Source organism: Brachybacterium sp. (assembly GCF_052095815.1).
GTDB lineage: Bacteria > Actinomycetota > Actinomycetes > Actinomycetales > Dermabacteraceae > Brachybacterium.
Map to the genome: position 1 here is coordinate 65855 of NZ_JBQDLF010000006.1, position 45389 is coordinate 111243.

31 protein-coding genes are annotated in these 45389 nt (G+C 70.4%); 16 read left to right on the plus strand and 15 right to left on the minus strand.

Features of this window, described 5'->3' with window-relative positions; genetic code table 11:
* Together ACTH43_RS04185 and ACTH43_RS04190 are read right to left on the minus strand one after the other, a co-directional pair.
* On the minus strand, positions 1 to 3017 hold a 3017-nt coding region (locus tag ACTH43_RS04185; protein WP_441443667.1), incomplete at its 3' end, for a glycoside hydrolase family 2 TIM barrel-domain containing protein.
* A gap of 61 nt (positions 3018 to 3078) precedes the next feature.
* On the minus strand, positions 3079 to 4398 hold the full coding sequence (locus tag ACTH43_RS04190; RefSeq protein WP_441443715.1) for an MFS transporter: 1320 nt from the start codon (positions 4396 to 4398) through the stop codon (positions 3079 to 3081).
* Positions 4399 to 4647: 249 nt separating this feature from the next.
* Between ACTH43_RS04190 and ACTH43_RS04195 the strand changes: the two genes are divergently transcribed.
* Entirely contained in the window at positions 4648 to 5010 is a 363-nt protein-coding gene (locus tag ACTH43_RS04195) for a hypothetical protein (RefSeq protein WP_441443668.1), read from the plus strand.
* 138 nt (positions 5011 to 5148) lie between these two features.
* Complete coding sequence (locus ACTH43_RS04200; RefSeq protein WP_441443669.1) at positions 5149 to 6678, plus strand: DUF3375 domain-containing protein; 1530 nt, start codon at positions 5149 to 5151, stop codon at positions 6676 to 6678.
* Positions 6679 to 6822: 144 nt separating this feature from the next.
* On the opposite strand, the gene ACTH43_RS04205 is transcribed toward ACTH43_RS04200, so the two are convergent.
* Both ACTH43_RS04205 and ACTH43_RS04210 read right to left on the minus strand, forming a co-directional pair.
* A complete protein-coding gene (locus ACTH43_RS04205) occupies positions 6823 to 7191 on the minus strand; it encodes an MGMT family protein (RefSeq protein ID WP_441443670.1) in 369 nt (122 codons plus the stop codon).
* Between the two features lie 117 nt (positions 7192 to 7308).
* Positions 7309 to 9060 (minus strand): hypothetical protein, encoded by a 1752-nt coding sequence (locus tag ACTH43_RS04210; RefSeq protein WP_441443671.1) that lies wholly within the window; start codon positions 9058 to 9060, stop codon positions 7309 to 7311.
* A gap of 162 nt (positions 9061 to 9222) precedes the next feature.
* On the opposite strand from ACTH43_RS04210, the gene ACTH43_RS04215 reads away from it, so the two are divergent.
* From ACTH43_RS04215 to ACTH43_RS04255, 9 genes are all read left to right on the plus strand, one after another.
* Positions 9223 to 9912: a DUF4194 domain-containing protein gene (locus ACTH43_RS04215; RefSeq protein ID WP_441443672.1), complete on the plus strand. Its 690-nt coding sequence runs from the start codon at positions 9223 to 9225 to the stop codon at positions 9910 to 9912.
* A gap of 782 nt (positions 9913 to 10694) precedes the next feature.
* Positions 10695 to 11576: an ABC transporter permease gene (locus ACTH43_RS04220; RefSeq protein ID WP_441443673.1), complete on the plus strand. Its 882-nt coding sequence runs from the start codon at positions 10695 to 10697 to the stop codon at positions 11574 to 11576.
* A 4-nt stretch (positions 11577 to 11580) separates the two neighbouring features.
* Complete coding sequence (locus ACTH43_RS04225; RefSeq protein ID WP_441443674.1) at positions 11581 to 12591, plus strand: carbohydrate ABC transporter permease; 1011 nt, start codon at positions 11581 to 11583, stop codon at positions 12589 to 12591.
* Between the two features lie 7 nt (positions 12592 to 12598).
* Positions 12599 to 13201 (plus strand): YesL family protein, encoded by a 603-nt coding sequence (locus ACTH43_RS04230; protein WP_441443675.1) that lies wholly within the window; start codon positions 12599 to 12601, stop codon positions 13199 to 13201.
* Between the two features lie 79 nt (positions 13202 to 13280).
* Complete coding sequence (locus ACTH43_RS04235; protein WP_441443676.1) at positions 13281 to 14891, plus strand: hypothetical protein; 1611 nt, start codon at positions 13281 to 13283, stop codon at positions 14889 to 14891.
* 232 nt (positions 14892 to 15123) lie between these two features.
* Positions 15124 to 16167, plus strand: coding sequence for an ABC transporter substrate-binding protein (locus ACTH43_RS04240; protein WP_441443677.1), 1044 nt, complete (start codon positions 15124 to 15126; stop codon positions 16165 to 16167).
* Positions 16168 to 16176: 9 nt separating this feature from the next.
* Positions 16177 to 17172, plus strand: a complete 996-nt coding sequence (locus tag ACTH43_RS04245; protein WP_441443678.1) for a FecCD family ABC transporter permease — start codon at positions 16177 to 16179, stop codon at positions 17170 to 17172.
* Positions 17169 to 18254 carry a FecCD family ABC transporter permease gene (locus ACTH43_RS04250; protein ID WP_441443679.1) on the plus strand — a complete coding sequence of 362 codons (1086 nt, stop codon included), beginning with the start codon at positions 17169 to 17171 and terminating at the stop codon, positions 18252 to 18254. Before ACTH43_RS04245 ends, ACTH43_RS04250 begins: the two co-directional genes overlap by 4 nt.
* 10 nt (positions 18255 to 18264) lie before the next feature.
* The gene (locus ACTH43_RS04255) at positions 18265 to 20259 is read left to right on the plus strand and encodes an SIP domain-containing protein (protein WP_441443680.1); all 1995 of its coding nucleotides are present in this window, start codon (positions 18265 to 18267) and stop codon (positions 20257 to 20259) included.
* Positions 20260 to 20386: 127 nt separating this feature from the next.
* Here ACTH43_RS04255 and ACTH43_RS04260 read toward each other — a convergent pair whose 3' ends face one another.
* The 7 genes from ACTH43_RS04260 to ACTH43_RS04290 are packed head-to-tail and all read right to left on the minus strand — an operon-like array spanning position 20387 to position 28267.
* Positions 20387 to 21133: an SDR family NAD(P)-dependent oxidoreductase gene (locus ACTH43_RS04260; protein ID WP_441443681.1), complete on the minus strand. Its 747-nt coding sequence runs from the start codon at positions 21131 to 21133 to the stop codon at positions 20387 to 20389.
* Positions 21126 to 21830, minus strand: coding sequence for an IspD/TarI family cytidylyltransferase (locus tag ACTH43_RS04265; protein ID WP_441443682.1), 705 nt, complete (start codon positions 21828 to 21830; stop codon positions 21126 to 21128). Before ACTH43_RS04265 ends, ACTH43_RS04260 begins: the two co-directional genes overlap by 8 nt.
* Positions 21831 to 21878: 48 nt before the next feature.
* Complete coding sequence (locus ACTH43_RS04270) at positions 21879 to 22667, minus strand: ABC transporter ATP-binding protein (RefSeq protein ID WP_441443683.1); 789 nt, start codon at positions 22665 to 22667, stop codon at positions 21879 to 21881.
* Entirely contained in the window at positions 22667 to 23503 is an 837-nt protein-coding gene (locus tag ACTH43_RS04275) for an ABC transporter permease (protein WP_441443684.1), read from the minus strand. Before ACTH43_RS04275 ends, ACTH43_RS04270 begins: the two co-directional genes overlap by 1 nt.
* Complete coding sequence (locus tag ACTH43_RS04280) at positions 23500 to 24813, minus strand: CDP-glycerol glycerophosphotransferase family protein (protein WP_441443685.1); 1314 nt, start codon at positions 24811 to 24813, stop codon at positions 23500 to 23502. The genes ACTH43_RS04275 and ACTH43_RS04280 overlap by 4 nt, the downstream gene beginning before the upstream one ends.
* Complete coding sequence (locus ACTH43_RS04285; protein WP_441443686.1) at positions 24789 to 26546, minus strand: glycosyltransferase; 1758 nt, start codon at positions 26544 to 26546, stop codon at positions 24789 to 24791. The genes ACTH43_RS04280 and ACTH43_RS04285 overlap by 25 nt, the downstream gene beginning before the upstream one ends.
* Entirely contained in the window at positions 26543 to 28267 is a 1725-nt protein-coding gene (locus tag ACTH43_RS04290) for a Stealth CR1 domain-containing protein (RefSeq protein WP_441443687.1), read from the minus strand. Before ACTH43_RS04290 ends, ACTH43_RS04285 begins: the two co-directional genes overlap by 4 nt.
* Positions 28268 to 28505: 238 nt before the next feature.
* On the opposite strand from ACTH43_RS04290, the gene ACTH43_RS04295 reads away from it, so the two are divergent.
* The 4 genes from ACTH43_RS04295 (at position 28506) to ACTH43_RS04310 (ending at position 37843) form a co-directional block, all read left to right on the plus strand.
* Positions 28506 to 30005, plus strand: coding sequence for a stealth conserved region 3 domain-containing protein (locus tag ACTH43_RS04295; RefSeq protein WP_441443688.1), 1500 nt, complete (start codon positions 28506 to 28508; stop codon positions 30003 to 30005).
* 886 nt (positions 30006 to 30891) lie between these two features.
* A complete protein-coding gene (locus ACTH43_RS04300) occupies positions 30892 to 33636 on the plus strand; it encodes a Stealth CR1 domain-containing protein (RefSeq protein ID WP_441443689.1) in 2745 nt (914 codons plus the stop codon).
* A 65-nt stretch (positions 33637 to 33701) separates the two neighbouring features.
* Positions 33702 to 37109, plus strand: a complete 3408-nt coding sequence (locus ACTH43_RS04305; protein ID WP_441443690.1) for an ATP-binding protein — start codon at positions 33702 to 33704, stop codon at positions 37107 to 37109.
* 221 nt (positions 37110 to 37330) lie between these two features.
* Positions 37331 to 37843, plus strand: a complete 513-nt coding sequence (locus ACTH43_RS04310) for a hypothetical protein (protein ID WP_441443691.1) — start codon at positions 37331 to 37333, stop codon at positions 37841 to 37843.
* On the opposite strand, the gene ACTH43_RS04315 is transcribed toward ACTH43_RS04310, so the two are convergent.
* Positions 37806 to 39356, minus strand: coding sequence for a maltokinase N-terminal cap-like domain-containing protein (locus ACTH43_RS04315; RefSeq protein ID WP_441443692.1), 1551 nt, complete (start codon positions 39354 to 39356; stop codon positions 37806 to 37808). The genes ACTH43_RS04310 and ACTH43_RS04315 overlap by 38 nt on opposite strands.
* 76 nt (positions 39357 to 39432) lie before the next feature.
* On the opposite strand from ACTH43_RS04315, the gene ACTH43_RS04320 reads away from it, so the two are divergent.
* Entirely contained in the window at positions 39433 to 41397 is a 1965-nt protein-coding gene (locus ACTH43_RS04320) for an Ig-like domain-containing protein (protein ID WP_441443693.1), read from the plus strand.
* Between the two features lie 69 nt (positions 41398 to 41466).
* Here ACTH43_RS04320 and ACTH43_RS04325 read toward each other — a convergent pair whose 3' ends face one another.
* The 3 genes from ACTH43_RS04325 to ACTH43_RS04335 all read right to left on the minus strand — a co-directional run bounded on the left by ACTH43_RS04325 (position 41467) and on the right by ACTH43_RS04335 (position 44803).
* Positions 41467 to 42072, minus strand: coding sequence for a LytR C-terminal domain-containing protein (locus ACTH43_RS04325; RefSeq protein ID WP_441443694.1), 606 nt, complete (start codon positions 42070 to 42072; stop codon positions 41467 to 41469).
* Between the two features lies 1 nt (position 42073).
* Positions 42074 to 43483 carry a beta-N-acetylhexosaminidase gene (locus ACTH43_RS04330; protein ID WP_441443695.1) on the minus strand — a complete coding sequence of 470 codons (1410 nt, stop codon included), beginning with the start codon at positions 43481 to 43483 and terminating at the stop codon, positions 42074 to 42076.
* Positions 43484 to 43705: 222 nt separating this feature from the next.
* The gene (locus ACTH43_RS04335; protein WP_441443696.1) at positions 43706 to 44803 is read right to left on the minus strand and encodes a C40 family peptidase; all 1098 of its coding nucleotides are present in this window, start codon (positions 44801 to 44803) and stop codon (positions 43706 to 43708) included.
* Between the last annotated feature and the right edge of the window lie 586 nt (positions 44804 to 45389).

A 45389-nucleotide genomic window follows, 5' to 3' on the forward strand; every position in this document is an offset into this window, starting at 1 on the left:
AGGCGGAACCGGAAGCTCTCCTCTCGGGCGGAGAGCACGTACTGCGGCAGCGGCTCCGGACCGCAGGCCGCCGATCCCACGCCATGCAGCGACGCGGAGAGCGTCACCCAGGTGCGGCCGTCGGGACGCAGCGCCCCGTCGTGCGCCCGAGCATCGAGCTCGGCACTGGACCAGGGACGCACCGCCAGCCCGAGGCCGTCCGGGGCGTGCAGCTCGAGCCCCTGCGGGCCCCCGCTCAGCGTTGCGCGGACCACCCCGGCCCGGTTCCCGTTCTCCTGCGGGAACACGTACGGCACCTGCAGATCCTCGACCGAGGAGGCCCAGCGGCCGAAGGTGGTGCCGCCGCCGGTATCCGGATAGGACTCCTGCGGGCCGTAGCCCTCGTATTCCACCTGGTCGGGGGCCGAGGGCAGGGCGAAGGTCCAGCCGATGCGCGGCAGCGGCAGATCGCCCGGCCAGAACGACGAGGGCGAGACCGTCACGTCCACGTCGAGGCCGTCCGCATCGCCGCGCCAGCGCTCGGTGACGTCGGCCCCGAGCGCCGAGCCGTCCAGCCCGATCCGGCTGCGCACCCGCAGCGTCTCGCCGTCGTCCGGGTCCGCGGAGATGTCGACCAGGCGGCGCCGTGCGACATCGAGGCCGATCCGCTTCCAGCGGGCCTCGAGCGGGGCGCGGGTGCGGGCACGCTCGTTGTCCACCGGCGCGCGGTACAGATCCACCCCCGCGTGCTCGATCTCCAGCGCGCCGAGCGCCACCAGCCGCCCCAGATCATCGAAGCGGGCCGGCCCGAGAGACCAGGAGCCGTCCGCATGCCGCTGCGGGGAGACACTCGCGGCGGCCGACGGGCTGGTCGCAGTGCGCAGGCGCTCGACGTCCCCGCGCAGCCGTTCGGTGTCGACGTGATCCGCGGAGACGATCAGGTGCCCGGCCGGGACCGGACCCTGCGCCTCGCGCGTGCTGAGCCGCACCGTGGTGCTCGCCCCGTCGTGCTCCGGAAGCGGCACCTCGGTGCTCTCACCGGGCGCGATCTGCGGCAGCTCGAGCTCCTGCCAGCTCGCCTGGGCATCCAGCGACACCTCGGCGCGCAGGGGGGAGAGATCCGAGAAGGCATACCGGTTGGTGATCCGCACGTTCCCGGGGGAGACCTCGAGGCCGACGGGGGAGTAGTGGTGCTTGGCATCGAGCAGGGCCGGGGAGGGAGTGCGATCAGGCAGCACCAGCCCGTCGGCCACGAAGTTCGAATCGTGCAGGCGCTCGCCGAAGTCGCCGCCGTAGCCGTAGATCTCATTGCCTTCGGCGTCGGTGGTCGTCAGGCCGTGATCGATCCACTCCCAGATGAAGCCGCCATGCAGCGCCGGGTAGCGCTCGGTGAGCTCCATGTACTCCTTGAGCGAGCCCGCGCCGTTGCCCATCGCGTGGGCGTACTCGATCCACAGGAAGGGCTTCGTGAGTGCTGGCGGATTCGCGAAATAGCCGTCCGGGACGTCCAGTGCGAAGCTCCGCAGCATCGAGGTGAGCTTGTCCTGGTACTTGCTGGACAGCTCCCGCTGCCCGATCTGCTCGGACTCCTCGATGGAGGAATACATCAGCGAGAACACGTCCACGTACTCCGCGGCATAGTCCTGCTCGTAGATCACCGGACGGGTCGCGTCGGTCTCCCGCACCGCCGCGACCATCGCCTCGGTGACCGGGCCGCTGGCCGCTTCATTGCCGATCGACCACATGATGATCGAGGCGTGATTGCGGTCGCGGCGCACGAACCGCTCCGAGCGCTCCACGAGGGACTCCTCGAACAGCGGGTTCTGGGCCGGGCCCTCGGCTGCGCCGGTGCCGTCCTCGCCCCAGGTGGAATCGGCGTGGAAGCCGTGAGTCTCGAAGTCACCCTCGCAGATGACGTACAGCCCCGCCTCATCGCACACCTCGAGGAATCGCTGGTGCGGCGGGTAGTGGGAGGTGCGGACGGCGTTGAGGTTGTGCTGCTTCATGAGCGCAACATCGAGATCCTGGTTCTCCAGCTGCTGGGCGCGGCCGACGAGCGGATCCGCCTCGTGACGGTTCACGCCGCGGAAGACGATCCGCTCACCGTTGACGCGGAAGATCTCCCCGTCCACCTCGACCCGGCGGAAGCCGACGCGCAGGGAGATGGTCTCCGTGTCGGTGCGCACGGTGGCGTCGTAGAGGTGAGGATCCTCGGCAGACCAGGGCCGCACCTTCCTGAGGCTGAGGGGATCCACGCCGGTGGAGGCGGAGTGCTTGAGTGCGGGGACCTCGATCCTCGCCACGACCTCCTGGCCGTCCGCGTCGTAGGCGGTCGCGCTCAGGGTGCCCAGGCCGGTCTCCGGATCGAAGTCCGCGATGGTGACCAGGTCGTGGATCCCGCCGACCGGTCGCAGCAGCAGATCCACGCTGCGGAAGATGCCCGACGCCCACCACATGTCCTGGTCCTCGACGTAGGTGTTCACCGACCACTGCACCACGCGGACCTCCAGGCGATGCTCGCGGTGATCGCCCTGCTCAGCGGGGGAGGAGAGGGCCTCGGTGACATCGAACTCCTGGGTGAGGCGGGAGCCGGCGGTCACGCCGATCTCGACGCCGTCGATCCAGACCTTCGCCGCGGAGTCCACGCCCTGGAAGCGCAGCAGCACGCGTGCGCCGGCGGCCAGCTGCTCGGCCCAGTCGGCGGGGACGGTAAGCGGGCGCGAGTAGTGCCCGGTGGGGTTCTCGTCCGGCACATGCGGGATCTCCCGCGGGATCGGGTAGATGACGTTGGTGTACTGCGGGGCGCCGTGGCCCTGCAGCTGCCACAGACCCGGCACCTCGATCTCGGTGGGCTCGCCGAGACCCGAGCCGTCCGCCCGGGTGCCGTAGCGGAAATCCCAGGTCCCGTCGAGGCTCAGCTCGGGGGCGTCGGTGTGCAGATGGGCGCGGCCGCGCAGTCGTTTCCGGCCCGCAGGCAGCTCCTCCCACCAGCGGTCGGTGCGGACGGAGCTGTTGGTGGAGGGCAGCGGGGTGCTCATCGGTGAGGCGTCTCCTGGTCTCGAGGCCTGTCGGCGAGTGGCAGACCGGGTTCGTGAACGTTCACGAGGAAGTGTACTCCCGGGGTGGGCAGTCGAGTGGGCTGAGCAGAGTTCGAGGGCTTCGGCCCGGTTCTTCGGCTGCAGCTGGCGGGGACCAGTGCCGGATCCAAGTGGCGGGAAGGCAGGCGAGGGCGGCGATGGCGGCCGCGACCAGCAGTGCCGCTGCCGGTGAGGTCGCCGCGATCAGCAGGCCGCCGAGTACGCTCGCCACCGGCATCACGCCGATCGTGAGCAACCGGATCGCGGCGAACGCCCTGCCCAGCTGCTGCTGCGGGATCAGGCGCGCCGGCACGTCAGAGCCGACGATCATCGATGCCGTCGCGCATGCTGCGACCATCAGCTCGCCGGCCCCGATCAGTACCGCCTGCCCAGCCGGCGCCAGCAGGGCGGCGGGGGCCACCAAACTGCTGAGCGCGACGCCTCCCGTGGTCAACAGCTTCGCGGAGCCGGTGGCAAGGCGTCTGAGCAGCGGTGCAGAGCCGATGGCGCCGAGGAGCGCGCCGAACGCCCCAGCGGCGGTGAACAGGGCGACCGTCGATACAGATAGTCCCAAGGTCTCCAGCGCGAAGAGCACCAGGGCGGTGCCCGAGACCATGGCCGCGGCATTCAGGAGCGAGGTGGCCAGAGTGAGGTGGGCCAGGCCGTAGGTGGTCAGCACCCGGCGCACCGTCCGCGCCGACCGCGAAGCCGCGGGCGCCGCCGTCGGCGTCGCGCTGTCGGACGGCGGGGCGTCCATCGTCTCGGGATTCGCGGTCGGCGGTGCGTCGTGCACTGCCGAACGCGGCAGGGTGGCGAGCGTGACCAGGCTGAGCAGATACGCGATCGCCGCGAGGCCCAGCGCTATCGCGGGGGCCGCCAGGCGCAGCAGCGCGGAGACCGCCGCCGGGCTCGAGACGCGGGTGACCGCGCTGACCGTCTCGATGCGCCGGTAGCAGTCAGCCGTGCGATCGCGACCGACGACCGCAGGGACCATCGCGCTGTGCCCAGTGGTGAACAGCGCATCGCCCAGCCCGATCGCTGCGGCCAGGAGGAGCAGTACGAGCACCGAGAGCTGGCCCGTGGCCAGCAGCAGGATCAGGACGCTCACGGTGAGGACCCGAAGGCTGTTGCCGAGCATCACCGCACGCCGATGACCGAGAGTATCGACCGAGGCGCCGATCTGGCGGTGCGCGAACAGGTACCAGAGGAATGGGAGAGCGTTCAGCAGCCCCAGCAGTCCGCCGCCGACAGAGAGTGTTGTCACCGCGATCAACGGCAACAGGGTGCGGATCGCGTCATCGCCCGTGGACTCGCCGAGAGTGGCGATCAGGATCCGGCGCATGGTCACCGTCGCTTCCGGTGGTCGGGGTCGGGGCGTCCGCCGCGGATGCCACCACAAATGTCAGGATCTCCTGACGGCTGCAGTGTCAGGATAGCCTGACGAGGCGGGCCGGGTCGAGACATGCAACGGCCCGGCGGATCCCGTCGGTTGCATGTCCCGATAGCCGCACCTCCGGTCCGCAAGAACCTGCCCGCCGACGATCCCGGCCGCAGCGGGGACGGGGCGGGCGGGTCGCTCTAGACTCGGGCCATGCGCGGACCAGGCGGGACCTCCGAGATGCACTGCGGCTTCTGCGGGCTCCCGAGCACTCGGGAGCGTCCTCTCCTCGGCGGACTCGGCGTGATGATCTGCGGTGACTGCGCGCGGGAAGCGGCCCGTTCCTTCGAATCCGGCACCGAGGTCGCCACGGTCGCCTTCGAGCAGTTCACCGAGGAGGAGCTGACCACAATGCTCCGCGGGGTCACCCGGCAGCGCCCTCAGCTCGAGCGCTTCCAGGCAGACCTGGTCGCCTACATGCGAGAGCGAGGCGCGTCATGGGAGTCGATCGGCGCCGGGCTCGGCGTCGCCCGCCAATCGGCATGGGAGAAGTTCAGGCACGTCGAGGGGCGCTGACCGCGAGACCGCGGACCGACTCGACGTCGTTGCCACGCTGCGCGCCGCGCCCACCGAGGCCGGAATCGGCCCCACCTCACCGCCGGCCTCCCTGTCCGCTCCCGGGACCGCCGGCCGGCGACGCTAGACTCTCCCCTCGTGACCACGACTGAGCCGAACCGGTGGACCGACCGCCGCAGCGATGCCGTGTCCGCGCGCAAAGAGACGTACGAGCAGCTGCGCCGGGCCAGCACCTGGCGACTGCTCGCTGCCACCAAGGCGCCTGCCGTCCTGGCCATCCTGCAGTCCACCTTCCCCGCCGGTGACCGTCGGCTCCCGCGCAGCGAGCTGATCGCCCGCGTCGGCGCGCACCTGCCCCTCCTCCACGACGATGAGATCCCGGCGGCGCCGGAGCTCGAGGCGGAGAGCCGCATCGGTCGCACCGCCGCGGAATACGTCGACGGCTGGGTGCGCGAGGGCTATCTGACCCGCCGCGATGACCCGCAGCGCACCGAGACCACCTTCGAGCCGTCCCCGGCGACGATCGACGCGATCCAGTTCATCGCCTCGCTCGAGGAACATCGGCCCACCACCACCGAGTCCCGCCTGCAGCTGGTGGTCCAGCAGTTCGAGCACCTCGCGCAGGAGACCGAGACCGACCGCGATGTGCGCCTGGCCGACCTCCAGCGCCGCCGGGAGCGGATCGAGGCAGAGATCAGAGACCTCGCCGAGGGCGAGCTGATGCTGCCCAGCCCCGAGGTCTCGGGCGACCGCCTGCGGGACATCCTGCAGATCGCCGCGGAGCTCTCCGGTGACTTCCTCCAGTACCGGGAAGATCTGCGAGCCGTCGATCTGCGGCTGCGCGAGCAGATCCTCTCTCCGGAAGGCTCGCGCGGCGAGATCCTCGAGCAGCTGCTGGCCGGTGACGACCTGCTCGGTCAGTCCTCGGTGGGCCGCACCTTCACCGCCTTCTTCCGGATGCTCAACGACCCGGTCCAGACCCGCACCGCGCAGGAGCTGGTGGACCGGCTGCTCGAGCGCGACTTCGCCCGCTCGCTGGGACGCGACGAGCGCGAGAAGCTCGCCAACGTGTTCAGCGACCTCTACGACCCCGCGCAGGAGGTGCTGGACGTCAAGACGGAGCTGTACCGCTCCCTCGCCCGCTTCGTGCGCTCCCAGGACTTCCGCCAGCACCGGGTGATGCTCGAGGCGCTCCAGGAGGCGCAGGGCATTGCGCTCGCGCAGAAGGACCAGGTCCCCACCCGCACTCCGTTCCCGCTCGAGCTGGACCTCTCGCGGGTGCTGATGAACTCGGTGTCCCAGCATCGCCTCAAGGACCCCACCGACCCCGGCGCCCCCGCAGAGGCCGAGGTGCACGACGCCACCTCGCTCAGCGTCGAGGTGCTCGCGGACCTGGTGCGCACCAACGACATCGACATCGTGGGCCTCACCGGCGACATCAACGAGGTGCGCGGCCTCTCCGGCCAGGCGTCGATCGGCGACATCCTGCGCGCGAAGCCCGCCGATCAGGGACTCGCCAGCGTGATCGGGCTGATGTTCCTGGCCACCCAGCATGCCCAGGAGCGGGAGGGCTCCACCGAGGTCGTCAACTGGCGGGAGCTCGATGGGAACGACTACGCCGCGAAGGTGCCGGCGTTCTACTTCCTGGGCGACGTCCCGGTGGAGTGACCCGGGAGCGCTTCCCGAGGAGTCTCCCTCCGCTAGCCCATCCCCTCTGAGCTGTCGCTGCGCGGAGGTCGTGGCGACAGCTCAGAGGGGATGGGCCCCTCGAGTCGGCCTCCACGCCGCGCGGGAGGCTGCGAGGAGCGGTGATCACGCCTCGTCGAGCTCCGCGAGGAGGGCGCGGGACCGCTCCCGCAGCTCCTCCAGATCTGCGCCGAAATCCGCCATCCGGCAGCCGCGACCGTGCGGCGCCACCGCGATGCCCTCGGCCTCCCAATGGGGGAGGGCCCGAGCCAGCAGAGGATGGTCGCCGGAGGCGCTGGTCACCCGCCACCAGGGCACGCCAGAGCCCCAGGTGCGCATGATGCGACCCACCAGGCGGGGGCCGACGCCGACGATCGCGCCGACCTCGCCGTAGGCCGCGACCTGCCCGGAAGGGATCGACTCGACCACGCGCAGCACCCGCTCGACGGTGATGTCGTCCATGCGGGAACGCGCGCGCGGGGGTCCGGTGGGCATGGATGTCAGTCTGGCACGGCCCTCACGACCGACGGCGGCCCGGGACCTCGAGAAGAGGTTCCGGGCCGCCGTCGGTGGGTTGAGGCTGCGCGAGGGCAGGCTCAGTGCTCGCGGTGCTCAGCCGCGGTGCGTGCCGTCCTCCGCAGAGCCATTCTCCGCAGAGCGACCGTCGGCAGGGCCATCCTGCAGCGGGCGGTCGAGCGGATCGCCGTACTCCGGCGCCCTCGGTGGCAGCTCCCCGTTATGCTCCTCCAGCCGCTGCTGCTGCTGGAAGAACGGATCCTGCTCATCCCCGTGCTCGGGCTGGGCCGCACTGTGGTCCGACCTGCCAGCGGTGTCCTGCGGCATCGACCCGTCCTGCACGCGCGAGTCCCGTCCGGCCAGGTGATCCTGGCGGACGTCCTGCTGAGCGCCCAGCTGGTCATGCTGACCGAACTGCTGGTCATCCTGATGGCGCTGGCCGTGCTGACCGTGCTGATCGCGCTGATCGTGCTGCCGGTCGTGCTGGCCGAACTGCTGATCGGCCGGCGGGGTCTGCTGTTCGCCGTACGTTCGCGAGTGCCCGAACTGCTGCTCCGCGGGCGGGGTCTGCTGCTCGTACGAGTGCTCGGCACCTGCGGAGTGCTCCTGGCGTCCCGTGCGGGACACGTCGGAGTGCTGCTCGAAACGGTCCTCGTTGACGGGGCGGCCGAAGCCTCCATCAGAACGCGGCTGGTCGTGGTCATGTTCTCCGGCCGCGCCAGCGCCCATGCCTGCGGCGGCTCCTGCGCCAGCACCTGCACCTGCTCCTGCACCAGCTCCTGCAGCGGGGCCGGCTCCAGCACCGGTGCTCGTATCAGACGAGGTCCGGGGATCGGTGCCTGCCCGGTTCCCATCCACCGCGTGAGTCTCAGGGGTCGATGCGGCGGCCGGAGTGCGGTCCGGTGCATCGCCGGTCAGCGGCTCCTCATGAGCCGGGCGCGCTGCGCGACGACCATGGTTCGCGCCGCGGGCACCGGCGTCGTCAGTCGCAGTGCCGTCCTCGTGATCGGCGGCTCCCGCAATACCCGCGCCAGCCGCACCGGCGCCGACAGCACCAGCTCCGACGGCGCCCGCTGTTGCAGCACCGGAGCCATGGCGATCATCGCTATCACGGCGGTCGTGCGCTGCATGATCGGGATCTCGCGTCGTACGACCATGGTCCGCAGTCCGGTCCTCGCGGACACCCTCGCGCCCATGGTCGGGCTGTCCGTTCACGCTCTCACGGTGCGCATCGCGGTCACGGCCCGCGCCGTGCTCGCTGTGCTCGCGGTGTTCGCGATGCTCGTGGTGATCACGGCCGTCACGGCTGTCACGGCTGTCACGGCTGTCACGGCTGTCATGACCGTCATGCCGGTCATGGTCTTCGCGAACGTTGCGGCCGTCGTGATCGTCGCGATGCTCACGGTGAGCGTCGGTCGCCACGGCGGAGCCGTCACGGTCGCGCCGGGCGGCGTCGTCGGGGGTGTCGGGATCAAGGCGGTCAGCCTCGGCGAGGCGCTCCTGCACGGTGCTGCGCTCCTGATCGACCTCGGCGCGCTCTCGCTCCACTTCCGAACGGCGGCGTTCGGCGGCCAGCTGCTCCTGCTCGGCCTCCTTGGCCTTCCGCTCGGCTTCCAGCCGCGCGCGGTCAGCCTCGAGCTCGGTCTCGCGCACCTTCAGATCGCGCTCCTGGACCAGCTGCTCCTGCTTCGAGGCCTCGTCCCGCAGCTGCGCGGCACGCCGCCGGTCCTCCTCCTGCTGCTGCGCCTTGCGACGCTTCGAGGCCATCACTCCCACCGCGATCAGCACGATCACGAGGATGATCGCCAGCACGACGATCCCGATGATGACGGGCGTGGACAGTTCCATGGTCGGCTCCTTGCGGTCGACTCCTCCGCACGGATGCACGAAGGTCTTCCAGCGTGTAGGTCGATTGCACCAGATCTGAGCCCGCCATGGGGGCATTTCCCGCCGACTGTCATGACGGGCGGCGCGGAATCGACGAATCCCGCCCCGGTAAGGTACGTGGTCGTGAGCAGCTCCGTAACCCGCACCGATGCCGACGTCCTCCCCCAGGCCGAAGCCGGCAGCCCTTCCGCCTCCGGCACCGCCTTGGTCGACGAGTCCCGACGGGTGCTCGTGCACCTGCTCCAAGGACCCTTCCTGGACGGTCGGCGGGACGCCAACCGCTACGCCCAGCTGTTGCGTGACCGCGCCGCGATCGAATCCCGGCTGGCGGACCTCTTCCTCGAGCTGATCGTCGACGATGACGCTCAGGTCGCCTTCGTGCGCCAGAGCGAGGACGATCCTGATGCGCCGAAGCTCCTGCGCCGCCTGACCGGCATGAATCGCCTGGACTCGGTGCTGCTGCTGGTGCTGCGCCAGATGCTGCTGACCCAGTCCTCGCGCGGGCAGCGCACCGTCGTCTCCGAGGCGGAGCTGCAGCAGGCGCTGGCCGCCTACCGCCGCACCACCTCCACCGACGAGGCTGGATTCGCGAAGGAGGTCCGGGCCTCGATCGCGAAGGTTCAGCGCACCGGTCTGCTGGACGAGCAGGGGGATGACTACGAGGTCTCTCCCGTGCTGCGCCTGATGATCGGCCCCGATACCGCGCGGGAGTTCATCGCCCTGTACCGCGAGGCAGGGGTGAGCGGTCTCGAGGACCCCAGCGATGACACCGAGGACGACCCCGAGGACGAGGCTGCCGAGACGAAGGCCTGACCCTTCGGTCGGCCGGTCGGCCGGTCACTCGGCCAGTCAGCCAGTCAGCCAGTCGGCCAGTCAGCCGGTCAGCCGGTCAGCCGGTCAGCCGGTCAGCCGGTCAGCCGGTCGGCCAGTCGGTCGGTCGGGCGTGTCGCGGCGGGGTGCCGCGCAGTGCCGGACCTCGAGTCGCTGGGTGCCACTGCCGAGCGGCTCGAGGGCGACCGTTCACGCCCTGTCGCCGCGCCGCGCGGGCCATGGTCCTCCCCGCTGCGCTCCTCTTCTTCCCGCCTCAGCCCGCCCGGCGTCTCCCCGCACTTCCCGGTGTCGCCCCGGCCCTCCCGCGCCTCTGCGCACCTCCCCGCGTCGCCCCGCGGGGCGCTCTTGCGCGCTCTTCTGCCGGGTCGACGATGAACAGCGGGTGTATATGAAAGGCCATTTCATAAAACCCTCTTGTTGAGCCGACTGCTTCGTGGAATAACTGTCGTAGCAGGTCAGTGGGGTGCCGCCGTGCCCGGTTGCGGGAAGGCGGGCCCTCGCGACGTGCTCCCCAAGGTCGCCATGCGGGTGAAGATCCTCGCCTCGGTCCGCGGCCTCACGGGAGCGCTCCCACGCCTGCTGATTCCCCGTGGAGAGACGCGTTCGGGAGACGAGCGCCGAGCAGGAGGCAGTCCAGTGAGAGGACCCGAACGATGACCGCGCCACCGGTGGCCGCAGCCACCGGAGCGCCGGAGGTGGAGCGGCCACCGGCTCCGGGGGGACCGGCGGTTGCGGCCCCGCGGAGGCGCCGTGTCCTGCGCGCTGTGCGCAACAGCTGGCAGCTCTATCTGCTGGTCGCTCCCGCCGTCGTTTTCTTCCTGATCTTCAACTACGTCCCGATGTACGGGGCGCAGATCGCCTTCCGCGATTTCATCGCCTCCGACGGGATCTGGGGGAGTCGCTGGGTGGGTCTCGAGCACTTCGAGCGCTTCTTCGACTCCTACTACTTCTGGCGCCTGCTGCGGAACACGCTGATCCTGAGCCTCTACCAGCTGGCCCTGTTCCCGCTCCCGATCATCCTGGCGCTCTCCCTCAACGAGGTGAAGAACCACCTCTTCAAGCGATTCGCGCAGACGCTCACCTACGCGCCGCATTTCGTCTCGCTGGTGGTCGTCGTCGGCATGCTGTTCGCGTTCCTCGATCCGCGCCTCGGGCTCGTCAACCACCTCATCGAGCTGGTCGGCCTCGCACCGATCCAGTTCATGCAGGATCCGGGCTGGTTCCGGCATCTCTACGTGTGGTCGGGGGTCTGGCAGTCCCTGGGCTGGAGCACGATCATCTACCTGGCGGCGCTCTCCGGTGTGAACCCTGAGCTCCATCAGGCCGCCCAGGTCGACGGCGCGAATCGTCTCCAGCGGATCCGACACGTCAACATCCCGGCGATCATGCCGACCGTCGTGATCCTGTTCATCCTCGACTTCGGCAGCTTCATGGCAGTGGGCTTCGAGAAGGCCCTGCTGATGAACAACTCGCTCAACGCCGAGGCCTCGGACATCATCCAGACCTTCGTCTACGAGACCGGGCTCCTGGAGGGGCAGTACAGCTACGCCGCGGCCGTCGGGCTCTTCGACTCCGTCATCAACATCCTCCTGCTGGTCGGCGTCAATCAGCTCGCCCGCCGTTTCTCAGAGAACAGCCTGTGGTGATCCCGTGACCTCCTCCCCTTCCCAGAGCCCGCAGGCCCTGCAGAGCCCTCAAACCGTGCAGAGCCCGCAGGCCGTGCGGAGCCCTCAGTCGTCAGGGCCCGGCCCCGCCTCGCGGCGCCCGAAGCGGCGCCCGCTCACCTCTCGCGAGGATCGCTGGTTCGACCGCCTCAACACCGTCTTCCTGCTCGCAGTGGTCGCCGTGATCGGCTATCCGCTGTGGTTCGTGCTCATCGCCTCGGTGAGCGATCCGCATGCCGTGCAGACGGGCCAGGTGTGGCTCTGGCCGGTCGACCTGAACCTGGACGGCTATGCGCGGGTGTTCTCCCAGGGGTCCATCTGGACCGGATACCGCAACACCGTCATCTACACGATCGTCGGAGTTGCCCTGCACCTGCTGATCGTGCTGCCCTGCTCCTACGCGCTCTCGCGGCGGAATATGGCGGGCCGCACCGGGGTGACCTGGTACATCCTGATCACGATGCTCTTCTCGGGCGGCATCATCCCCACCTACCTGGTCGTCAAGGACCTGGGCATGCTGGACACCATCTGGGCCGTGGTGGTGCCGGGGGCGGCCGGGGCCTGGTCGATCCTCGTCGGCCGGGCGTTCTTCACCCAGAGCGTCCCTGAGGAGCTGGCCGAGGCGGCGACCGTCGACGGTGCGGGTGACATCCAGATCTTCCTGCGCATCGCGATACCCCTCTCTGCGCCGATCATCGCCACGCTCGCCCTGTTCCATGGGGTCGGGCTGTGGAATGAGTACTTCAAGGCGCTCATCTACCTCTCCGATCGGGACAAGTACACCCTCCAGCTGGTCCTGCGCGAGCTGCTGGTGGTCTCGCAGGAGACCTCCCAGGGCGGGGCGGGTGCGGCCGGCTCGCTGATCGAGCAGCAGCGACTGGCCGCCCTGATCAAGTACGCGGTGATGATCGTCGCTTCGCTCCCGCTGCTGGTGATCTACCCCTTCCTGCAGCGCTTCTTCACCCAGGGCGTGCTCATCGGCTCGGTCAAGGGGTGAGGGCGCGATGCTGACCCGCCTCGACGGCGCCCTGCACTGGCTGGTGCGGCTGGTGTGGCTGAACACCTGCTGGCTCGGGCTCACAGCGGCCGGCGGGATCGTGCTCGGCGTCGGCCCCGCCACCTTCGCCGCGCTCGAAGTGGCGCAGCGCTGGATGCGCGGCGAGAGGGACCTGCCCATCGGCCGCGCCATGTGGCAGCAGTGGCGCCAGGGCTGGCGGCTCACCAACGCCGTCACCCTGCTCGCCCTCACGCTGTGCGGAGCTCTGGTCGCCACCTGGTGGCTCTCGCGCGGCCTGCCGCCCGTCCCGGCCGCACTCACGCAGGGGCCTGCGCTGCTGGGCCTGCTCCTGATGGTCGCGCTGATGCCGCATCTGCTCTGGATCGCAGGGCGGGAGGTCGACGGTGCCCCGCCGCGCCTGGCCGTCGTGTTCACCGCGGCGCTCGCGGTCGGCCTCGGGCGCCCCGTGCTGACCCTCTGCCTGCTGGCTCCTCTGATCGCCTGGCCGGTGGCGCTGATCGCCAGCGGCTGGCCGGGACTGCTGCCCGTCTGCGGGATCAGCATCCCTCTCGTGGCCGCCGCCTGGTGCCTGCGGCGCACCTTCCCCTGAACCTGCCACCCCTCGACCCCACAAACCCTGAACTGGTCACTCGCCTGGTTCAGTCACGTCCCGAAAGGATCCCTGCACCATGTCCCACCACCCCTTCACCCGCCGTGCCGCGCTGGCGTCAGGCGCCGCCCTCGCCTCCGCTGCGGTCCTCGCCTCCTGCGGCGACGACAGCGAAGAGATCGACACCCTCGACCAGATCGAGAACCCCGACGAGAACATCACCCCCGAGGGCATGCCGATCGCGAACGAACTGATCACGATCGACTTCCTCAGCGCCCGCCCCTCGACCACCGCAGAGGACTGGAACGAGGTCTCCGTCATCCAGGCGACCGAGGAGCTCACCAACGTCCACATCGACTTCGGCCTGGTCCCCCAGGATGGAGCGACCGAGCGCCGCAACCTCGTGCTGAGCAGCGGCGACTACCCCAGCGCGTTCTACCGCACGGGGGTCGGGACCGGGGGCATCGCCACCTACGGGGAGCGAGGCACCTTCATCGCACTGAACGACCTGCTCGACCAGCACATGCCGAACCTGACCGCGCTGATGGAGAAGAGCCCCCAGATCCGGGAGGGTCTGACCTTCCCGGACGGGAACATCTACTCCACGCCCCAGATCTACGACCCGAGCTTCCTGGGCCTGCGATACATGTTCAAGCTCTGGGCCCGGCAGGACTGGCTGGACCAGTTCGGCATGGCCGTGCCGGAGACGACCGAGGAGTTCGAGGCCTATCTCGAGGAGTCCGTCAACACGATCGACGGCGCGATCGGCCTCACCGACCCCGTGAACCTGGGGGAGACCTACCCGACGCTCTACGGCGCCTTCGGGGTGGCGAACCAGGGCACCGCCGGGGGCCAGATCGATCTGGATCCGGACACGGGGAAGGTGCGCTACTTCCCGATCACCGACGGCTACCGCGAGATGATGGAGTACCTCAACGGGCTCTACAGCAAGGGACTGATCCCGGCAGACATCTTCTCCTCGGACCGGGCGACCTTCACCGCGCAGGGCAGCGAGGGGATCGTGGCCGCCTGCGGGACGCCCGCCCCTGCCGGATACTTCGGCGAGGAGGGCGAGAAGTACGTCGTCGTCCCCCCGCTGACCCGCAGCGCGGGGGAGACCCCGGTGTGGCACGCGGTGCGCTCCGAGCTCGCCTCGATCGGCCACTTCGTGATGACCGACCGCTGCGAGCATCCCGTGGCGCTCGCCCGCTGGATGGACTACTGGTACAGCGAGGAGGGTGCTCGTCAGTTCTTCCTCGGCAACCAGGGGGACAGCTGGGAAGAGGTGGACGGCGAGTACAAGCTGCTGCCCGAGATCACCGAGGGACAGTCCGTCGATGACGGCCTCAAGCCGCACTCGATCTTCATGGGCGGCAGCTACCCGGGCTGGGTGACCGAGCGCTGGTTCGGGGGCGTGGAGAGCATGCCGCAGGCCATGGAGAGCTCGAAGGCCATGGAGCCGTACGCGATCCCCGAGGTGTGGTCCGCCTTCACCTTCACCCCGGAGGAGTCCGACGTGCTCGGCACCGTCGGCACCGAGATCGGCAAGTACCTCGGCGAGGCGCGAGCAGGCTTCATCACCGGCCAGCTGCCGCTGTCCGAGTGGGGCACCTTCGTGGAGACCCTCGAGAGCATCGGGCTGAGCGAGTTCTTGGAGATCCAGCAGACGGCGTACGACCGCAGGCAGTGACCCGGCCCCCGGGCCTCCCTGCACAGGGCGGCCCGGGGTGCGCGGACGGAGCGGCCCCGGGGTGCGCGGCCAGCGTGATCTGGCTCGCTTTCCCGGCGTCGCCCCGTGCCTGAGCGGTCCCCAGCGGAGAGCTCTCGCCCCGGACGGCAATTGCGCACCATCGGCATTACGGAATAAGGTCAGGCTCGCCTAACCACCGGTTCCCGGTGGTCTCGAACCTGGAGGAACCGCTGTGAAGCTTTCCCGCCGTGCACTCGTCCTAGCGGCGCTCGCCGTCCCCGCGCTCGCCGCCTGCTCCGGGGAGGCAGGGACCAGCACGGCTCCCACCGCGGGCGGCGGCGCGGCCGACGGGTCCTTCCCCGTCACCCTCACCCACCTCTACGGCGAGACCGTGATCGAGGCGGAGCCCGCCACCATCGCGACCGTCTCCTGGGTCAACGCCGACACCCTGCTCGCGCTCGATGTGGTGCCGGCCGGGATTCCGACCGTCACCTGGGGCGGCAACGACAACGGCTCCACCGACTGGATCGATGCGAAGCTCACCGAGCTCGGCGCCGACTGGGGCACCGAGAACGCCCCCACCCAGTACGACGAGTCCGACGGCATCAACTACGACGAGATCGCGGCGCTGCTCCCGGACCTCATCATCGCCGCCTATTCCGGCCTCACCGAGGAGGAGTACACGCAGCTGAGCAAGATCGCGCCGACCATCGGCCCGCTGGCGGCGAACTACACCGCCGGCTGGGAGGACGTCCTGACCGCCGTCGGCACCGCCACCGGTCGCTCCGAGCAGGCCACGAGCCTCGTCGAGCAGATCACCGCGGATCTCGCCGCCGTCGGCGAGGAGAACCCGGCCGTCGCCGGCGCCACCTTCATCGCCGGCACCCTGGGCCTCGCGGACAACTCGATCAACCTCTACGTCGGCGAGGACACCCGCCCGCGCTTCTTCACCGCGCTGGGGATGACCCAGGCGGAGGTCATCGACGAGAACACCCCCGGGGCGGACAGCTTCTACCTCGAATGGTCCGCCGAGCGCGCCGACGAGCTGGTCTCGGACCTCTTCTACACCTGGGCCGCGCCCGGCACCACGGTCGAGGACTTCCAGGCGAATCCGCTGTTCGCGCAGATCCCCGCGGTGGCCTCCGGCGGGGTGGTGCTCACCGACGACGACCACCTCACGCTGTCGATCTCCGCAGCCAATGCGCTGAGCCTGCCCTGGGCGCTCGAGCACCTGGTGCCGTCCATCGTCGAGACCGCTCAGCACGTCCGGGGCTGAGCAGCCACGGTGCGACGCTCCACCCCGCTGGCGATCGCCGGAGGCCTCCTGGCCCTGGCGATCGCCAGCCTGCTCTCCCTCATGATCGGCGCCCGCACCGTCGCCCCGAGCACCGTGTGGGATGCGCTGACCGCCTACGACGCAGGCTTCGCGGACCACGCCGTGATCCATGCCCGGCTGCTGCGCACCGCCGCCGGGGTCGCCGTCGGTGCGGCGCTCGCCGTGGCCGGCGCCGCGATGCAGGGAGTGACCCGCAACCCGCTCGCGGACCCCGGCATCCTGGGGATCAACGCAGGCGCCACCACCAGCGTGGTGATCGGGGTGTTCCTCCTGGATGCATCCGCCGTCGCCGAGTTCATGGTGCTCGCCCTGATCGGCGCCGCCGTCGGCACCGTCGTCGTCTACGCCGTCGCCTCGCTCGGACGCGACGGCGCCACCCCGGTGAAGCTCGCGCTCGCCGGGGCGGCGGTCACCGCCGGTCTCGGCTCGGTGATCAACGCACTGGTGCTTCTCGACGACGCGTCCCTGGACCGGCTGCGGTTCTGGCAGGTGGGCACCCTCGGCGCCCGCAGCCTCTCCGATATCGCGGTCGTCGCGGCGCTGATGGCGATCGGGGCGGTGCTGATCACGGGGACCACCGGTGTGCTCAACGCCCTCGCCCTCGGCGACGACGCCGCGGTGGGCCTCGGCGTGAGGGTGGCACGGGCACGGATCGTGCTGGGGATCGCGATCATCCTGCTGTGCGGGGCGGCGGTCGCGCTCGCCGGGCCCGTCGGCTTCCTCGGCCTGGTGGTCCCGCATGCCGCACGGCTGCTGGTAGGCGGCGACTACCGGCGCATCGTCCCGCTGTGCCTGCTGGGCGGCCCGGTGCTGATCCTGCTGGCCGACACCGTGGGCAGGGTGGTCGCCCCGCCCGCCGAGGTGCAGGTCGGCGTGATGACCGCCCTGATCGGAGTGCCCGTCTTCGTGGTGCTGCTGCGCACCCGGCGGCAGGTGGGGCTGTGAACGCCGCTCCCGCTCCCGCTCCCGAGCCCGCGCCGCGCGCCTCCCGCCCGGGCCCCGGCTCCCGCCCGCGCTCTCCCGGCCGTTCCCGCCGCACTGCGCTGACCGCCCTGGTCGCCGGGGTGATCGTGCTGGCCCTGGTCGCGGCCCGCGTGCTGCTGGGCACCCCGATGGTGCCGCTGGACCAGGCGCTGCGGGTGATCGGCGGCGAGGCGATCCCCGGCATCTCCTTCATCGTGATGGAGAACCGCCTGCCCACCGCGGTGGTCGCGCTGCTGGCCGGCATCGCCTTCGGGCTCTCCGGCACCATCTTCCAGACCCTGCTGCGGAACCCGCTGGCCAGCCCTGACGTGATCGGGGTGACCCTCGGCGCCTCGGCCGGGGCGGTGATCGCGATGAGCTTCTTCGAGACCGACGGCCGCGCGCTGTTCTGGTTCACGCTGCTGGGCGGCGTGCTGACGGCGCTGCTGATCCTCGCGGTGGCCGGAGCGGGCCGCCCGGGCGCGACCGGCGCGGTGGACAACCGCTTCGTGCTGGTGGGCATCGGGGTCGCCGCGGCGCTCAGCGCCCTGGTCTCCTACCTGCTCACCCGGCTCACCCTGCAATCCGCCGGGGACGCGATGCACTGGCTGGTCGGCTCGCTGTCCACCTCCACCTGGGACCGAGTGGTGGTGCTCGCGATCGCTCTGGCGGTGCTGCTTCCGGTCCTCGCACTGCTGGTGCCCCGGCTGCGGATCCTGCAGCTGGGCGATGAGACCGCCACCGGGCTCGGCCTCGCGGTGCCCCGCACCCGGATCTGGCTGATCATGGTCGCGGTGATCCTCTGCGCGTTGACGGTCGCGGTCACCGGCCCGCTCTCCTTCGTGGCCTTCCTCGCCGGGCCGATCGCCCGGATGCTCGCCGGCCGGCCCAGCTTCGTGCTGTCCGCCGCCGTCGGCGCCGTGATCGTGCTGCTCGCCGACATCGCCGGCCAGAACCTCTTCGGCTCCACCGAGCTGCCCGCCGGAGTCATCACCGGCGCGCTCGGTGCCCCGTTCCTGCTGTGGATGCTCACCCGCACCACGTTCTCCGGACCCGGAAGGTGACCTCGCCACGATGGCACTGATCGAGACCCGCAACCTGCACCTGGCCTATGACCGTCGGGACATCGTCCGCGACCTCAGCCTGAGCCTGCCCGAAGGGCAGATCACGATCATCGTGGGCGCCAACGGCAGCGGGAAGTCGACCCTGCTGCGCGGGATGTCACGCCTGCTCACTCCGCGCAGCGGCACCGTGCTGCTGGACGGCCGTGATCTCCATTCCCTGCGCGGCAAGGAGCTCGCCCGCCGCCTCGGCCTGCTCCCGCAGACTCCGATCGCCCCCGACGGCGTCACCGTGAGGGAGCTGGTCACCCGCGGCCGCTTCCCCCACCAGGGCCTGTTCCCGCAATGGTCCGACCAGGACGAGCTGGCGGTGGCCGAGGCGCTCGCCGCCACTCGCACCGACGCGCTGCAGGACCGGCTGCTCGAGGAGCTCTCCGGCGGGCAGCGCCAGCGGGTCTGGATCGCGATGGCGCTCGCCCAGCAGACGGAGGTGCTGCTGCTGGACGAACCCACCACCTACCTCGATGTCACCCACCAGCTCGAGGTGCTCGACGTGGTCAGGGACCTGCAGCGGGAGCGCGGCACCACCGTGGGGATCGTGCTGCATGACCTGAACCTCGCCGCGCGCTACGCCGATCACCTGGTCGCCATGCGCTCCGGCGAGATCCATTCCCAGGGCACGCCGGCCGAGGTCATCACCCGCCAGATGGCGCATGAGGTCTTCGCCCTGGATGCCCACATCGCCCCCGATCCGGTCACCGGCACCCCGATGGTGCTGCCGCTGGGCCGTGACCGCACCGCCCCCGGTGCACACCACCACCACGAGGAGGACCCCATCTCGACCACCGCCGAGACCGCCCCGACCGAGACCGCCTTGAGCGCGACTGCCCCTACCGCGACTGCCCCGACCGAGGCTGCCCCGACCGAGACTCCCGCTGCGACCGACACGCGCGTCTCCGCCCTGGACCACAGCTCGATGCTCGCCTTCGAGCTGGAGGTCGCCGCACGCCGCAGCCTCGGCCCCTCGCTGGTGCGCTTCACCCTGACCGGCCCTGAGCTCGAGCACTTCGGCACCAACTCCCATGTGCTGGACCTGCGGATCAAGCTGATCATCCCCGGGCCTGCCGCGAGCGCAGACCACTTCGCCCCGGTGCGTCCCGGTGCGCTGCTCGACCCCGTCATCCACTCCGACTGGTACCGCAGCTGGCTGCAGATCGATCCCACCGACCGCGGCTGGATGCGCACCTACACGGTGCGTGAGCATCGCGCCGCCGGCCATCCCGGGAACCACACCGCGAACCCCGAGATCGACATCGACGTGGTCCTGCACCTCGACCCCGTCGAGGTCCCCGGCCAGGGCGTCGCCGCCCGCTGGGCCCGGGATGCGAGGGTCGGTGACACGCTCACGATGCTCGGTCCCAACCGGCATCTGGTGGGCCCCGAGTACGGCGGCATCGAGTTCCGGCCCGGCACCGCCCGCACCGTGCTGCTGGTGGGCGACGAGACCGCGCTGCCGGCCGTCGGCTCGATCCTCGAGGCGCTGCCCGCCTCGATCAGCGGTCACGCTCTGCTCGAGGTGCCCGAGGCCGGTGACCAGCAGCAGCTGCTGACCCGCTCCGGGGTGCAGGTGACCTGGCTGCCCCGCGAGGGCCGCCCGCACGGCGAGCTGCTCGACGCCGCGGTGCGGGAGCTGATGAGCGCGAACGCCCAGGCATTCCGGGGCACGGCGGGGGATGATCCCGCAGCGCCTGAGGGCTCCGCGGGGGCCGATGGCTTCGCAGGGGCCGACGGGTCCGCTGCAGCCGCGTCACCGGAGCTCGAGGACGTCGACGTCGACGAGACCATGCTGTGGGAGACGACCACCGGGCACGGCGCCTTCTACGCCTGGCTGGCGGGGGAGGCCGGGGTGATCAAGACCCTGCGCCGACACCTGGTCAGCGAGCTGGGGCTGGACCGGAAGCAGGTCTCCTTCATGGGGTACTGGCGCCTGGGCCGGCCCGAGCACTGAGCGGAGCGGACGCGAAGAAGACGCAAGAAGACCCGGCGAAGAGGCGGCGAAGACGCGGAGGGGACGCAGAGCGGAGACGGAGCGGACGCGGGCTGCCCTGGCCGCACCGGCCGCACCAGCACCCGCCTCACTGCCGCACGATGATGTTCTCCGAATCGATGTAGGCGCCCACCGGGGAGGTCAGCGCGCCGATCACCTCGGCGACATGCTCGGGCTGCATGATCGTGCGCGGATCCTCGTCCGGGGCGAGCACGCGCCGCAGCTCGGTCGCGGTGCGCCCGGGGGAGATGCACGCGACCCGGGTGCCGTAGATCGAGAGCTCCTCCCGCATCACCTCGCTCATGGTGATCAGCGCGGACTTCGACGCCGAATAGGTCAGCCAGCCCGAACGCCCGGTGACCCCGGCGGTGGAGGCCACGTTCACGATCAGGTCGAAGACGTTGCCGCGATTGAGGAGAGTCTTCACCAGCAGGAACGGTGCATAGAGGTTCACCTCCATGGTGCGCTCGAAGTCCGGCATCCTGACCTGCTGCAGCGGCACCGGGTTCGTGTAACCGGCGTTGTTCACCAGCAGATGGATGTGGCCCACCTCGTCGTAGAGCCGCTTCGCGGCGCGCTTGAGGGCGGAGCGGTCGCCGACGTCGAGCACGCAGGACAGGAAGCGGGTGCTGCCGTCATCCTCCTCGCGCAGCAGCCCGGCGGCCTGGTCGAGGTCCTCGGCGCTGCGGGAGACGAGGATGATCGTGGAGATGTCCGGCTCCTGCGCGAGCCGGCGGGCGGTCGCCAGTCCGATCCCGCGGGAGGCGCCGGTGATCAGGGCGGTGCGGCCGGGAAGCTCTGGCTGAGCACTGCGCGCGGTGGTCTGCTCAGACATCTCGATCCCTCTCTCCCTGCAGCAGCACGGTGGCCATGCGGACGTCGGTCGGGGAGGTCACCTTGAGGTTGGTGTCGCTGCCATCGAGGAAGTGCACCGGGAAGCCGGCGTCGGCGACCAGGGTCGCGTCCTCCGTGTACTCGATGCCCTCGGACAGGGCCTTCTCGTGGGCGGCGACCAGATCGGTGCGCCGGAACTTCTGGGGCAGCTGCACATTGCGCAGCCGGTCCCGGTCCAGCGAGCCGGTGACCTGGTGGGTCTCGGGATCCACGGGCGCGACGGTGAAGGGGATCGGTGACATCAGCGCGACGTTCTGCCAGGGCGAGTCGATCAGGCGCGTGAAGTCCGCGGCGGTCGCCAGCGGGCGGGCGGACTCGTGCAGGAGGATCTGGTCGTACTCGCAGTGCGGGAGCATCTCGCGCACCGAGGAATGACGCGTCGGCGCTCCCGGCACCAGCGTGATCGGGGTGGAGATCGCGTAGGCCTCGAGCACCTCCTCGATCTCCTTCCGCCAGCCCTCGGGGAAGTTCACCACGATCTGCCCTACCTGCGGCAGGCGATCCGCGGTGACCAGGGTGTACACGAGGATCGGGATGCCGCGCAGCTTGAGCAGCTGCTTGGGCTGTCCCGCTCCGACCCGGGCCCCCACCCCGCCGTTGAGCAGGACCAGCGAGAACGTCGCAGCGGCCGTCGTCATGGGTGTCTCCTCTCTGCTGGTGTCATCTCTTCTGGTCTCATCGCCGACTCAGGATTCCTTCTCGTAGGCGGTGAGCACCTCGCGGATCGGTCCGTCCTGGACCAGCTGTCCCTGGCGCAGGTAGAGCCCTCGGGTGCAGAAGCGGCGCAGGTCGTTGTCCTTGTGGGAGACCAGGAAGAGGGTGCGGTTCGCGGCCAGCAGCTCCTCGATCCGCATGTAGCACTTGGTGCGGAAGGCCTTGTCGCCGACCGCGAGCACCTCGTCGACCAGGATGATCGGCTCATCGAGCTGCGAGATCACGGAGAACGCGAGCCGGACCTTCATCCCGGAGGAGAAGTGCCGGAACGGCGTGTCCAGGAACTTCTCCATCTCCGCGAAGTCGACGATCTCGTCGAACTTCGCCGCGATGGTCTCCTTCCGCATCCCGTGCAGGCCGGCGGCGAGATGGATGTTCTCCCGCCCGGTGAGGTCCGGGGCGAAACCGCCGGTGATCTCGATCAGCGGTGCCACGCCGCCGGTCACCGAGACCCGGCCCGCATCGGGCAGCAGCACCCCCGCCACCACCTTCAGCAGCGTGGACTTGCCCTGCCCGTTGCGGCCCACGACGCCGACCGCCTCGCCCTGACCCACCTCGAAGGAGATGTCCTTGAGGCCCCAGAAGGCGTCGCCGTCGGGGCCCTTGTCGCGGCGGAAGAGCATCGAGCGCAGGCTCAGGTCGCGACGCTTGCGGGAGAACTCGACTCCCACCCCGTCCAGCGAGATCACGGGGGCGGCAGGGCTCCCGGCGGGCCCCCCGGTGGGGGAGTCGGCAGCGGGGAGAATGTTCGTGTCGTTCATCAGACCTCCTTCAGCACCTGACGCTCCATGCGACCGAACACCGTCCAGCCGATCACCAGAATGGCGGCAGAGATGGTGGCGGCCACGAGGATCGCGTCCCAGTGCACCGGACCGGGGAAGAGCCCGGCGCGATAGCACTCCAGGATCCCGGTGAGCGGATTGAACTTGTAGAGCCCGACGACCACCGGCGGCAGTGACGTGACCACCACGTCGTTCAGGCTGTAGATGATCGGGGAGGCGTAGAACAGCGCACGCGTGGCCACCCGGATCAGCGGCTCCACGTCCCGCACCAGCATGGTGATCGGGGAGAACAGGAGGGCGAGTCCCAGCAGCAGCATCAGCTGGATCAGGATGCCGACGGGGAAGAGCACCAGCTGCAGATCGAACTGCGGCCGGTAGAACACCGCGAAGACGGCGAGCACCGGGATCGACAGCAGGAACTCCACGCCCTTCGCGCCGGTGCTGCGCAGCACCCAGATCTGGCGCGGCAGGGAGGTCGAGGCGATCAGCCGCCGCTGGGAGGCCAGCGACTGGATGCCCTCGTTGATCCCGTTGGTGAACCACATGAACGGCAGCAGCCCGGAGAGCAGGAAGATGATGTACGGCTCCGCGCCCACCGTGCGATGGAAGATCACCGTGAACACGAACCAGTAGATCGAGCCCATCATCAGCGGCTCGAGCACGGTCCAGACATAGCCGAGCATCGAATCGGCGTAGCGCAGCTTGAGGTCGCGCCGGATCAGCACCGCGAGGATCTTCCGGGTGCGCACCAGCTCCCGGAGGGTCTGCGCGGTCGAGGTGCGGGTCCCGGCGGTGTAGGGGACGGGCCGGCTCACGGGGTCGTGACCCGGCTGCTCGGAGCGGACGGCGCCTCGTCCGTCGGCGGAGCGGGAGCGGGCGGGTCGGGCGGGCTCGGATCGGGCCCGCCGATCCGCGCCCACTGCTCGTCCCGCTGCGCTGCGAGGTCGCGGCAGGTGGTGAGGAAGCGGTCGAGGGACGCCCCCGGGGTGGTGTCCCCGAGGTAGTACTCGCTCAGGCGCAGTCGCTCCTCACGGCCCGGATCGCGGGAGATCGCCTCCATGGCGAGCCGCCCGGCGGCCGACGCCTCCTGAACGGTGAGACGGGGGAGCACATCGAGCATCCGGGTACCGGCCTCCTGAGCAGTTCCTTCGGCGGGGGTGGTGATGATCAGCGGCTTGCCGGTGGCGAGCCAGTCGTTCGCGACGGCGGAGACGTCGCAGATCAGCAGATCCGCCTCCGCGACGTCGAGCGACAGCGGGCGGTCGTCGGAGATGGTGTGCCCGCCCTCGGCGAGCAGCTCCCGCACCGTCCGGTCCGCTTCGCCGAACTCCGGCACCCGCACCCCGGTCAGCGGATGGGGGCGATAGATGATCCGGGCCCCCTCCTCCTGCACGGCGCGCAGCAGCGTCTCGGCGTGGGTGCGCAGCGAGCTGTAGGCGACAGAGGCCTGGCCGCCCTCCCAGGTGGGCGCGTAGAGCACGACCGGTCGTTCATCCCGGCGCTCCGGGACGGCGACCGCCTCCCGGTCGGTGTCCAGGGCGGGGCGGCCGACGGGGAGGCAGCGGGCGGCGGCGTCGAACAGGGAGGTGTACCGCGCATAGCGGTCGATCGCCGCCTGCCCCGCCACGAAGGAGTAGTCGTAGGCCTTCACCTGGTTGGAGACCGAGACGCCCTTGTCCGAGTCCCCGTGCAGCAGGGACACGTGGATGACCGATCGGGAGCGCAGCGGCGCCGTGTTCATCGGGTTGTAGTTCACGTACAGGATCAGCTTGGTGTCGCTGCGGGCGATCAGCCCGTCGAGGGTGGCGTCCAGGGCGACCGTCACCACCGGCATGTCCATCTCGTCCCGCAGCACCTCCGCGACCCGGGAGTCCATGCACACCACGGTCACGCCCAGCTCCGCATGGAGTGCTCGGAGCGGGCCGTACCAGCCGCGCAGCTGGTAGATGCTCTCTATGGTGTCGGCGAAGTAGACGATGACGTCGCCGTGCAGGGACTGGTCCTGGAGGTCCTCGTCGTCGCCGAGGCCGTCGGGCATTCCGCCGGGCAGCAGGTGGTAGCGGCGCAGGAGCCGCCCGCCCATGCTGCGCAGTCGGCGGTTCAGGGTGTTCTCTCGAGGCTGCAAGGCCTGCTCCCTTCGCGGGGCGAGGTGGTCGGGTCGGTGCAGTCGAACAGCTGCGACCAGGCCTGGGTGGTGGTGGTCAGGGGCAGGGCACGGCGATAGCTGCGGCGCAGGGGCCCCCAGCGCAAGGCCATCCGCAGGTGGCGCCGCGCCGTGCCGAGCAGGAGGCGGCGTCCTGTCGAGCCGCGCACCGGGTGGGCCATCAGGGCCCGGCCGGTCGCGTCGGTGATCACGATCGCGTCCGCCCCGAGGGCGGTGCGCCAGGTCAGGCGGTCCTCCCGCACACCCATCACCAGGCGCGGCGGCCGGTCCGGGCGCAGCAGGCGCAGCGTCGCGCGGGTGAGGGCGCGCAGCAGCGGCAGCGGGCGGTGGCGGGTGATCGCGAGGGGCTCGGCTGCGCGATCGGCATCCGTCCGGGCCGTCCAGTCGGCGCCCGCCTGCGTCGTCCAGTCGGCACCCGCCTGCATCGTCCACTCGGCGATCACTTTCCCGCCGTCGGCCCGGGCCCGTGCGAGGTCCCGTCCGAGCCAGGAGTCGGGGCCGGCGAGGAAGGACCCGATGCCGTCGTCCCACAGCGCGGTGGTCAGGTGCAGCCCGGAGAGGATGTGCTTGCCCTGGTGCAGCAGGGAGGAGGCGATCACGCCGCGGCCGGAGCCGTGCGCGGCGGCGGTCGCCAGCCGGTTGCGGTGCAGCACCCGTGCGGTCCAGGTCATCTGGGTGCGGTACATGGTCCAGGGCGGGTGATGGACGCTGGTCCCGGGCAGCACCACGTGGTGGTACCCGTGCTCGGTGGCCCGCAGCCCGTACTCGGCGTCGTCCCATTTCAGGAAGTAGGGGGCCGGCAGTCCCAGCTCCGCTGCCGTGCCGGGCGGGAACAGGGTCGCCCACCAGCCGGTGTAGTTGGCCTCGCCATGGGCGCGCAGGAAGCTCCACTGCTCGGGGGTGGTGCCCGACAGCTCGACGGGCCGCCGGATGCCGTCCGTGGCATGCCACTGGAAGTCCCCGCCCCGCACCGCCTCCGACACGGCGATCAGGCGGTCCGGCTGCTCGGAGGAGAACAGCGGGGTGCCCAGGATGGTGGGGACCGCGCACAGCGCCTGGAAGGTGACCATGCGGCGCAGGGACTCCTCGGACAGCACCGCATCATCGTCGGAGAACAGCACCGCGTGGCCGGGGGAGGCGGCGGTCTCGAGCATCCCGCGGGCATAGCCGCCGGAACCACCGAGGTTCGGCTGGGTGATCAGCCGGATCTCCGGCCGCTCGGCGAGCAGCCGGGTGACGGCGGGCAGCTGGGCGAGGGTGTGGCCCTGATCGACGACGATCACCTCATCGACGCAGTGCATCCGGGCGAAGCGCTCGGCCTGGGTGATCGCATCCTGCTCGCGGCCCCGGGTGGGCATCACCACCGTGACGGGCGGCAGCTCGACCGCACGCTCGACGCTCCAGGTGACGGTGCCGACCGGCCCCTCGATCCAGAGCCACTGCGGCCCTCGGGCGGAGAGCCGCACCTGGTGGCCGCCGACGATATCGACGGCGAGCGGCCAGCGCTGCCCGGAACGGGCCGCCCACAGGGTGGCGGGCCCGCCCTCGAACTCGAGGGTCACCGCCGCATCGCCCAGCACGGTCCGCCAGACCGAGGCCGGCAATGCCTGCCCCCAGAGGGGAGCGCCGGCGGCGGCGGAATCGGGAGCCCGCCAGGTGCCCAGGATCAGGGAAGCGCGGTGGGCCGTGCTCATGCCCGCCCCGGGATCTCGAAGGAGCTGGCATCGGGGAAGCGGCGCCGCAGGAAGGCGCGCACCTGGGCGTCGATCACCGCAGCATCGAGCTCCTGGGTGGACTCGTTGAGGCAGAAGGTCTCCAGCACGTCCCGGTCCTGCTCGAGGCCGGCCAGCCGCTCGGCCGCGTCGGGAGCGCCGACGTTCACGTAGCGGTAGCGGATGCCGCGGGTGACCGCACGCCCGGTGGCGTGGGCGTAGTTCATGTGCAGGGCGCCGGAGAGCGTCACGTCGTCGATGCGGCGGAACTGGGCGTCGCGGGTCGCGGCGACGACCTCCGGCCAGCGCTCCTCGATCTCCTGCGAGATCGTGCGGCGCAGGGCGAACGGGGTGTGGAAGAGCTTGCGGGAGACCCGCTTCCCGGTCGCCTCGTGCACGAGCGCCCGGGCGTTCTTCCCGGCGGAGTCGGAGGCGGGCTCTCCCTGGGCCGGCGCGCCGGGGGCGACATGCGCGCGGGACATGTACATCGACGCGATCCCGTTGGGGTTGAAGAAGAGCTCGGGGGCGACGGGGGAGGAGAGGAAGACGTCGTCGTTGAAGTACAGGAAGTGCTCGCTGAGCCCTTCGATCCGGTGCAGGTTCGCCTCGATCGCCTGCGAGTTGAAGGTCGGCAGCCTGGTCCCAGCCGGAGCGATGTCCGCGTGGTCGACGACCGTGAGCCGCGGATGGTCCGTTCGCAGCCAGGTGGGGCGCTGGCGGTCCGTGACCAGGTAGACGTGGCGCACCCACGGTGCGTACTGCTCGAGGGAGCGCAGGGAATGGCGCAGCTCATCGTGCGCCACGAAGCGTAGATCGGCGGCGGCATGCTCGGTCATCCCGTGCCCCGTATCGGCCTCGAGGGCCGTGCGCTTGCGGGCCAGCCAGTCCGGGTCGGTGCCGTCGACCCAGGTGTAGACCACGTCGATCGGGAAGCCGACCTCGAGCAGCGCGGTCTGCTGCAGCGGGGCGAGCGCGTCCTGCGCGGTGGTCCCGAGTGCGGGCGAGGGGGTCGCCGAGGGGACGCCGGGCGGGGCGGGGAGGTCTGCTGCCGCCGTCGCCGGCTGGAAGGCCTCCTCCTCGAGGAGCTCCGTGAACTTGTTCCAGACGGCGGCGGTGAAGCGGCCGCCGTCGGCCCGGTCCCAGCGCTCGAGGCGCACGGCCGTCTCGAAGCCGTAGCGGGCGATGACGCGGCCCTCGTGGAGCGTGACGGCGGGGGCCAGGAGATGGAGGGTGGAGGCGCCCTCGACATCTTCGGTGGGGGGTGCGGCGCTGTAGACGGCGCAGCCCGCGGCAGCATCACCGCTGCCCAGCAGCACGTGGTCGAGATCGCGGGTGAGGACCGCGGCCGCGCGCCCCCAGTCCTCCCGGCGCACGCCCAGCACAGCGGAGGCGGCAGTGGGCGACCGGACGGCGACCGCGGTGATCCCTTCCGCGCCGAGGGCCTCTCGCACGTGCCCCAGCAGCTCGTGCGCGTGCTCCTGTGAGGAGCGCAGGGGGACTGCCCGCACCGGAAGGTCTCGCGCACGGAAGGGAAGAGGGGCGTCCAGCACGGCTCGTGCGGCGCTCCCTGAGGCGGAGCTCTCTGACAAGGTGAGCGCGCTGTCGAGGGTGCGCATCCGCCGCTTCGTCCGATCGCGACGGGCTGTCTCCGCCACCAGGCTCTCCAGGTGGCGAATACGGCGCCAGACGGTGCGCAGCGGCATGGCCTGGTGGGCTCCCTCCGGGACGGGGACAGGGACGATGGCGTCATCAGCGCATAGGGACGAGCTGCCGGACGACGACGCCGTCCAAGGGTCAGAACCCGAGAACGGCGAGTTTCCGGACTATAGCAATGTGAACCGCCGATGAACGCGAGGTGTACTGCGATGGGCGCGTCTGACCGTACACTCGGCGACTGTGGGAGAGACCCGGCGCATCGCAGCGAAACTGCATCGAGGGGATGTGGTCCGTCAGCTGAGGCTGTCGGGCCGTGGCCTCCTGCCCGCGGCAGCGCCGGGGAACGTCTGGACAGGCCTGCGCGCGCGGCCGCGCCAGGCCCGCCTGGTCGCCGCCCCGGACCTGCACCGACTTCGCGGCGAGCTGCTGGAGGGCGTGCTCGCGACGATCTCCCCGATCGTGCCTCTCCTCGCCCCTCCCGTCCCGCGCCATCCGTGGCGACTCGCCATCCGCGCGCAGGACGCAGCCGCCCTGCTCGACGCGCTGCAGGATCTGCCGCCGCACTGGGAGGTCACGCCCGCCCGCAACGGCAGGTCAGTGGCCCTGCGAGAACGGTTCGCCGTCGCCGGCCGCGAGCTGGAGCGCACGGCCGACCTCGAGCTGAGGGTGGATGTGCTGCGGCGGGAGGGGGAGACGCACCGCGGCGCCGCCCCCGGCACCCCGGGAAGGATCCCCGCCGCGACCTGGGAGGAGATGGCTCTCGAGAGCCTCTCGGCCTCACATCGCGAGCCGGGTCCTCCCGCGATCAGGGGACCGATCGACGTGGTCTACACCTGGGTCGACGGCGGCGATGCGGGATGGCGGGCGCGTCGCGACGCCGCGCTGGCGGCGACAGCGGGCGTGGACGGCACGACCGCCCGGCACCCCTCGGCGAGCGACGAGGGCCGGTTCGAGAACTCCGATGAGCTGCGCTACTCCCTGCGCTCTCTGCACCGCTGCGCGAACTGGGTGCGCCGCATCCACCTGGTCACCGACGGCCAGGTCCCGGACTGGCTGCGTCCGGACGACCCGCGGATCCAGGTCGTGGATCACCGTGAGCTGCTCGGCGGCAGCCGGTTCAACTCCCATGCGATCGAATCAGCGCTGCACCGCATCCCCGACCTCACCGAGCACTACCTCTACCTCAACGATGACGTGCTCTTCGGCCGGATCGCGCACCCGGGTGACTTCTTCGCGGCGGAGGGGGTCGCCCGTTTCTTCCCCTCGGACCTGCCGATCGACCCCGGGCCCCCGACGCCCGCCGATCCACCGCTCATGGCGTCTGCCAAGAACGGTCGGGAGCTGCTGGCAGACCGCTTCGGGATCGAGGTGCGCACGAAGATCCGTCACACCGTCCATCCGCAGCTGCGCAGCATGGCCGCCCAGATCGAGGCGGAGAACCCCGAGGCGATCGCCCGGACCCGTGCGGCGCTGTTCCGTTCCCCGCAGGACCTCTCGGTGGCGTCCTCCCTCCATCACTGGTACGCGCATGCGCAGGGACGGTCCGTGCCGTCGACCCCGAACTACCTGTATCTCGACCTGTCGGCCCCGCATGCGCCACAGGCGCTCGACGCCCTGGGGTCGCTGCGCCGCTACGACACCTTCTGCCTGAACACCGAGGAGAGAGCACTGACCCCGACCATGCGCACCGAGCTGAGCAGCTTCCTGGAGAGGTACTACCCCGATCCCGCGCCATGGGAGCTGGTCGCCGGTGACGATCCTGTGGCCGAGGAAGGAGCTCGATGATCCGGCCGATGACCGCTGCGGGTCGCTTCCTCGGACGAGGCCGCCGTCCCGCTCGCGCCCTTTTACATCGAGCTCGGTCTGCAGTCCGTACGCTCTCGCAGGCGAAGACGGTCCCTCTTCAGATCACGCTCGATGGGCACGGTGTGCTCAATTGGCGCTCCACCGAAGCGGGCGTGCACGCGTTGCTGCTCGGAACTCGACGCGGAGGGCGACGGCTGGAGGTCACCGCTCTCGACACCAGCGGTCCACCGCACGGCCTGTTGCGGCTCGACCGACTCGCGCCGGGATCTCACCTCATCCGGGCGAGGACCGCTCGGGGCGTGCAACCGGTCGAGCTGCTCCCGGCAGGGGACGGCACTCGGAACGAGGCACGATCCTCGGACCTCGGCACCTGGTATTTGGAGCATGGACCGGCTCCACGACTCGTTCACCGAGCAGCCTCGGACGAGGAGCCGGGGATTCTCGCGCTCGATGCTGCGCACGGGATCGTGACACTCGAGGTAGGGCCGGCCCACACTTCCTGGGCCTTGACGCTGGAGCGGCGTGGGGGAGGGCGTGCGCTGCCGGTCGCGCCGCGGTCCGGATCGACGAGTGGGGCGCGTGTCTATCGACTGGGCGCTGCTCAATGGTGCGAGGCTGAACTTCCGACAACGGGCGAGACGACGGTCTGGGACGTCGTGCTTCGCGGTGACGGCGCACCTGAGGAGCGACTGCGCGCGGCGTGGCGCGGAAGCGGTCTCGAGAGCCCCCGTGTAGCGCTGCGCCTGCGAGCGGTCTTCTCGTACGCCGTGCCCGGGCGCCGCATCAAGATTCGACCCTATTGGACGAAGGATGATCATCTCGCGCTGGAGCTGACGTCCGCGCCGAGCATAGGAGGAGAGTCTGCATGAAGCTCACGTATGTGCTGACCACAGCGGACGCGCGAGCCGGGACGGAGAAGACGTTCGCGGACCAGACGCGGGCGATGGCCGCGCTCGGCCACGACATCGAGGTGCTGAGCCTCTACCGGCTGGCGGAGACCGGCTTCGACTTCGGGGACGGGACTCGTCTGACCTACCTGACGGATCTTGAGTCCCCGAAGGGGCCCCCCAGCCTGATCATCCCCGTCGAATGGGACAACCAATTCTGCGAAGCGACCGACCGCGCCTTGATGCAGCGGCTCGCGGCAGGCGATGCCGACGTCGTCATCACGTCGACGCCAGCACTCACCGTGCTCGCGCTGCTCGCCTGCCCCGGCTCCGTGCGTATCGTCCAGGAGGAACATCGCCCCTCGATGGGACGGGGCATCACCGCGGCTCCGCTCCTGCGCCACGGACCCAGGGTCGATGCCCTCGTCGTGCTCACGGAACGCAACGGCGAGTGGTTGCGGGAGCAGTGGGGGGATCGGGCGCCTCGGATCGAGGTGATCCCCAACGCGCTTCCTGCGACGGGCCGGCCGCTCAGCGGCGGACGGCAGAAGGTCGTGATGGGCGCCGGACGGCTCGTTCGGTCCAAAGGCTTCATCGATCTCATCCGTGCCTTCGGAGAGGTCGCCGATGAGCACCCCGACTGGCGGCTGCGGATCTTCGGCGACGGTCCTCAGCGCGGGGACCTCCTGCGCATGGCGAGGAACCTCGGCATCGCCGGTCAGGTCGAGTTGATGCCGCCGACGACGGACATCGAGGCGGAGTGGGCGCGTGCCTCCATCGGGGCTCTCGCCTCAAGCTACGAAGGCCTTCCCTTGGTGCTGCTCGAGGCGCGCGGGGCAGGCCTTCCGGTGGTCGCCTATGACTGCGAGACGGGTCCTCGGGAGATCATCGAGAACGGAGAGGACGGGTATCTCGTCCCGGTCGGCGACGTGGGCGGTTTCGCCTCGTCGCTGCGCCTGCTCATGACGGACGAAGCGCGTCGCGATGCCATGTCGCGCAATGCCGCTGAATCGATGCAACGCTTTGCGCCGGAGGTCGTCGCCGAGCAGTGGTCATCACTGTTCGAGGATCTCACGCGGGGTGGTATCGCGGTGCGTCGACGCGGTTCCGAGGCCGGCGCCTTGACGACAGGCGCAGGGGAGCGCGAGGGCACCGAAGAGCACATCTCGTCGGGGGGCTCGGAGTCGGAGCGTGACGGGGTGGCGCCCGAGGACGGCAGGGAGACGACGGGCAGCGAGACGACGGACGATGTCATCAGCGTCGCCGCTGAAGAGGTGCTTCCGCACCGAGCCCGCGAGAACAACCGTTCCGCCCTCGCTTCGCTTTTCTCCACCTGTGACGCGCGGAGCCGACCGCTTCGCTCTTCCCGTGGCCAGTCGTGGGCAGTTCCTGCGGCTGACCGCAGCCGGGTGCTCCAGCACCTGCTCGCGCATACCTCTGACAATGCAGCGCTCGAGGTCCGGTTGTATGCCGGAGCCATTCGCCTGGACGAGGACGGACGGACGTGGCGCCGGGACCCGGGAGCCCTCGACCTCTCGGGCGTCAGCCACGCCTATCTCTTCCATCATTACGAAGTGGGACGCTCCGGAGTGCACATCGGCTATGCCGCGGGGCTGACCATCGAATTCTGGGAGGAGGACGAACGACGCCCGGGCCTGCTGCGTGCCCGACAGGCGAATGACGAGATCGACGTCCTCGCTCACGAACAGTTCGACCTGCCGCTCTTCGAGCCATGGGAGCCCATGCGGCAGCGCCCGCTGTGGACATCGACAGAGTTCCCCATCGATGTGGTCTACACGTGGGTGGACGGCTCCGATCCGGCCTGGTGTCGGAAGCGTGCGGCCGTCGAGGCGGACGGCGCGCATCCGGTGGGATCCGGACCGATTCCGGAGGCAGACCTCGCTGCGGGCGAGATCCGGTTCCTGAACCGCGATGAGCTGCGGTTCTCGCTGAGGTCGCTCGCCGCTCACCTCCCGTGGGTCCGACGGGTCCATCTGGTGACGGATGCGCAGCGACCCGAGTGGCTCGTCGAGGATGATCGGCTCACGGTGGTGGACCACCGAGATCTGTTTCCGGACAGCTCCGTGCTCCCGGTGTTCAACTCCCATGCGATCGAGACCGTGCTGCACCGGATCCCCGGGCTCGCCGAACACTTCCTGTACCTGAACGACGACGGATTCTTCCTCCGCGAGCAGAAACCGCAGCAGTACTTCACGGCGGACGGGGCGGCGCGGTTCTTCCCGTCCCCGACCAAGATCAACGATCTCGGGGACCTTGCCGAGCCTCATGAGGCGGCCGCGATGAACAACCGGGCTCTGCTCGAGGAGCGCTTCGGCGTCACGATCACCCAGGGGATGCTGCATTCACCGCATCCCCATCGGCGCGGCTATCTGGAGGAGCTCACCCGGAGACATGCTCCAGAGATCGACCGCACCCGGTCGGCGCGATTTCGCAGCGGCACCGATGTCTCGCTGGTCTCCTCTCTCGCTCAGCACTCGGGCCACCTCGACGGCGTGTACGTTCACTCCGGGCTCCGGGTCTCCTTCGTCCCGCTGGGGGCCGAGGACTCCGCCACCCGGCTCACACGAGTGAACCCTGGCGGAACGGACTATCTGACGCTCGGTGAGGCAGGGGGCGATCCGGACCCCGAATTCACTGTGGAGATGATGACCAACTATCTGTCGAATCGCTTCCCCGTCCCGTCCCCATGGGAGCGCCACTGAGAGGGACCGGGCGCTCTTGACGGCAACCGGCATGGGAAGGCGCCCGGACTCGGTACCCTGACCGGGTGCCTTCGACGACTGAGACCGTGACCCCGCAGCGGCAGGATGGACTGGATCTGCCCGGCGTCCCGACCGAGCCCGCGCCCGCGGGGACGGTCACCGACCCCGACCACCCCCATCCGGGGCAGTGGCGGCTGGTCGCTGTCCAGGTCTCCAACTGGGGGACCTTCCACGGCACGCACGATCTGAAGATCTCGCCCAAGGGCTACTTCCTCACCGGCGGTCCGGGCACCGGCAAGTCGACCCTGCTGGACGCGATCAGCGCGCTGCTGACCCCGCCCCGCACCCTGCAGTTCAACGCCGCGGCCTCGGACGCCGGGCCGCAGCGCTCAAAGTACCGCCGCACCGTGGCCAGCTATGTGCGCGGCGCCTGGGCGATGCACTACGACCAGGCCACCGGGGAGTTCAGCCAGGAGGTGCTGCGGGAGAAGACCACCCTGTCGGTGCTGACCCTGCGCTACAGCGATGGCAAGGGCGGCACCGTCCAGCTCTCCCGCCTGCTCCTGCTGCATGCCGGTCATTCTGCGGACTCCGATGTCAAGAGCCTCTATGTCATCGCGCGGACTCCGCTGGATGTCACCGATCTGCGCCAGTTCGTCTCCACGCAGATCGAGGGCAAGGCGCTCGAAGCCGCCCATCCGGGCACCCAGACCTTCCGCCAGTTCCGCGAGTACCGCGCCGCGTTCAGCCAGCTGCTGGGGATCCCGGACGAGAAGGCGTTGGGCCTGCTGCACAAGATCCAGTCCGCCAAGGAGCTCGGCGACGTCAACGGGCTGCTGCGCGATTACATGCTCGATGCGCCGCGCACCTTCGAGCTGGCCGATCAGGCGCTCGCGAACTTCCACAACCTCTCCGAGGTGTACGAGGCACTGGTGACCGCGCGTGAGCAGCGGGACCTGCTGCGCGGCCTGCGCGGCAACCACGAGAACTGGACGGCGATGCGCTCGCGGGGCGGAGAGCTGGTGGACCGCCGGGCCGATATCGACGTCTTCGCCGCCCAGCATCTGGTGCGGCTGCTGGGAGACGAGACCGACCGGCTCCAGCTCGAACGCGACCGGCTCGCAGCGCAGCAGCGCCGTCTCAGCCAGGACGTCACCGAAGCCCGCTCCGACCTCGCCCAGCTCAAGGAGCAGCGCAAGCGCGCCGGCGGCGGCGAGATCGACGACTGGAAGCAGCAGATCGCGGGCCTCGAGGTCGAGCGCGAGCGGCGCCGCGAGCGGGGCACCGAGTTCGCCGCCCAGCTGGCGACCGTCGAGCTGCGCACCCCGGCGGGGGAGGACATGTTCCTGGCCCTGCAGCGTGAGGTGATGGCGCTGCGGGAGTCCCTCGAGACCGAGGAGAAGGGTGCCGACGCAGCCCGCTGGGAAGCTGAAGCGGCCGTCCGCGAGCTGGCGCAGACCCTCGCCCGCACCCGCGAGGAGCTCGCCTCCCTCACCTCCCGGGCTTCGAACCTCCATTCCGAGGACGTCGCCCTGCGCGACCACATCGCGGCTGAGGTGGGCATCTCGCCCGCCGAGCTGCCCTTCGCCGCCGAGCTGCTGCAGGTGCGCACCGGTGAGGAGGAGTGGACCGCCGCCGCCGAGCAGGCGCTGCGGGGCCTGGCCCGCTCCATCCTGGTCCCGGATCGGGTGTACCGAGAGGTCGCTGCGGTCATCGACCGCACGAAGCTGCGCCGTCGGATCTCCTACAACCGGGTCAACACCGACCTGCGCCGCCCGGCGAAGAACATCGACGAGCGCTCCCTCGCCGCGAAGCTCGACGTCAAGGACGGCGAGTTCCATGTGTGGCTCTCCCATGAGATCGCCTCCCGCATGGACTACACCTGCGCGGAGACCCTTGAGGAGTTCACCCGCCTGACCCGCGCGGTGCTGCGCTCGGGGCAGATCAAGCACTCCTCGACCCGGCACGAGAAGAACGCCGACCGGCAGATCAATGACCGCTCGCAGTGGGTCCTCGGCTTCGACAACCGAGCCAAGCGGGCGGTGTTCGAGTCCGAGCGCACCCGGGCTGAGCAGGCACTCTTCGAGGCCCAGGCCCGCCGCAAGGATGTCGAGGGCGAGCGGGAGCGACGCCAGGAGCGCCTCTACGCGCTCCAGCTGATCAGCGCGGTCACCTGGGACGACATCGACGCGGCGTCGGTGGCCCGGCGGGTGGCGAACCTGCGCGACATGGTGCGCGCCGCCGAGGACGGTTCCTCCGCGCTCACCGAGCTGGCTCACCAGATCGACGAGGTCGAGCGCTCCATCGCGGACAGCGACGAGGAGCTGCTGGAGGTGGTGCGCACCGCCGGCAAGCTCGCCGAGCAGGCGGAACGGGCCGATGAGCGCCTCGCCGAGGCGCGCGAGCGGGTCGCCGAATCCGCACTCGATCCCGAGGTCGAGCAGGAGCTGGCAGAACGCTTCGCCGCGATCGCCCCCACCCTCGTGCTGTCCACGATCGACCAGGTCACCAAGGACGCCTCCGCGACCCTGGATGCGGAGCTGATGGACCTCACCCGCCGCACCTCCCGCGCCGAGGAGGACATGCGCACCGCGATGCGCGAGTTCTCCCGCCGCTGGCCGGCCCGGGCCGGGGACACCGCGCCCACGCTCGAGGGGGCCGACGACTACCTCGCGATCCTGCAGCGGATCGAGGAGGAGAAGCTGCCCGAGGTCGAGGACCGCTTCTTCGAGTTCTTCACCGGCAACACCCTCGGCGACGTGCAGGCCCTCGCCACCGCGATCGCCCGTGAGCCCGCGGAGATCCGCAAGCGCCTGCAGCGGATCAACGCCCTGCTCGCGCAGGTCGAGTTCCACTCCGGCCGCTATCTGCAGCTGTCGATGCGCCCTGTGCACCTGGCAGCGCTGGACGAGTTCAAGCGTGCGCTCGAGGAGGCGGTGGCCGGCTCCGCACTGCATGACATCTCCCGCGACCGCGAGCTGGCCGAGGAGCGCTTCCTCTCGCTGCGGCACCTGATGGACATGATCGGCTCGGCCCGCACCCGCGACGACCAGGTCTCCCGGGTGATCCTCGATGTGCGCCGGCACGTGCACTTCCACGCCGAGGAGGTCGACGCCGAGGGCACGGTGGTCCACGCCCACGAATCCGGCGGTCCGCTCTCGGGCGGTCAGAACGAGCGGCTGGCCACCTTCTGCCTGGCGGCGGCTCTGCGCTACCAGCTGGCTGGTACCGGTCAGGAGGCGCCGCGCTACGCCCCGATCATCATCGACGAGGCCTTCTCCAAGGGCGCCGGCAAGTTCATCACCGCGGCCATGGAGTCCTTCCGTCACTTCGGCTTCCAGGTGATCCTCGCCAACCCTGGCAAGAACCCGCAGGCCCTGGCCCCGTTCATCGGCGGTGTGGGTGTGGTCTCGATCCGTCAGGATCGCTATTCCTCCGTGGCCCCGGTGGAGTTCGTGCCCGTCTCGGAGTGAGGGACGGGGCGGGGTCGATCTGGGCTGCTCGCGTCGACCGGGGTGCTGACCAGACGACGGGGCGGATCAACCCTCGTTACCATTCAGTAGCGTCTGAGTGCATGGGGAGTTCTCCCCATCGGCAGCGGGGCCCGGGATCGGTACCCTGGTCGCCAACCGTTCCAGTCCGGCGGTGCAATGGCACGTCGTCGCCGAGGCGGCACGACAGGGGAGGGTGGGCGATGATGTCAGCGCTCCCGGTGCACTCTTCGGACTCGATCCCGGGCCAGGACGAGACCCACGGACGGATCCACGAGCTGCTCAGCGCGGTCACCACCGCAGTGCTCGAGCAGCAGCCGGGGCTGATCACCTTCGGGGATCACCGTCCCCAGCGCGACCGCTCCTCCGGGAACTCCTGGCATGGCCTCCAGACTCTCTGCCACGTCAGTGCTCTGCTGACCAGCTCGGGCCTGCCGGAGGACTCCGCAGCCGCCGCCACGGAGCTGCTGGACGCCGCCGACACCATCGCCCGGTCCCGCGGCATGCGTCGCCGCTCCGAGCAGCAGGGATGCGGGATCATCGGGCGCACCTGGATCGATGCGACCGGGGATCTGCTCGAGGTGATCGTCGGGGTGCGGGTGGCCGTGCGCGCGATCAGCGCGCCGTTCCTGCCAGGCTCCCTGTCCCCGAGGGCCACCACCAGTCCGACCTCGGCGCTCAGCCCGCTGACCCCGCCTCCGCGCCTGGTGCGCTGATCCGCTCGAGCGCCGCCAGCGGGATCGGCAGCCAGTCGGGGCGGTTCCGCGCCTCGTACAGCGCCTCGTAGACGGCTTTGTCCGCCTCGAATGCGGCCAGCAGCACCGGTGCTGCGGAGTCCTCGCCATCCTCTCCCGCGGCCTGCGCATAGCCCTCGAGGAAGGCGGCGCGGGCGTCTGCTGCCCAGGCGGTGGCATCTGTCCCGTGCTCGGCGTGCACCGCTCCCACCACGTAGTCGAGGCTGCGCAGCATCCCCGCCACGTCCCGCAGCGGCGAGTCGGGAAGGTTGCGCTGGGCCAGCGGGCGCAGCGGCTCGCCCTCGAAGTCCACCAGCACCCAGCCCCGGTCGGGCACCAGCAGCACCTGGCCCAGGTGCAGGTCACCGTGGATGCGCTGCAGCGCGGGCCACGGCACCTCGGCGGCGGCCGCCAGCAGACTCGCGATCCGCTCATGATGGACGGCCACCTGGGGGACCTCGGCGGAGATCTCGGAGAGCCGCCTCCGCATCTGCTCGATGGTCTCCCGCACCAGGGAGTCATCTGCGGGAGTGGTGCCGAGCGAATCGGCGAGATCTCGGTGGACCTCCGCCACGGCGGCGCCCAGCTGGCGGGCGGCCTCCCGGAAGTCCTCTCCGGCGGCTGCCAGGCGCAGCGCCACCCGCCAGGCGTCCTCGACCCCGGGCAGGAACTCCTGGGCGAACAGGGAGTGGGTGCGGAGCCCCGCCACCGCCACCGTCGCGGATCCCACCATCGCCGGCACCCGTCGGCTGCCAGCGGCGGTCAGCGCACCCTGCAGCACCACGTCGGGGTTCTGACCGTCCTGGAGCACCCTGAACAGCTTGAGGATCAGCGGCGAGGCACCCTCCGTCTCGACGATCAGCGAGGTGTTGGACTGCTCCCCGGAGAGCAGGCGGCTGCGCATCGCGCGGCCCAGCGGGAGCGGGGCATCGGGGGCGGTGCGGTGGGAGGCGAGGCTCAGCGAAGGCCCGAGCGCGCCCTCCCCGGAGACCAGGGTCGCGATGATCGCCGCGCGGCCATCGGCATCTCGGGCGGCGTCATCCACCCGCAGCGGCCCGCCGGGCACCGCGAGCACCCCCACCTCGGATCCCTCGTCCCGCGCCCCGGAGGGCGCTCCGGGCCGTCGCAGCACCAACGGGACCTGATAGAGGGCTTCGGCGTCACGGGGGAGGGAGACTGCGACCGCGACCAGCGCCACCACGTGATCCGGAGCCACCCGCAGCGGCGCCCACCCGCGGATCGAGACCCGGGGGGCCCCGGCACCCTTGTGCGCGTACCAGCGCTGGGCCAGCATCCAGGCCGCCAGCTGCTCGGTGAGCTGCTCGAGCACCTCGCCCAGCGGCGGCAGCGCAGAGACGTCCAGCAACGGGGAGACGTCGAGCGGGGGAGAGCCGTCGAGCAGGGCAGAGCCGACGTCCTGCGCGGCGGCTCCTGAGCCGTCAGGTACCGCCTCGGCATCCGGAGCAGGAGAGGAGGTGGTGTGCGTCTCATCCATGCGCTCACTCTACGGTCGCGAGCCCGAGACCGCGCGGGATCACCGGGTTCCCGGCAGGCGTTGCTACCCTGGCCCGATGCCTGAGCTGTGGTCGCGTCGCCCCTCGCGCGCGCATCCGGGGATCCTGGTCGCGCGCGTCTCCGCGCTGTGCGCCGCCGGGATGCTCGCGCTCTCGACGGCGCTGCCCGCCGCCGCCCTGGGCGAGGACGGTCCGTTCGCCTTCCCGGCCGAGACCCGCACGCTGGACATGGTCCCTGGCGCGGTCACCCGGATCCCGCTGATCGCGCTGATCGAGGACGATCTCGAACCCCAGGTCTCTCTCGGATCGGCGCGCCTGGCCGTGCCCCAGGACGCCGATGAGGGGCTGCGCGCCCAGATGGCGCTGGGGGAGGACTCCCGGAGCATCGTGATCGCGGGGGAGGGCACCTGGACCCTGCTCGGCGATGACCTGGTGTTCCAGCCCCAGATCGGGGTCGACGCGCCGAGCACCCCGATCGCGCTGACCATCGGCGGCTTCCACGACAGCCGCTCGCTCCCGGTGGTCCTCACCCCGGAGGCTCTCGAGCTCGAGGAGGTCGGGGCGCACGGCTCGGCGGGGGTGCCGATCCGGATCGACGTCGAGGGATCCGTCCCGGCCGACGGGTCCGTGCGGCTCGAGCTGGCCGGGCTCCCGGCCGGTTCCACGGTGCTGTCCGACGGCAGCCGGGCCACCGTTCCCGATCAGGGCGTCTGGCAGCTCTCGGCCGACGGCGACGCGCTGACGCACACTCCGTCCGGGGTCGGGCTCGGCCGTCAGCTCGATCCGATCCGCTTCGTCGTCGAGGACGGGGAGGGGGCAGCGGTACGGGCGGGACAGGTGATGCTCACCCTGCCGATCATCTCCGACCTCAGCTGGTCCGCGCCCTATGGCGAGGACATCCTGTTCGTGGTGGGCGAGGGACAGCAGTTCGTGGACCCGTCGACCCTGCGCCTGCAGCCGCTGGGAGACCCGGCATCCTATGAGACCTCTGCGGATGGCGCGCGGGTGCTGGTGCCGGGAGAGGGCACCTGGGTGCTGGACCGGGCCGCGGCCACGGTGCGCTTCTCGCCGGAGAGTGCGGAGGTGCGCAAGACCGCGCCGATGGGGATCACCGGCGGTGACGGCGAAGGCGCGACGGCCGCGACCGCACTGCTCAGCACCGCCTATCCGATCCTGCTGTCGCGAGCCCAGGCCGGCCTGCCGGGGGAGCCGATCAGCTTCGACCTCGGCAGCGGGATCCGGGACGTCCGCTCCGACTCCCTGCAGTTCGATCCGGGGCTGATTCCCGAGCAGGCCCGGGTCTCGGCCGACGGCACCACGCTCACGATCCCCGGTCAGGGGATCTGGCAGATCGACGTGGCCTCCGGCATCGTGGTGATGACTCCCGAGGAAGGATTCGCCGGGGCGGCGATCCCGGTGGACGTCACCGCTCGAGGTGTCTACGCCGACAACCCGGTCGACGCCACCCTCGAGGCAGTCTTCTCCCCGGTCATCGCGACCCTGCGAGATGACGAGTCGCGCACCGCCCCGCAGTCTCCGGTCACCGTGGATGTGCTGGGCAACGACACCGCCGGCAGCAGCTCCCAGCCCCTGGTGCCGGAGTCGGTCCAGATCAGCTCGCTGGCGGCCACGAATCTCTCCCAGCTCGAGGAAAGTCGCGGCACGCGGCTGCTGATCCCCGGCGAGGGCGAGTACACCGTCGCGGGCAACGGCGCGGTGACCTTCGTTCCCGAGGAGGGGTTCACCGGCCGCACCACTGTGATCACCTACCACGTGGTCGACAGCGAGGGGATCCCGGTGCAGGCGAATCTGGTGATCGACGTGGATCCGGATCTCACTGCGGCAGCGGAGGCGGGGTCGGAGGTCAGCGGCATCAACAGCCTGCTGATCGGTCTGATGCCGTCCTCTCCGAGCACCGCGGCAGTGTTCGGCACCGTGGTGATGCTGCTGATCTTCGGCGGAGGGGTCAGCCTGTGGATCGGCATGCGCATGGAGGCCGACCGCCGCGCCTGGGAGGACTGAATTCCCGGGCCGACCGAGCGTCGGGACCGGGAGAGCAACCGCCTGGGCTGAGCCCGAGCGGCGATCCGCTCAGCAGCCTTCGGGCGTTTCCACCGGCTGCTCACGAGCTGCTGCGGCCGCCGACTCGTCCTCGAGACCGGTGAAGCCGTCACCGATCAGCAGAGCCACGGAGGTGCCTTCACGGGCCTCGTCCAGAAGCAGCTGGGATCCCTGGACCTGGATCCGGACCGACTGCGCGGCGAGGTACCCGGCGGGGCCGTGGACGATCGTGGCGGGACCGTTGGCCTTGCGGGTGTTGCCCGCGCTCTCGAGCGTGAAGCCGCGTGCGGCGAGGTCATCTGAGACCTCCCCGGCCAGTCCGCCGCGGGTGGTCCCGTTCAGCACCGTCACGGTGACCTCGCCAGGCGGCAGGGGGACCGCACCGGGCTCAGGGCAGACGAGGGCGACGGGATCCGGTCCGAAGGACTTCGGGGCGATCTGGCCCGGCTCGGCAGCAGGTTCCCGCAGCTCGCCGACGGCATAGACTCCGATCCCGATCAGCACCACTGCGAGGATCGAGAAGATCGTCAGCTGGGTCGCGCGCATCCTCCGGGTGCGGCGGAGGCGCTGGTCGCGGCGGCGGACGTCATCGGCGGAACGCCCGTAGGGGTGGGCATCGCGGTGGGAGGAGCTCATCTCAGTCCAAAGGGCGGTAGCGGATGCCGAAGGCGTCCAGGCGGGGGAGATGGGCACGCAGCCGCTCCTCGAACTCCTCCCAGCTCTGCTCCGGGGAGCCCCAGGCGCGCTCGGCGAGGGCGCACAGGCGGGGGAAGGCCATGTACTGGAAGCTCGCGGCATCGGGCAGGTATTCGGACCAGAGCTGGGCCTGGATGCCGAGCAGCAGCGCGCGCTTCTCCTCCGTGAGCCTGGCGGGCTCGAGCCGAGCGGTGTAGACGTTCTTGAGCGTGTTCGGGCGGCCCAGCGCCACCGGCTCGTCCTTCGGATCAGCCTGGTAGTAGTTCAGGTAGGTCTGATCGTGGGTGGAGATGATGGTCTGGAACCCACGGTCCACCGACGTCTTCACCCCGGCGGAATCGCGCCAGTTCATGATGATGGTGTCGTCGGGCAGGTGGGTCTCGAGCACCTCGTCCCAGGCGATCACCCGCTTGCCCTGCTCGCGCAGCACGTCCGAGGCGAACTGGGTGAAGTGGCCCTGGATCTCGGAGACCCGGGTCAGCCCCCATTCGTTGAGCCGGACGCGGGCGGCCGAGGAACGCTCCCACTCCACCCGCGGGCACTCGTCGCCGCCGATGTGCACATAGGGGGCGGGGAAGATCGCAGCGACCTGGCTCAGCACATCCCGCAGGAAGTCGAAGACGGTGTCGGAGACTCCCAGGACGTGATCGGAAATGCCCCACACCTCACGCACCCCGACCTGCTTCTCGGGGAAGTTCCCGAGCTCGGGGTACGCGGCGATCGCGGCCTGCATGTGTCCGGGCAGGTCCACCTCGGGAACGATCATGATGCCGCGCCGTCGCGCGTAGTCGACCAGTCCCTTCAGCTCGTCCTGAGTGTAGTGGCCGCCGTGGCGGGTCCCATCGAACGTCCAGGTCTCCTCCGGGCTCTGCATCGAGCCGACCAGGGTCTGCTCCCGCCAGCCACCGACCTCGGTGAGACGCGGGTAGCCCTTGATCTCGACGCGCCATCCCTGGTCATCGGTGAGATGGAGGTGCAGCACGTTCAGCCGGTGCAGGGCCATCGCATCGATGAAGGTCTCGATCTCCTCCACCGGGAGGAAATGACGGGCCACGTCGAGGTGGAGACCGCGCCAGGCGTACTTCGGATGATCCGAGATGGTCACGCAGGGAATCTCTCCGCCCGCGCCGGTCACGATCTGGGCGAAGGTGTTGCGGCCGTCGGCCAGCGCTGCCTCGCTGCCGGCGCTGAGCGCCGCGCCGGCCGGGGAGATCGACAGCGCATACTCCGTCGGTGCCAGGGAGTCGTTCAGACCGACGGACAGCCCCTCCCAGGGATCGTTCGTCGTCCACACGCCTTCCGACCACACGACGGACTGGGGCAGGGGGACGAGGGCGATGGGGTCGGACATGGACTCTCCTGGAACGACGACGGCGATCGTGGTCTGCACCAGTTTGCCACGGAGACCTGGCTCACGGCGCCACCCGGTGGATGCGCAGGGGTGGATGCGCAGGGGCCCGGTCGGCGATGCCGACCGGGCCCCTTCACGTCGCCCTGCTCCTTCCCGAGGACGCTTTCGCGTCGAGCAGGCCGTCGTGGCCTTATATCCGTCTGCTGCCGACTGTGCGGATGCTCAGCGGTAGGTGACGAACACGTGCGGTGCGTTCCAGAGGGAGCGCTCGACGACCTGCTGGCGTGAGCCGGAGGCGTCGATGATCTTCCCGTTGCCCACATAGACGCCTATGTGGCCGTAGTTGTTGCCGGTGAAGGCGACGAGGTCGCCGGGCTTCGCCTCCGACTGGGAGATGATCCGGCCGCCGAAGGTGTAGCCCTTCGCCGTCTTGCGCGGCAGGTTCACCCCGGCCTGGTTGTAGGCGTGGTACACCAGCCCTGAGCAGTCGAAGCCGCTGGCCGGCGAGGAGCCGCCCCACTTGTACCGGGTCCCGATCTGGGCCCGAGCCGCGCTGATCACGGCCTGGCCGTTGATCGAGGTGCCGCTGCTGGAGCCGCGGTCCTCGTCACGGCTGCCCGCGTTGTCGGAGATGCGGACGTTGCTGCCCAGCGCGCTCCAGGTCTTGGGCCCGACCACGCCGTCCACGCCGATCCCGGCGGCGGACTGCAGCGAGCGCACTGCCGAGTAGGTGGCAGATCCGAAGACCCCGTCGGCCTTGACTGATGCGCCGGCGGAGCGGAGCTGGTTCTGCAGGGTGGTCACGGACGAGCCGCGATCACCGGAGCGGAGCTTGGGCTGCGAGCTGCCTGTGGACGGCTTCGCCGGCGCAGCAGCGGCACCCGTCAGGGAGCTCCAGGTCTTCGGCCCGACCACGCCGTCCACTCCGATCCCGGCGCCGGACTGCTGGCTCTTCACGGCCCGCAGGGTCGCGGATCCGAAGACGCCGTCGACCCCGATCGAGGCGCCGTGGGAGTTCAGCTGCTGCTGGAGGTAGCTCACGGCCGCGCCGCGAGCGCCGAGGCGCAGCTTGACGGAGGTGTACTGGGACTGGGACGCCGGGGCGACGCTCGGGGCGGTGGCGCGCACGGTCCCGAAGACGGGAGCGGCGGGTGCCTGGGCAGTGGCCGAGGCTCCACCGGCGAGTGCGGCGGTCGCGGAGACGGCGCCGATCACGGCGGCACCTCCGACACCCCGGCCCACCGGGGCGGCGAGGCCTCGGTAGTCGATCACGGCACGGCCGGCGGCCCGGTGCGTGCCTCGTGGAACTGTGCGGAACATCGTGGGGCAATCACTTTCTCCGTCGCCACGCAGAGATCCCGAGCGGCGGCGTGGACGGCGCGCGCGCGAGGCCTGCACCCGTCACCCAGGGAAGTGGAGGAAGCGACCGGGCCGGTGACGGGAAGGCGGCAGCCCGGTGAGCACCACCCGACCAGGGCGGTACCGTCCGCCACTGTATGTGCAGGTCATGCCGGGCCCACAGGGGAGTTTGCCTGCCAGCTTCAAGGCTTTTGCCAAGATTTTGCTAAAAACCATGAAATTGCCCCGTGTTCCCGCCGGGAATGAAGATTCCACTGTGGTAGTTACACGACTGTTATTCGGCGGGGTGCCTTCATGTCCCGCGCTTCCGGCGGCACTCGGGGTGCCGGATGGCTGGTCAGGGCCCGATCAGTATGTCTGTATTGTCCATTTCTCGACGAATATGTCGGGCGGAACAATCGTCGCGGGAATGCGCGGAACACCTCCGGATCTCGACGACGAGAAGGGGCGGGGGGGGAGGCGGGGGAACAGGCCCCCGAAACCCGCGGGGGGGGGGGGGTTGTAGAGAGGGCCACCACCCGCCCCCCCACGGGCCGGCCCCACCAGC

Bases quoted from the DNA above. Each gene is read 5' to 3' on its own strand.
- ACTH43_RS04190 (WP_441443715.1), bottom strand. From the start codon at position 4,398: ATGCGCCGGATCCTGATCGCCACTCTCGGCGAGTCCACGGGCGATGAC.
- ACTH43_RS04195 (WP_441443668.1), top strand. From the start codon at position 4,648: ATGCGCGGACCAGGCGGGACCTCCGAGATGCACTGCGGCTTCTGCGGG.
- ACTH43_RS04205 (WP_441443670.1), bottom strand. From the start codon at position 7,191: ATGCCCACCGGACCCCCGCGCGCGCGTTCCCGCATGGACGACATCACC.
- ACTH43_RS04210 (WP_441443671.1), bottom strand. From the start codon at position 9,060: ATGGAACTGTCCACGCCCGTCATCATCGGGATCGTCGTGCTGGCGATC.
- ACTH43_RS04230 (WP_441443675.1), top strand. From the start codon at position 12,599: ATGCTGACCCGCCTCGACGGCGCCCTGCACTGGCTGGTGCGGCTGGTG.
- ACTH43_RS04235 (WP_441443676.1), top strand. From the start codon at position 13,281: ATGTCCCACCACCCCTTCACCCGCCGTGCCGCGCTGGCGTCAGGCGCC.
- ACTH43_RS04255 (WP_441443680.1), top strand. From the start codon at position 18,265: ATGGCACTGATCGAGACCCGCAACCTGCACCTGGCCTATGACCGTCGG.
- ACTH43_RS04260 (WP_441443681.1), bottom strand. From the start codon at position 21,133: ATGTCTGAGCAGACCACCGCGCGCAGTGCTCAGCCAGAGCTTCCCGGC.
- ACTH43_RS04265 (WP_441443682.1), bottom strand. From the start codon at position 21,830: ATGACGACGGCCGCTGCGACGTTCTCGCTGGTCCTGCTCAACGGCGGG.
- ACTH43_RS04270 (WP_441443683.1), bottom strand. From the start codon at position 22,667: ATGAACGACACGAACATTCTCCCCGCTGCCGACTCCCCCACCGGGGGG.
- ACTH43_RS04285 (WP_441443686.1), bottom strand. From the start codon at position 26,546: ATGAGCACGGCCCACCGCGCTTCCCTGATCCTGGGCACCTGGCGGGCT.
- ACTH43_RS04290 (WP_441443687.1), bottom strand. From the start codon at position 28,267: ATGCCGCTGCGCACCGTCTGGCGCCGTATTCGCCACCTGGAGAGCCTG.
- ACTH43_RS04300 (WP_441443689.1), top strand. From the start codon at position 30,892: ATGAAGCTCACGTATGTGCTGACCACAGCGGACGCGCGAGCCGGGACG.
- ACTH43_RS04310 (WP_441443691.1), top strand. From the start codon at position 37,331: ATGATGTCAGCGCTCCCGGTGCACTCTTCGGACTCGATCCCGGGCCAG.
- ACTH43_RS04315 (WP_441443692.1), bottom strand. From the start codon at position 39,356: ATGGATGAGACGCACACCACCTCCTCTCCTGCTCCGGATGCCGAGGCG.
- ACTH43_RS04320 (WP_441443693.1), top strand. From the start codon at position 39,433: ATGCCTGAGCTGTGGTCGCGTCGCCCCTCGCGCGCGCATCCGGGGATC.
- ACTH43_RS04325 (WP_441443694.1), bottom strand. From the start codon at position 42,072: ATGAGCTCCTCCCACCGCGATGCCCACCCCTACGGGCGTTCCGCCGAT.
- ACTH43_RS04330 (WP_441443695.1), bottom strand. From the start codon at position 43,483: ATGTCCGACCCCATCGCCCTCGTCCCCCTGCCCCAGTCCGTCGTGTGG.
- ACTH43_RS04335 (WP_441443696.1), bottom strand. From the start codon at position 44,803: ATGTTCCGCACAGTTCCACGAGGCACGCACCGGGCCGCCGGCCGTGCC.